General features: G+C 65.1%; 46 protein-coding genes, 1 tRNA gene and 2 pseudogenes (2 of these 49 running past the window's edge). 22 read left to right on the forward strand and 27 right to left on the reverse strand.

From position 1 onward, the window contains the following. The 3 genes from OVA12_RS18125 to OVA12_RS18135 all read right to left on the reverse strand — a co-directional run. On the reverse strand, window positions 1-194 hold the beginning of the coding sequence (locus tag OVA12_RS18125) for an aspartate aminotransferase family protein (protein ID WP_268139777.1). It extends 1198 nt beyond the left edge of the window; only the first 194 of its 1392 coding nucleotides appear in the window; it begins with the start codon at window positions 192-194; its stop codon lies beyond the left edge, outside the window. 56 nt (window positions 195-250) lie between these two features. Then, window positions 251-1717 (reverse strand): glutamine synthetase family protein, encoded by a 1467-nt coding sequence (locus OVA12_RS18130; protein WP_268139779.1) that lies wholly within the window; start codon window positions 1715-1717, stop codon window positions 251-253. Between the two features lie 121 nt (window positions 1718-1838). Then, window positions 1839-2594: a GntR family transcriptional regulator gene (locus OVA12_RS18135; protein WP_268139781.1), complete on the reverse strand. Its 756-nt coding sequence runs from the start codon at window positions 2592-2594 to the stop codon at window positions 1839-1841. Window positions 2595-2818: 224 nt separating this feature from the next. On the opposite strand from OVA12_RS18135, the gene OVA12_RS18140 reads away from it, so the two are divergent. The 9 genes from OVA12_RS18140 to OVA12_RS18180 all read left to right on the forward strand — a co-directional run bounded on the left by OVA12_RS18140 (window position 2819) and on the right by OVA12_RS18180 (window position 14084). Next, window positions 2819-4204: a glutamine synthetase family protein gene (locus OVA12_RS18140; RefSeq protein WP_268139783.1), complete on the forward strand. Its 1386-nt coding sequence runs from the start codon at window positions 2819-2821 to the stop codon at window positions 4202-4204. 242 nt (window positions 4205-4446) lie between these two features. Further along, window positions 4447-5532, forward strand: coding sequence for a polyamine ABC transporter substrate-binding protein (locus OVA12_RS18145; RefSeq protein WP_442793921.1), 1086 nt, complete (start codon window positions 4447-4449; stop codon window positions 5530-5532). 113 nt (window positions 5533-5645) lie between these two features. Beyond that, on the forward strand, window positions 5646-6803 hold the full coding sequence (locus OVA12_RS18150; protein ID WP_268139787.1) for an ABC transporter ATP-binding protein: 1158 nt from the start codon (window positions 5646-5648) through the stop codon (window positions 6801-6803). 27 nt (window positions 6804-6830) lie between these two features. Further along, window positions 6831-7757, forward strand: a complete 927-nt coding sequence (locus OVA12_RS18155; RefSeq protein WP_268139789.1) for an ABC transporter permease subunit — start codon at window positions 6831-6833, stop codon at window positions 7755-7757. Then, the gene (locus OVA12_RS18160) at window positions 7754-8578 is read left to right on the forward strand and encodes an ABC transporter permease (protein WP_268139790.1); all 825 of its coding nucleotides are present in this window, start codon (window positions 7754-7756) and stop codon (window positions 8576-8578) included. The genes OVA12_RS18155 and OVA12_RS18160 overlap by 4 nt, the downstream gene beginning before the upstream one ends. Window positions 8579-8814: 236 nt before the next feature. Beyond that, window positions 8815-9957, forward strand: a complete 1143-nt coding sequence (locus OVA12_RS18165) for a GNAT family N-acetyltransferase (RefSeq protein WP_268139792.1) — start codon at window positions 8815-8817, stop codon at window positions 9955-9957. Window positions 9958-10202: 245 nt separating this feature from the next. Continuing rightward, window positions 10203-10898 (forward strand): CoA transferase subunit A, encoded by a 696-nt coding sequence (locus OVA12_RS18170; protein WP_268139794.1) that lies wholly within the window; start codon window positions 10203-10205, stop codon window positions 10896-10898. A gap of 19 nt (window positions 10899-10917) precedes the next feature. After that, window positions 10918-11547 carry a CoA transferase subunit B gene (locus OVA12_RS18175; RefSeq protein ID WP_268139795.1) on the forward strand — a complete coding sequence of 210 codons (630 nt, stop codon included), beginning with the start codon at window positions 10918-10920 and terminating at the stop codon, window positions 11545-11547. Between the two features lie 371 nt (window positions 11548-11918). Next, complete coding sequence (locus tag OVA12_RS18180) at window positions 11919-14084, forward strand: putative bifunctional diguanylate cyclase/phosphodiesterase (RefSeq protein WP_268139797.1); 2166 nt, start codon at window positions 11919-11921, stop codon at window positions 14082-14084. Here OVA12_RS18180 and OVA12_RS18185 read toward each other — a convergent pair. From OVA12_RS18185 to OVA12_RS18215, 7 genes are all read right to left on the reverse strand, one after another. Then, window positions 14060-15814: an ABC transporter permease gene (locus tag OVA12_RS18185; protein WP_268139799.1), complete on the reverse strand. Its 1755-nt coding sequence runs from the start codon at window positions 15812-15814 to the stop codon at window positions 14060-14062. The genes OVA12_RS18180 and OVA12_RS18185 overlap by 25 nt on opposite strands. Before the next feature lie 92 nt (window positions 15815-15906). Beyond that, window positions 15907-16959, reverse strand: a complete 1053-nt coding sequence (locus tag OVA12_RS18190) for a Fe(3+) ABC transporter substrate-binding protein (protein ID WP_268139801.1) — start codon at window positions 16957-16959, stop codon at window positions 15907-15909. Between the two features lie 172 nt (window positions 16960-17131). After that, window positions 17132-18127 carry a threonine dehydratase gene (locus OVA12_RS18195; RefSeq protein ID WP_268139803.1) on the reverse strand — a complete coding sequence of 332 codons (996 nt, stop codon included), beginning with the start codon at window positions 18125-18127 and terminating at the stop codon, window positions 17132-17134. Window positions 18128-18205: 78 nt separating this feature from the next. Then, window positions 18206-20935 (reverse strand): bifunctional acetate--CoA ligase family protein/GNAT family N-acetyltransferase, encoded by a 2730-nt coding sequence (locus OVA12_RS18200; protein ID WP_268139805.1) that lies wholly within the window; start codon window positions 20933-20935, stop codon window positions 18206-18208. Between the two features lie 179 nt (window positions 20936-21114). Then, window positions 21115-21945: a universal stress protein gene (locus OVA12_RS18205; RefSeq protein ID WP_268139807.1), complete on the reverse strand. Its 831-nt coding sequence runs from the start codon at window positions 21943-21945 to the stop codon at window positions 21115-21117. 126 nt (window positions 21946-22071) lie between these two features. After that, window positions 22072-23742: a thiamine pyrophosphate-binding protein gene (locus tag OVA12_RS18210; protein WP_268139809.1), complete on the reverse strand. Its 1671-nt coding sequence runs from the start codon at window positions 23740-23742 to the stop codon at window positions 22072-22074. A 283-nt stretch (window positions 23743-24025) separates the two neighbouring features. Next, window positions 24026-24406, reverse strand: a complete 381-nt coding sequence (locus OVA12_RS18215) for a hypothetical protein (protein ID WP_268139811.1) — start codon at window positions 24404-24406, stop codon at window positions 24026-24028. Between the two features lie 149 nt (window positions 24407-24555). Between OVA12_RS18215 and OVA12_RS18220 the strand changes: the two genes are divergently transcribed. Beyond that, window positions 24556-26124: a bifunctional aminoglycoside phosphotransferase/ATP-binding protein gene (locus OVA12_RS18220; RefSeq protein ID WP_268139813.1), complete on the forward strand. Its 1569-nt coding sequence runs from the start codon at window positions 24556-24558 to the stop codon at window positions 26122-26124. On the opposite strand, the gene OVA12_RS18225 is transcribed toward OVA12_RS18220, so the two are convergent. From OVA12_RS18225 to OVA12_RS18245, 5 genes are all read right to left on the reverse strand, one after another. Continuing rightward, the gene (locus OVA12_RS18225) at window positions 26121-26441 is read right to left on the reverse strand and encodes an AzlD family protein (RefSeq protein ID WP_268139815.1); all 321 of its coding nucleotides are present in this window, start codon (window positions 26439-26441) and stop codon (window positions 26121-26123) included. The genes OVA12_RS18220 and OVA12_RS18225 overlap by 4 nt on opposite strands. Continuing rightward, window positions 26434-27159, reverse strand: coding sequence for an AzlC family ABC transporter permease (locus tag OVA12_RS18230; RefSeq protein WP_268139817.1), 726 nt, complete (start codon window positions 27157-27159; stop codon window positions 26434-26436). Before OVA12_RS18230 ends, OVA12_RS18225 begins: the two co-directional genes overlap by 8 nt. Further along, a complete protein-coding gene (locus OVA12_RS18235) occupies window positions 27159-27986 on the reverse strand; it encodes a sulfite exporter TauE/SafE family protein (RefSeq protein WP_268139819.1) in 828 nt (275 codons plus the stop codon). Before OVA12_RS18235 ends, OVA12_RS18230 begins: the two co-directional genes overlap by 1 nt. Before the next feature lie 380 nt (window positions 27987-28366). After that, a tRNA-His gene (locus OVA12_RS18240) sits at window positions 28367-28443 on the reverse strand. A gap of 205 nt (window positions 28444-28648) precedes the next feature. Then, entirely contained in the window at window positions 28649-32962 is a 4314-nt protein-coding gene (locus OVA12_RS18245; protein WP_268139821.1) for a PAS domain-containing sensor histidine kinase, read from the reverse strand. A 476-nt stretch (window positions 32963-33438) separates the two neighbouring features. Between OVA12_RS18245 and OVA12_RS18250 the strand changes: the two genes are divergently transcribed. Both OVA12_RS18250 and OVA12_RS18255 read left to right on the forward strand, forming a co-directional pair. Beyond that, a complete protein-coding gene (locus OVA12_RS18250) occupies window positions 33439-33822 on the forward strand; it encodes a phasin (RefSeq protein WP_268139823.1) in 384 nt (127 codons plus the stop codon). Between the two features lie 340 nt (window positions 33823-34162). Further along, on the forward strand, window positions 34163-34690 hold the full coding sequence (locus OVA12_RS18255) for a phasin (RefSeq protein ID WP_268139825.1): 528 nt from the start codon (window positions 34163-34165) through the stop codon (window positions 34688-34690). Between the two features lie 85 nt (window positions 34691-34775). Here OVA12_RS18255 and OVA12_RS18260 read toward each other — a convergent pair whose 3' ends face one another. The 3 genes from OVA12_RS18260 to OVA12_RS18270 form a co-directional block, all read right to left on the reverse strand. Continuing rightward, window positions 34776-35315, reverse strand: coding sequence for a GNAT family N-acetyltransferase (locus tag OVA12_RS18260; protein ID WP_268139827.1), 540 nt, complete (start codon window positions 35313-35315; stop codon window positions 34776-34778). Window positions 35316-35365: 50 nt separating this feature from the next. After that, window positions 35366-36520: an acyl-CoA dehydrogenase family protein gene (locus OVA12_RS18265; protein ID WP_268139828.1), complete on the reverse strand. Its 1155-nt coding sequence runs from the start codon at window positions 36518-36520 to the stop codon at window positions 35366-35368. Between the two features lie 113 nt (window positions 36521-36633). Then, window positions 36634-37338 carry a type 1 glutamine amidotransferase gene (locus tag OVA12_RS18270; RefSeq protein WP_268139829.1) on the reverse strand — a complete coding sequence of 235 codons (705 nt, stop codon included), beginning with the start codon at window positions 37336-37338 and terminating at the stop codon, window positions 36634-36636. A 78-nt stretch (window positions 37339-37416) separates the two neighbouring features. On the opposite strand from OVA12_RS18270, the gene OVA12_RS18275 reads away from it, so the two are divergent. Next, a complete protein-coding gene (locus OVA12_RS18275; RefSeq protein ID WP_268139831.1) occupies window positions 37417-38043 on the forward strand; it encodes a hypothetical protein in 627 nt (208 codons plus the stop codon). 93 nt (window positions 38044-38136) lie between these two features. Further along, the gene (locus tag OVA12_RS18280; RefSeq protein ID WP_268139833.1) at window positions 38137-39069 is read left to right on the forward strand and encodes a DMT family transporter; all 933 of its coding nucleotides are present in this window, start codon (window positions 38137-38139) and stop codon (window positions 39067-39069) included. A 53-nt stretch (window positions 39070-39122) separates the two neighbouring features. Here OVA12_RS18280 and OVA12_RS18285 read toward each other — a convergent pair whose 3' ends face one another. Together OVA12_RS18285 and OVA12_RS18290 are read right to left on the reverse strand one after the other, a co-directional pair. Continuing rightward, window positions 39123-39800, reverse strand: a complete 678-nt coding sequence (locus OVA12_RS18285) for a glutathione S-transferase family protein (RefSeq protein WP_268139835.1) — start codon at window positions 39798-39800, stop codon at window positions 39123-39125. Between the two features lie 49 nt (window positions 39801-39849). Next, a complete protein-coding gene (locus OVA12_RS18290; RefSeq protein ID WP_268139837.1) occupies window positions 39850-40728 on the reverse strand; it encodes a LysR substrate-binding domain-containing protein in 879 nt (292 codons plus the stop codon). Between the two features lie 244 nt (window positions 40729-40972). Between OVA12_RS18290 and OVA12_RS18295 the strand changes: the two genes are divergently transcribed. The 3 genes from OVA12_RS18295 (at window position 40973) to xseA (ending at window position 44686) form a co-directional block, all read left to right on the forward strand. Next, the gene (locus OVA12_RS18295) at window positions 40973-41308 is read left to right on the forward strand and encodes a DUF1127 domain-containing protein (RefSeq protein WP_268139839.1); all 336 of its coding nucleotides are present in this window, start codon (window positions 40973-40975) and stop codon (window positions 41306-41308) included. 675 nt (window positions 41309-41983) lie between these two features. Continuing rightward, window positions 41984-42943: an IS110 family transposase gene (locus tag OVA12_RS18300; RefSeq protein ID WP_268139841.1), complete on the forward strand. Its 960-nt coding sequence runs from the start codon at window positions 41984-41986 to the stop codon at window positions 42941-42943. Between the two features lie 153 nt (window positions 42944-43096). Further along, window positions 43097-44686: an exodeoxyribonuclease VII large subunit gene (gene xseA, locus OVA12_RS18305; RefSeq protein ID WP_268139843.1), complete on the forward strand. Its 1590-nt coding sequence runs from the start codon at window positions 43097-43099 to the stop codon at window positions 44684-44686. A 153-nt stretch (window positions 44687-44839) separates the two neighbouring features. On the opposite strand, the gene OVA12_RS18310 is transcribed toward xseA, so the two are convergent. Both OVA12_RS18310 and OVA12_RS18315 read right to left on the reverse strand, forming a co-directional pair. Next, window positions 44840-46003, reverse strand: coding sequence for an alpha-hydroxy acid oxidase (locus OVA12_RS18310; RefSeq protein WP_268139845.1), 1164 nt, complete (start codon window positions 46001-46003; stop codon window positions 44840-44842). Window positions 46004-46050: 47 nt separating this feature from the next. Next, the gene (locus OVA12_RS18315) at window positions 46051-46893 is read right to left on the reverse strand and encodes an FCD domain-containing protein (protein ID WP_268139847.1); all 843 of its coding nucleotides are present in this window, start codon (window positions 46891-46893) and stop codon (window positions 46051-46053) included. 190 nt (window positions 46894-47083) lie between these two features. On the opposite strand from OVA12_RS18315, the gene OVA12_RS18320 reads away from it, so the two are divergent. Beyond that, complete coding sequence (locus tag OVA12_RS18320; protein WP_268139849.1) at window positions 47084-48406, forward strand: DUF3422 family protein; 1323 nt, start codon at window positions 47084-47086, stop codon at window positions 48404-48406. Between the two features lie 55 nt (window positions 48407-48461). Here the strand turns inward: OVA12_RS18320 and OVA12_RS18325 are convergent, their stop codons facing one another. Further along, window positions 48462-48857, reverse strand: coding sequence for a c-type cytochrome (locus OVA12_RS18325; RefSeq protein ID WP_268139851.1), 396 nt, complete (start codon window positions 48855-48857; stop codon window positions 48462-48464). Window positions 48858-49002: 145 nt separating this feature from the next. Then, entirely contained in the window at window positions 49003-49953 is a 951-nt protein-coding gene (locus OVA12_RS18330; RefSeq protein ID WP_268139853.1) for a LysR family transcriptional regulator, read from the reverse strand. Window positions 49954-50154: 201 nt separating this feature from the next. On the opposite strand from OVA12_RS18330, the gene OVA12_RS18335 reads away from it, so the two are divergent. The 3 genes and pseudogenes from OVA12_RS18335 (at window position 50155) to glcF (ending at window position 54265) form a co-directional block, all read left to right on the forward strand. Continuing rightward, entirely contained in the window at window positions 50155-51651 is a 1497-nt protein-coding gene (locus OVA12_RS18335; RefSeq protein WP_268139855.1) for an FAD-linked oxidase C-terminal domain-containing protein, read from the forward strand. A gap of 14 nt (window positions 51652-51665) precedes the next feature. Beyond that, a pseudogene (locus OVA12_RS18340) lies at window positions 51666-52888 on the forward strand (FAD-binding protein). A gap of 48 nt (window positions 52889-52936) precedes the next feature. Then, window positions 52937-54265 carry a glycolate oxidase subunit GlcF gene (gene glcF / locus OVA12_RS18345; protein ID WP_268139856.1) on the forward strand — a complete coding sequence of 443 codons (1329 nt, stop codon included), beginning with the start codon at window positions 52937-52939 and terminating at the stop codon, window positions 54263-54265. Window positions 54266-54289: 24 nt separating this feature from the next. Here the strand turns inward: glcF and clcA are convergent. Next, a pseudogene (gene clcA, locus OVA12_RS24015) lies at window positions 54290-55668 on the reverse strand (H(+)/Cl(-) exchange transporter ClcA). 105 nt (window positions 55669-55773) lie between these two features. On the opposite strand from clcA, the gene OVA12_RS18355 reads away from it, so the two are divergent. Continuing rightward, the gene (locus tag OVA12_RS18355) at window positions 55774-56445 is read left to right on the forward strand and encodes a hypothetical protein (protein WP_268139857.1); all 672 of its coding nucleotides are present in this window, start codon (window positions 55774-55776) and stop codon (window positions 56443-56445) included. A gap of 47 nt (window positions 56446-56492) precedes the next feature. Here OVA12_RS18355 and OVA12_RS18360 read toward each other — a convergent pair whose 3' ends face one another. Beyond that, window positions 56493-57197, reverse strand: coding sequence for a L,D-transpeptidase (locus OVA12_RS18360; protein WP_268139858.1), 705 nt, complete (start codon window positions 57195-57197; stop codon window positions 56493-56495). Between the two features lie 202 nt (window positions 57198-57399). Next, window positions 57400-57671, reverse strand: the 3' portion of a protein-coding gene (locus OVA12_RS18365; protein ID WP_268139860.1) for a DUF2927 domain-containing protein. It continues 448 nt past the right edge of the window; the window shows 272 of its 720 coding nt (coding positions 449-720); its start codon lies beyond the right edge, outside the window; it ends in the stop codon at window positions 57400-57402.

Consider the following 57671-nt stretch of genomic DNA (forward strand, 5'->3'; position numbering starts at 1 on the left):
GCGCACCAGAGACCGGCCATGCCGTCGAGAATGCGGTTGCCATCGGAGTCCGTCAGCCAGACGCCCTTGGCAGCTGTGATGATCCGGCTGCCTTCCGCGTTCAGGGCCTTGGTATCTGAGAACGGGTGGAAGTGGTGAGCCGCGTCCAGCGCGCGCAGCTGCGCGGTCGGATAGCGATTGGAAACAGCCGTCATCTTGAACTCCGGTGGCAATGGGGCGCGGGGGAGGGGGCTCGCCCCGCGCCGTCAGGTCAGACGTTGAGCAGCAGGTATTCCCGTTCCCAGGGGCTGATCACCGACATGAAGGTTTCGAATTCTTCCTGCTTGATCGCGCGATAGGTGGCGAAGAACTTCTCGCCAAACACGTCGATCAGCTCTTCGCATTCCTCGAACAGGGCCAGGGCTTCCATCAGGCCGCGCGGCAGCGACTGCTGGATGTTGCTGGCATCCGACATGCGCGGCTCATCCGGCTGCAGCTTGTTCTCGATGCCGAGATAGCCGCAGGCGAGCGAGGCCGCGATGGCGAGATAGGGGTTCACATCCGAGCCCGGCACGCGGTTCTCGAGGCGCCGGGCATTCGGCTTGGAATAGGGCACGCGCAGGCCGACCGTGCGGTTGTCGTAGCCCCAGAACACGTTCACCGGTGCCGCCGTGTTGCGCGAGAAGCGGCGGTAGGAGTTCACGAAAGGCGCCATGATGCAGGTGACATGCGGCAGATACTGCTGGTGACCGGCGATGAAGGACAGGAACTCGCGCGTCGCCTCGCCATCCTTGTTGGAGAAGATGTTCTCCCCCGTCTCGATGTCGGTCACCGACTGGTGGATGTGCATGGCCGAGCCCGGCTGGTTCGACATCGGCTTGGCCATGAAGGTGGCGTACATGTCGTGCCTGAGCGCTGCTTCACGGATGGTGCGCTTGAACAGGAACACCTGGTCGGCCAGCTCCAGCGGGTGGCCATGGCGCAGGTTGATCTCCATCTGCGCCGCGCCCTCCTCGTGGATCAGCGTGTCGATCTCGAGGCCTTGCTTCTCCGACAGGTCGTAGATGTCGTCGATGAGATCATCGAACTCGTTCAGCGCCGAGATCGAATAGGACTGGCGGCCGGCTTCCGGGCGGCCCGAACGGCCAGTCGGCGGCTCCAGCGGATAATCCGGGTCGGTGTTCGGGCGCACGAGGTAGAACTCGATTTCCGGGGCGACCACGGGCATCCAGCCCTTTTCCTCATACAGCGCCAGCACGCGCTTCAGCACGTTGCGCGGTGCAGTCTCCACGGGAATGCCGTCGCGGGTGTAGGCGTCATGCATCAGCTGCGCGGTCGGGTCGGTCTCCCAGGGCACAGTGGTCAGCGTCGAGAAATCGGGGCGGAAATACAGATCGCCGTCGATCGGATTGTGCTGGAAGCGGTCGTCATCCTCCGGATAGTCGCCGGAGATGGTCTGGGCGAAGATCGACGAAGGCATCGTCATCACCGGGCCGGAGAGGAACTTCTGCGTCGGCATCATCTTGCCGCGGGCAACGCCGGCCAGGTCCGGAACGATGCACTCGATGTCTTCGATCCCGCGCTCCGAAAGCCATGTCTGCGCGGCTTCCATATCCGCCACCCCGCGCAGGCTGGTCAGGGTCGGGGCTTTCTTCTTCTTGCTCACGGGTAGGCTCCTGATAAGGCGTGATCCGGTCCGCCGGCCCCGGGGCAGGGCACAAATCGGAGGCAGCCGCATCTTGCGCCGGTCGCGCGTCCCGTCAAGGCACGCAGCGGCCGGAACTGTGCAAGGTCCAACGTCAGACGGCAGAGCCAAACCATTCCTTCGTGATGATTTTGTGATCACAAATGGCCGTTCGTCAATCCCCCTTTCGCACGGTCTTGCGCGCGCTGCGCCGGACCTGCGCCGGTTCGGCTGGCGGCCGCCCGCGTTCAAGGAAGCCCATGCCTTCGCGAATGTCGGCGCGAATGGCAGCGCCAAGCGCCTCTGCATCCCGGGCCCGGATGGCGCGAACGGCTTCCTTGTGATGGTCAATCAGGATGGCAGTGCCGACCCGCCCGTAGACGGTGCGCATGTAGGGTGCGAATTGCAGCCACAGGCTCTCCACCAGCGGCAGGATCACCTGGGAGCGGGCGGCGGTGTAGATGCGGAAGTGGAAGGCGTGATTGAGCGTGAGATAGGCTTCCGGATCGCCGGTGGCGATGCTCACGTCCATCTTGAGATCGATGTCTTCGAGTTCACGTGCAGCGGATTTGTCCAGTTGCGGCAGTGCACGCAAGGCCAGTTCGGGTTCCAGAAGCACCCGCGCCGCGAGGATCTCCTCAAAGCGGCTTTCGGTCATTTCCGGCACCTGCACGCGGCCGCTCGGCTTGAGATAGAGCGCATTCTCGGCAGCAAGGCGCTGGATGGCTTCCCGGACGGGCATGGGGCTGACGCCGAGTTCCTGCGCAAGTCCCCGCAGTGTCACAGCTTTTCCGGGGATGAAGCGACCGGTCAGCAGGGCCGTTCGCAGGCTTTGATCGACATGATCGCGGGCCAGCCGGCGAGGGGCAGCAGCCGCTTCGGAAGGGGTGCCAGGGGCAGGGTCGGGGGGCTGGCTGGAGGTGGCGGCCATGGGGCTTGGATCCTATGTCTTGGAGCAAAAGGAAGGCGAGGGGCGTCGATGCAAGGGCGCCAGTCACGGTTTGCGTCGCAGCACCGAAAGCAGCGCCGTTTCCTTGACAGGCATGTTCAGACGTGATCACATTTTCGTCGGTTTCGCAATTATCGAAAGCGCCGCAGCAACACCGGTCCCGTCGGGAACGGTCCGTGCAGCGGGCAGCCCTAAGGAGAACCGACATGCAAACCGTCCCCCGCCAGACCTGGGTTCGCCCGGCCGACGAGGGCTGGGAAGAGGTGCTGGAAAGCTTCCTCGCAGAACATCCGGACATTGATACGTTCGAAGTCATCCTGCCCGATACCAACGGCGTGCTGCGTGGCAAGTGGTTGCCCGGCAATGCCATCCGCAAGGTTTTCGAGGAGGGCGTTGCACTGCCCTTCGCCCTGTTCGGCCTCGACGTCTGGGGACGCGAGGTCGAGGAGACCGGCCTTCACATCGAGACCGGCGACATGGACGGCGTCTGCTGGCCGATCGCCCGCACGCTCAAGATCGTGCCCTGGACCGAGCGCAAGACGGCGCAGGTTCTCATGCACATGTATGACCGGGCCGGCAGCCCGTTCCTGATCGACCCGCGCCATGTGCTGGCGCGGATGACCGGCAAGCTCGCCGAGCATGGGCTCAGCGGCACCTCCGCGTTCGAGATGGAGTTCTATCTCTTCGAGGAAAGCGACGGCGACTGGAGCGGACCGCCAAAGCCTCTGTTCTCGACCCATCTGGGGCCGGCACGACAGAACATGTATGCCCTGTCGGACCTGGAATCGCTGATGCCGCTGGTCGACGAAATCCGTGCCGGCGCCGAGCTGCAGGGCATTCCGGCCGATGCCGCCGTGTCGGAAGCGGCCCCCGGACAGTTCGAGCTCAACCTGCATCATCGCAACGATCCGCTGATGGCAGCGGATGACGCGGTGCTGCTGCGCCGTCTGGTGGCCGGTGTTGCGCGCAAGCACAAGCTGAAGGCCTCGTTCATGGCCAAGCCCTTCGCCGAATGGCCGGGCAGCGGCATGCATGTGCACGTGTCGATGGAGGACAAGAACGGCAATATCTTCGCCGATCCTGTCCACGGCGAGCAGCGGCTGCTGCATGCCATCTCCGGCCTGCTCGACACCATGCCGCAGTCGTTGCTGCTCTACATCTGCACCTTCAACGGCTTCCGCCGGATGCAGCCGGGCTCCTATGCCCCGACGTCGATCTGCTGGGGCTATGACAATCGCTCGGTTGCCTTGCGCGTGCCGGCGAGCAAGGCCTCGGCCTCGCGGATCGAGCACCGCATCGCAGGTGCGGATGCAAACCCCTACCTGGTGCTGACCGGCGTTCTGGCCGGGATGCTGGAAGGGCTGAAGGCCAAGGCCGAGCCGCCACCACCTGTTGAAGGCAACGCCTATGAAAAGGGCTTCAAGCGCCTGACGCCGTGGATGGACGAGGCAATCGATGCCTTTGTTGCCTCCGACCGGATGAAGGAAGCGGTGGGTGCGCATATGCACAAGGTGCTGACCGACATCAAGCGCGAGGAACTCAACGCCTTCGGCCGCGAGATTTCCTCGCTGGAGCGCCAGACCTACCTCTGACGCGCCGCTCTGAACACTGGCTGGGCCGTGCATGCCTGAAAAAACATCACGGCCCGGCCAACCAACTGTTGAGCATGGAAGATTTCGCTTTTAGTCTCATCCCCGGATGTCGCAATGGTGTCGCCGTTTCGCGGGACAAGGACGTCCATAAAAGTCAGCCGGAACGCGGCGACACCAGGGGCTGGCAGTCGTCAACCAGACAGGCGTCAACCAGACAGGCGTGGAGTGGAGACAAGAACATGTTGAAGACCATTCTCATGGGCGCAGCGGCGCTCGCAGTTATCGCAGGCCCTGCCCTGGCGCAGGACCGTGTGGTCAATGTCTACAACTGGTCGGACTATATCGATGACACGATCCTTGAGGACTTCACCAAGGAAACCGGCATCAAGGTGAATTACTCGGTGTTCGACAGCAACGAAATGCTGGAGACCAAGCTGCTCGCCGGTGGCACCGGCTACGACGTCGTCGTGCCGACGGGCTCCTTCCTGGGCCGCCAGATCCAGGCCGGCGTGTTCCAGAAGCTGGACAAGTCCAAGCTGACCAACAGCAAGCACCTGTGGAAGGACATCGAAGTCCGCCTGTCCAAGTACGACCCGGGCAACGAGCACGCCATCAACTACATGTGGGGCACCACCGGCATCGGCTACAACGTCGAGAAGATCAAGGCGATCATGCCGGACGCGCCTGTCGGCTCCTGGGACATGTTCTTCAAGCCGGAAGTTGTCTCGAAGTTTGCCGATTGCGGCATCTTCGTGCTGGACACCCCGGAAGAGATCATCCCGGCTGCGCTGAACTACCTCGGCATGGACCCGGACAGCAACAACCCGGACGAGATCGAGAAGGCCGGCGAACTGCTGATGAAGATCAAGCCGTACATCCGCAAGTTCCATTCTTCGGAGTACATCAACGCACTGGCCAACGGCGACATCTGCATGGCCGTGGGCTGGTCGGGTGACATCCTCCAGGCGCGCGACCGCGCTGTGGAAGCCAACAACGGCGTCACCATCCAGTACTCCATCCCGAAGGAAGGCGCGCTGATGTGGTTCGACAACATGGCGATCCCGGCGGACGCCAAGAACGTCGCCGAAGCGCATGAGTTCATCAACTACATCATGCGTCCGGATGTTGCCGCCAAGGCTTCGAACTTCGTGTTCTATGCCAACGGCAACAAGGACAGCCAGCCGCTTCTGAACAAGGAAGTGCTTGAGGACACCGCGATCTACCCGAGCGAGGAAACGGTCAAGAACCTCTTCACCGTCACGCCGAAGGACGCCAAGGTGAGCCGCGTTCAGAACCGCGTCTGGACCAAGATCAAGAGCGGCAGCTGATCGAATTGCGGGCCCGGCATGCCGGGCCCGCACCATACTGGGGACGCCAGGGAATGGTCTTGCCGGCCGCCTGAAGGGCGGATGGCGTTGGTGGATTTGCGAGGGGGTGGATTTTGGCTAAGAAACCCATTGGGCCGGTGCGGCGGGCTTTTGCGCCCTGGGAAAACCCGCAGTCCGTTCCGTTTATCGAGTTTCGAAACGTTACCAAGCGCTTCGGCGATTTCGTCGCCGTCAACAACCTGAGCCTCAAGATCTACGAGCGCGAGTTCTTCGCCCTGCTCGGCGGGTCGGGCTGCGGCAAGACGACCATGATGCGCATGCTGGCCGGCTTCGAGACGCCGACGGAAGGCGAGATCTTCCTCGACGGCCAGTCGCTCGCCGGCATTCCGCCCTACCGGCGGCCGGCCAACATGATGTTCCAGTCCTACGCCTTGTTCCCGCACATGAGCGTGGAGGCCAACATCGCCTTCGGCCTGAAGCAGGACGGCATGGCCAAGGACAAGATCGCGGAGCGCGTGGCTGAAATGCTGCGCCTCACCAAGCTTGAAAAATTCGCGCGGCGCAAGCCGCACCAGCTCTCCGGTGGTCAGCGTCAGCGCGTGGCGCTCGCCCGCTCGCTCGCCAAGCGCCCGAAGGTGCTGCTGCTCGACGAACCGCTCGGCGCGCTTGACCGCAAGCTGCGCGAGGAAACCCAGTTCGAGCTGATGAACCTTCAGGAAGAGCTGAAGATGACCTTCCTTGTCGTCACGCACGATCAGGAAGAAGCCATGACCATGGCCGACCGCATCGCCGTCATGGATGCCGGCAAGATCATCCAGGTGGCAACGCCGGGTGAAATCTATGAAATGCCGAATTCCCGGTTCGTTGCGGACTTCATCGGCGACATCAACCTGATCGAGGCGCGCATCACCGAAAAGGCTGCCGGTTCCACCAAGCTGCGTGCGACAGATGCCTGGGGCGGTTTCGAGATCGAAACCATTCAGGAGACCTCTGCAGCGGTCGGCGATCAGGTCTGGTACGCCATCCGGCCGGAAAAGGTCCAGATCGTCCATGGCAAGGACGTGGAGCCGCAGCTGAACACCGTGGGCGCAGAGGTCTGGGACATCGCCTATCTGGGCGACGTGTCGATCTACCACTCCCGCCTTGGAGACGCGATGACCATGCGGTCGACCGTTGCCAACCGCACCCGTCTCGTCGAACGGCCGATTGCCTGGGATGACCATGTCGTCCTGAGCTGGGGCCGGGATGCCGGCGTCATTCTCACGGCCTGAGGGCCTGTCCGGAAAGGGAGTTCGCCCATGGAAGCGATCGGTTCGGACAAGGTGAAGGCAAGACTGGGGCGCCTGTTCGTCATTGGCGTACCTTTCGTCTGGCTGCTGGTCCTGTTTCTGGCGCCCTTCTTCATCGTCTTCAAGATCTCGCTGTCGGAAGTCGCTGTATCGATCCCGCCCTACGCCCCGACCTTTGACTGGTCGGCTGGCTGGGACGGATTTGTCGAGACGATCTCCGGCTTCAGTTTTGCCAATTATGTCTGGCTGACCGAGGATGATCTCTACTGGCGTTCGTATCTGTCGAGCGTGATGATCGCAGGCACGGCGACGTTGCTGACCCTGCTCGTCGGCTATCCGCTGGCCTATGGCATGGCGCGCAGCCCGAAAGCCTGGCGTCCGACGCTGCTGATGCTCGTCATCCTGCCGTTCTGGACATCGTTCCTGATCCGCGTTTACGCCTGGATCGGCATTCTCAAGAACGAGGGCCTGCTGAACCAGCTGCTGCTGACGATCGGCGTCATCAATGAGCCGCTGATCATCCTGAACACCAACACGGCGGTCTATATCGGCATCGTCTATTCCTATCTGCCGTTCCTGGTGCTGCCGCTCTATGCCAGCCTCGAGAAGATGGATGAGTCCCTGCTCGAAGCCGCGCAGGATCTCGGCTGCCCGCCCTGGAAGGCCTTCTGGACGATCACCTTCCCGCTGTCGCTGCCGGGCGTGATCGCAGGATCGTTCCTGGTGTTCATTCCGGCCGTTGGCGAGTTCGTTATCCCGGATCTCCTCGGTGGTTCCGAGACGCTGATGATCGGCAAGACGCTGTGGATGGAGTTCTTCAACAACCGTGACTGGCCGGTGTCCTCCGCTGTGGCGGTGGTGCTGCTGCTCATCCTCGTGGTTCCCATCGTGCTGTTCCAGCATCACCAGCACAAAGCAGCGGAGAAGGCGGCATGAGGACGGGTCCTTCCTGGTTCAACATCACCTCGATCGTGCTCGGCTTTGCCTTCCTGTATCTGCCGATCCTGATTCTGGTGGTGTTTTCCTTCAACGAGTCGCGCCTTGTGACGGTCTGGGGCGGCTTCTCGACCAAATGGTACGGCGAGCTGATGCGCAATCAGCAGCTCCTCGAATCGGCCTTTGTCTCGCTGCGGGTGGCGTTCCTCTCGGCAACCGCCGCGACGGTTCTTGGCACGATGGCAGCCTTGGTGCTGGTCCGCATCGGGCGGTTCCGCGGCCGGACGCTGTTCTCCGGCATGATCTACGCGCCGCTGGTGATGCCCGAGATCATCCTCGGCCTGTCGTTCCTGCTGCTGTTCGTGGCCATCGACCAGCCGCGTGGCTTCTGGACGATCATCATCTCGCACACCACGTTTGCCATGTGCTTCGTGGCGGTGGTGGTGCAGTCCCGGCTCGTCGGCTTTGACCAGTCGCTGGAAGAAGCGGCGCAGGATCTTGGTTGCCCGCCGGCCCGCACGTTCTTCGTCATCACGTTGCCGCTCATCCTGCCGGGCGTCATCGCCGGATGGATGCTGGCTTTCACCCTGTCGCTCGACGACCTGGTGATCTCCAGCTTCACCACGGGACCGGGCGCAACGACCTTGCCGATGAAGATCTACTCCCAGGTTCGCCTTGGCGTGACACCGGAAATCAACGCCGCCTGTACGATCCTTGTCGGCATTGTCACGGTCGCTGTGGTCATCGCCTCGCTTGCAACGCGCCGTCAGGAGATGCAGCGCGAACGCGACGAGCGGCGCGCAGCGGCTGCCACGGGCTGAAACAACCGGCTCTCACGAAACGCCAGAACCCGCCGATGCAACCGCGTCGGCGGGTTCTGTGTTTCTGGATAGTTCTGCGAGGGTGTTCGGAAATGTACCGAGCATCAAGCATTGATAAAGGGATCGCGGCTAGGCTGAAGGCAATTGATCCCGGGCAAGCTCCGGTTGCGTTTTTGTAATCGGTTTTCGCCTGGAGGGTCGCCATGCAACTCAGTGTCGCGGAACGCCCTGTGCCCATGTTCAGACTGCCGGAGGCCGGCAACCGACTTACGAGCCGGTTGCACCGCTATCCGGACCGTTCATTGCTGGAATGGCTGTGGGACTCGCTGCCCGGCGGGGCAGTCTCGACCCCGTTCCAGACGCCTGCGCTTCTGGCTGCAATGGCGGATCACGTCCTGGCGGCCCAAGGCGCGGAATTGCGCGTTCTGGAAGTTCGCGATGGCAACACCGACGTGCCTGTCATGCTGGTGCCGCTCGTGGTGTTCCGGCGCGGTCCCGTGCGCATGGGCGGAATTCCGGATTTTGGGCTGGTCGATCAATGTGCTCCGGTGCTGGCCGGTGAGGCCGAACTGGATGCCAGTCTGAGTGATCTCCTGTGGGGCTTCATCGAGGACGCGCTTGGCGACGTTGACCTGATCGACGTCAAGAAAGTGCCGCCGCGTGTGGCCGGTCGTCCAAACCCTCTGCATGCCTTGCCCAACGAACGGCCTCAGGATCCGATCTATGCCCTGGACCTGACAGAGGCCGGGGAAGCGCCGGGGTGGCGCCGCAAGCATGTCTACAAGGAGGCTCGCGGCAAGTATCGCAAGCTTCAGGCCGAAGGGCTGCAGTTTGTCGAAGTCGTCGAAGATCACGATCGGCGACATGTGATGCAGGTGCTGCGCATGCAGCGCAGCCAGCGCTTCGAGGAAAAGCAGTGGTACAACACGCTGGAAGAAGATCCGGCGCAGGCAGCCTTTATCGACAATCTGCTGCAGGAAGGCGGGCCGCAGCGGCCGCTGCGGCTGTTTGCCCTGAAAGATGACAGCCGGATCGCAGGCGTCATCTGCGCACTCGCCGAGGGCACGGCTCTCTCGGCCATGCTCATCTCCATGGGCGGGGAAGAATGGCGCCGGTTTTCTCCCGGCCTTCTGCTGTTCGCCGGGCTCATCAACTGGGCCGGCGAAAACGGCTTCACCGAACTGTGCTTCGGGTCCGGCGTGCAGTTCTACAAGACCCGTTTCGGCGGCGAGCCCTGGCAGGTCCATGCCTATGCCAAGCCGCTGACGGCGGCTGGCAATGCTTACCTCGCCCTTCGCCGGCTCAAGGCGATCGCGCGCCGCCTGCGGGATGATACCGCACGTCTGTCCGCACCCGTGGCTGCCGCGCCGGGGATCTGAACCCGGCAAGAGCGGTGCTCGTGGATCGAGGCGGTGCAAAGCTCTCCCAAATCTGACAATCGTCGCATGCGGCCTTCGGACAGTTGACGGCAGCGGAAAATACCGGTCTTGTTGCGTCGCAACCTGACCGCGGCGTCATGTCTGCGTGATGGCCCGGCCGGGAGGGGAGGAGTATCCTTTCGCAGATTGCCAGGGCGCATCCGTAGGTGCTGGAACGTGTGCCGGTCGGTTATGAGGAGACAACGATGAACAAGGTATACCCGAACGCAAAGGCCGCGCTGGATGGCCTTGTGTTTGACGGAATGACCATCATGGCCGGTGGTTTTGGCCTGTGCGGGATCCCGGAAAACCTGATCGTCGCCCTGCGCGACAGTGGTGTCACGGGCGTGACTGCGATCTCGAACAACGCCGGCGTTGACGATTTCGGCCTTGGCCTGCTGCTGCAGACGCGCCAGATCCGCAAGATGGTCTCGTCCTATGTGGGTGAGAATGCCACTTTCGAGAAGCAGTACCTGAACGGCGAACTGGAACTCGAATTCAACCCGCAGGGCACGCTGGCCGAGCGCATCCGCGCCGGTGGCGCCGGCATCCCGGGCTTCTACACCAAGACCGGTGTGGGCACGCTGATCGCCGAAGGCAAGGAACACAAGCAGTTCAACGGCGAGACCTTCATTCTCGAAACCGGCCTTGTGTCCGACCTGTCGCTGGTCAAGGCCTGGAAGGCCGACAAGGAAGGCAACCTCGTCTATCGCAAGACCGCGCGGAACTTCAATCCGATGATGGCGACCGCCGGCAAGGTGACGGTTGTCGAGGTCGAAGAGCTGGTCGAGATCGGCGAGCTGGATCCGGACCAGATCCACACACCAGGCATCTTTGTCGACCGTATTGTGGTCGGCACTTTCGAAAAGCGCATTGAAAAGCGCACCACCCGCGCCGCCTGAAGCCGAGGAGACTGAGCAAATGGCCTGGACTCGTGACGAAATGGCCCAGCGGGCCGCGCAGGAACTGGAAGACGGTTTCTACGTCAACCTCGGCATCGGCATCCCGACGCTGGTGTCCAACTACATTCCCGAAGGCGTGCATGTGACGCTGCAGTCGGAAAACGGCATGCTCGGCATGGGCCCGTTCCCGACGGAAGATGAAGTCGACGCCGACCTCATCAACGCTGGCAAGCAGACGATCACCGAACTGCCGCAGACGTCCTATTTCTCGTCTGCCGACAGCTTCGGCATGATCCGTGGCGGCCACATCGACCTGTCGATCCTGGGCGCCATGGAAGTGTCCGAAAAGGGCGATCTCGCCAACTGGATGATCCCGGGCAAGATGGTCAAGGGCATGGGCGGCGCGATGGATCTTGTCGCCGGCGTCAAGCGTGTCGTGGTGATCATGGACCACACCTCGAAGGCCGGCGAGAGCAAGCTGCTCAAGGCCTGCACCCTGCCGCTGACCGGTGTTGGCTGCGTCAACCGCATCATCACCAACCTCGGCGTGTTCGACGTTACGCCGGACGGTCTTCAGGTCGTCCAGCTGGCAACCGGCGTGACTGCTGACGAGGTGAAAGCGGCGACGGAAGCGACGCTTAAGGTATGATTCTGTATTCAGGCGGACCGTTCATTGGTCCGCCTGAATTTTATTGTGACGTAACGTTCGATTTTCTTTTTCAGCCTACGATGCATGAGCTTGTTGTCTTGTGATCGACACAGTTGTTCCATTTTGGAGCTGTTTTTGTTTTTCGGCGCAGCCAAGATGCGCCAATTGTTAAAGGTCCTTTGCCGGCAATAAAATTTATTGTGGCGCGAGATTGCCTGAATCGCCTGCATTGGCGGGATTTTTTATAAGCCGCCAAATGAATGGGCGCGGTTACTGGCTGCGCACAGGTTTGCTGCGCTGCGTCAATCGGACTGACATGATTTTCTGACAGAAATCTCGCATCGGATCGCAGCGTGCGATCAGGGGGAAAGATGCGGGACAGGCTGGCCAGTTTGAAGACCTGGGCCCTTCGCGGGGCATCGGGCCTTCGTACCCGCTTTGCGCTGTTCGTCGTCTCGTTGTGCGCAGTGATGATTGTCATCATGGTCGGCACGGCCAGCTACCTCGACTATCGCGACGAAGAGGCCAAGTCGCTGGCCAATGTCCATTCGATCGCCAATACGGTCAGCCGTCTGGCGACACCCCAGCTGGCCAATCATCACTACCTCATTCTGGCGCAGGAACTGGAAAGCATTGCCGCAAGCGGAATGATCCGCATCGCCAAGGTTTATGATCCGAAGCGATCAGTCTTGATCGACTCCGATCCGGCCACCAGCCTGTTTGACCGCACGCCAATCGATCCCCTTCTGCTGCGCGCCATTGATACGCGGCAACCGCAGGAAGAGGTGCTTGAGGCAACGGCGCGGGTCGCGCTGCCGGTCTGGAGCCGCGACGGCCGTCTCGTTGTCGGTGCAGTGCTTGTCGCAGCCAGCCATCCGGAGCTCGACGAGATCCTCTCGCGCATCTGGCAGCGCAACGCGGCGGTCGCGGCCTTCCTGCTGCTGCTCGCAGTGCCGGTCGTGCTGAAGTTCGGCCGCGGTTTTCTCAATCCGATCCAGCAACTCACTCGCGTGGCGCATCAAATCAGCGCTGGCGACTTCAGTGCACGGTTTCCGACCGAGCGTATCGATGAAATCGGCGTTCTGGCACGGGCCTACTCGAACATGGTCGATGTGATCCGCTCCAACATGGAGCAGATCAACAAGCTGGCCTTCATGGACAGCGTGACCGGTCTGCCGAACCGCGAGTTCTTCCGGCAGCATTTCGAACGCTGGCGGCTTCTGACCGACGGTAGCCCGCGGCGCATGGCGGTGATGTTCATTGATCTTGACCGCTTCAAGCGGGTGAATGACAGCTTCGGCCATGACTACGGAGACCTTCTGCTTGGGCAGATCGCGCAGCGCTTCGAGGGACTGCTGCTTGGCGACCAGTCGGGCATGCGACCCGGAGCGATGGTGCACGGACCCTTGCGCCGGATGGCCCGCTTTGGCGGCGACGAGTTTGCCCTTGTCATGCCCCTCGGGGCATCCGGACTGGACGAGGCCAAGGCGCTGGCCGAACGGCTGATGCAGTCCGTCGAGGTGCCCTGTCTCGTCAACGGTCACGAGCTGTCTGTCGGGGCCAGCATTGGCATTGCCGTCTATCCTGACGATGGCGCTGATGTATCTGCGATCCTGAAGCACGCCGACATTGCCATGTATGCCGCCAAGGCCGCCGGGGGCAACGCGGTGCGGATCTTCAACCGAACCGACGGCGATGTGCAGGCGCGCGAAAGACTGCGCATGGAGACCGAACTGCGCATGGCACTGGCCAGCGACCAGATCACGGTGTTCTTCCAGCCTAAGATCGACTGCGCCAGTGGCAAGGTTACCGGGGCCGAGGTCCTGGCGCGTTGGAACCACCCGAAGCGTGGTCTGCTGACGCCTGGGGCCTTCATCGAGATCGCCGAGGAGACCGGGCTGATCCTGCGCCTGGGCGACAGGGTGCTGGAGCTGGCCTGCCGCCAGGGGCGTGAATGGATCGACATGGGGCATCCCCTGCCGCTCGCGGTCAACGTGTCCATGCGGCAATTGGAGTGGGCCGGCTATACGGACCGGGTTCTCGAGATCCTGTCCGAAACCGGTTTCCCGCCCGAAATGCTGGAATTGGAGCTGACGGAAACAGTCGCCATGGCTGATCCGGAACACGTGCGCCAGGCGACACAGCGGCTGCGCCGCGCGGGCATCCGGTTTGCGATGGATGACTTCGGAACCGGCTACTCGAGCCTTGCCCATCTGCAGAACCTGCCCTTCGACACGTTCAAGATCGACCGCTCCTTCATCGCAGGTGTGGGCGAGGAGGGCAGCCATAGACGCATTGTCGAGACGATCCTGGCGATGGCGCGCAGCCTCGACTACGAGGTCGTTGCCGAAGGGGTCGAGACAGAAGAGCAGCTGGCCTTCCTGCGTGCCGCAGGCTGCAAGACGGCCCAGGGCTACCTGTTCGGCATGCCAATGGCAGCGACAATGTTTGCCGCCTGGCGCAGGCCCTATCTCGTGGCCGCCGAGGGGCAACCGAGCAGCGTGCGACCTGTTCAGGCCCGGTCGGCGGCTGTCTGATCGAGCAGTGGTTTTGCGCGGACTGACACGGCATCGCGGAAGCTGCGGGCGCTCGTACGCGCCAGCAGGATCACCGGAACGAGGCCGACAAGAACGATGGTCAGTGCCGGCAGCGCTGCATCCTCGAAGGCCTCCCGTGAGGCGGCTTCAAACACGGTTGTCGCCAGCGTCTCGAAATTGAAGGGACGCAGCAGGATGGTTGCCGGCAACTCCTTCATGCAGTCGACAAAGGTGATGAGCAGCGCCGACAGCAGCACCGGCTTCAGCAGCGGCAAGTGGATCTCGGTCAGGATCCGGGTGGATCTGCGGCCGAGGGTGCGGGCGGCCATGTCGAGATGCGGCGAGATCTTGCCGAAACCATCTTCCACCTGCCCATGCGCAACGGCCAGGAACCTTGCCAGATAGGCATAGATCAGACCGGCTCCGGACCCCAGCAGCAGCAGCCCGGTGCCGAAGCCGAACATCTGCTTCATCAGTGCATCCAGCCCGTTGTCGAACCGGGCAAGCGGAATGAGGATGCCAACCGCGAGCACGGTGCCCGGCACGGCATAGCCGATGGCCGCGATCCGGGCGGCAAGGCGCAAGCCGGCAGATCTGCCCTCCGGCTGCCGCAGCCGCACCGCGTAGACGAGCACGACCGCGAGCGTCACGATCAGAACGCTGGCGGCGGTTGCCAGAAGGGCGCTGTTGCTGGCAGCCCGCAGGAAGGCCGGATCGGCAAGCACATCCAGCCGCCGCGTCGAGCGTTCGGCGAGGAGGCTGGCAGGAACGAGGAAGCCGAGGATCACCGGCAGGGCGCAGGCCAGGATGGCCGCACCTGCGCGCCAGCCGCGCAGCCGGTAGGGCGTCGGCGCATGCTGCTTGCCGCGCGCCTGATCGAAGCGCTGCCGCGCCCTTGCGCGGCGCTCGAGCGTCAACAGTCCAAACACGACCAGCAGCATGGCGCAGGCCAGCTGCGCGGCGCCTGCGAGATTGGACCGGTTGAGCCAGGTGTCATAGATCGAGAATGTCAGCGTCTTGACGCCGAAGAACGTGACCGCGCCGATGTCATTGAGACATTCCATCAGCGCGAGCGATACGCCCACCGCAATGGCCGGCCGGGACAGGGGCAGGGCGACGGTGAGGAACACGCGCAAGGGGCCGGCGCCGAGCGTGCGCGCCACATCCAGCGTGCCGGCGGACTGGAGCAGGAAACTCGCCCGGGCTGTCAGGTAGACATAAGGGTAGAGCACGGCGGACATGACGAAGATCGCGCCGCCGAGCGAGCGCAGCTCCGGAAACCAGTAATCGCGCGCGCTGGTAAAGCCGAACACGGCCCGGATCGCGACTTGCACCGGCCCGGAATACTGCAGCACCTCCACATAGGCGAAGGCGATGATGTAGGTCGGCACCGCCAGCGGCACGAGCAACGCCCAGTCGAACAGGCCACGGCCCGGAAAGCGGCACATGGTGACCAGCCATGCAGTGACAACGCCTGTCACAGCCGTCGCAAGACCTACGCCCAGCATCAGCAGGAACGTCGTGCGCAAGGCACCCGGAAGCACGGTGGACATGAGGTGGGTCCAGACGCCACCGGATGAGCCACTCGCCAGAACTGCAAGGGAGAGGAGCGGCAGCAGCACGACCGCCGCCGACGCCCAGGCGAGCGTCAGCCACAACGTATCGCCCGCCTGCCTGGAGCGGGCGGTCTTCGAACCCGGGACGGGGGAAGGGGAGCTGGCTTGGGTCATCGCCCTGTCATAAGCCCGCTGGTTGCCGCAAAAGCAAGTGGGCGCTGCAACGATCGTGCAGCGCCCACATTCAGATCACACCAAAAGCCAGATCAGCTGGCCGGACCTTCGTCGAAGCGGACCTTGTCGATCAGCTCGCTGGCGGCCTTGCGGTTCTTGGCAACCTCTGCCAGCGGCAGCGTGTCGGCCTTGAGGACACCGAAGGACTGCACCAGCTCGGACGGCTTCACGCCGTCGACGACCGGGTATTCGTGGTTCACTTCAGCATAGATTTCCTGGGCCTTTGCAGTGGTCAGGAACTCGATCAGCTTGACCGCATTGTCCTTGTTCGGGGCGTTCTTGGTCAGAACGACGCCGGACAGGTTCACGTGCGTGCCGCGGTCAGCAGCGTTCGGGAACAGGATGTTGGCCGAGGCAGCCCACTGCTTCTGTTCCGGTTCCTTCTCGTTGGTCATCATCGCACCCATGTAATAGGTGTTGCCCAGCGAGATGTCGCACTTGCCGTTCATGATGTCCTGGACCTGGCTGCGGTCGTTGCCGGACGGCTTGCGCGCAAGGTTGTCACGGACTGCGGTCAGCCACTTCTCGGTTGCCTCGGTGCCCTTGTTGGCGATCATCGAGGCGACGAGGCCGACGTTGTAGACGTGCTGGCCCGAACGGGTGCAGATCTTGCCCTTCCACTTCGGATCGGCGAGGTCTTCATAGGTGATGGCGGTGTCCTTCACGCGCTCCTTGGAGGCGTAGATCACGCGCCCGCGCATGGTCAGGCCCACCCACTGGCCTTCCGGATCACGGAATGCGGCCGGCACGTTCTTGGCGACAACGTCAGACACCACAGCCTGGGTGATCCCGGCCTGCTTGGCGCCGTCAAGGCGGCCGATGTCGATGGTCAACAGCACGTCGGCCGGGGAGTTCGCGCCTTCAGCAGCGATGCGCTCTTCGAGGCCTTCGTTTGCGAAAATCACATTGGCCTTGACGCCGGTCTCGGCGGTGAAGGCGTCCAGCAGCGGCTGGATCAGGGTCGGCTGGCGATAGGAATAGATGTTCACTTCACCGTCAGCGAGCGCAGCAGGAGCGGCAGCGACCACGAAGGTCGAGGCCAGCAGCGCGCGGCGGGCGAGGGAAGGAAACTTGTTGAACGCCATGATATCCTCCAGTCGTCGGGGGTAAAGGCCCCGGGGTTGCCGCCCTCATGTGGGACGACAGTACGGGCGGATATATGAGTGTTACGTTCCGGAAAGTCAAGAAATCATGAGAAATCAATAGTTTAGAATTATTCCAATCAAAATCTGAGTGTCAGCCCTATGTTTTTGCTCACTAGGCGTCCGGATCTGCTCCGTGGCGGCCGGGCAAAGGCACGCCGCCAGAGAGGATGTCGACCATCCAGTCCCGGTCGATGTTCTGCCCGCTGAGCACGATTCCTGCCGAGCGACCGGCGACGCGTTCCTTTTCCTGCATCAATGCGGCAAGCGCCGCAGCACCCGCGCCTTCGGCCAGGTTGTGCGTAGCCCGGTAGAGCAGGCGGGTCGCCCTGCCGATCTCCTGGTCGCTGACGCGCAGGACCCGTGCCGCGCCGCTGCGGATCACGGCCAGCGCATTGGGATCAGCAACGCGCACGGCCATGCCGTCGGCGAATGAGAAGGCCGCGCCCGTGTCCCGGATCTGTCCGGTCTCGAAGGCACGAGCATAGCCGTCAAACCGGTCGGAGACGACACCGACCACTTCCGTCTTCAGCCCAAGCGCGTCACGGGCAGAGATCATACCGCAGATGCCGGACCCCAGACCAATCGGCACATAGACGACATCCAGCGCCGGGAAGGCGCGCAGGAACTCGAGGGCATAGGTGGCCACGCCTGCAACGAGGTCCGCCTGGAAGGACGCAACGTAGGTCAGCCGACGCGCATGCTGCAGTTCGATCGCATGGGCCTTGGCGGCGTCAAAATCCTCGCCGAATTCGATCAGCTCCGCGCCAAGCGCGCGCATCGCGGCGTTCTTTTCGCTCGAGTTTCCGAGGGGCACGACAATGGTGCAGGAAAGCCCGAAGCGGCGCGCGGCAAAGGCTAGGCTCTGGCCGTGGTTGCCGCGGGTGGCAGAGATAACGCCGCTGCCAGCGGGGAGATGCTGGGCAAGGCGCGCAAGGTGAACCAGCCCACCGCGCACCTTGAAGGCACCGACGGGCGTGTGATTCTCGTGCTTCACCGCCACGTCCGCGCCAATCGCCTCTGACAGCAGCGGCCAGACAAACTGGGGCGTCGGCGACATGTGGGCATAGACGATGCGGGCGGCATCTTCGAGCGCGGCGAGGGTCAGCATGATCGGATCCGGAACTGGCGCAAGGGCAGGAGTGTTTGGCCAACCCTACCCCTGGTGCATAGCTGGCGAAAGGCCATTTCACGTCACATCAAGCTGGGCGATGGCAGCCTGCACGGGAAGCGTCACGATGGCGATGGCAGCATCGTCCGGTGACGTCGTGATGGAAAACCCGAGCGCGCCGCACATGGCCAACATGCTTGTGTTCTCCTTCAGCACTTCGCCCTTGATCGTCTCGATTCCGTCGACTTGGGCATAGCGGATGATCAGCTTCATCAGGGCCCAGCCGAGCCCGTGGCCCTTGAGATCTGACCGCACCATGACCGCATATTCCCCCGTCCGGTGGTCGGGATCGGCATGCAGCCGCACGACGCCGAGGAGCGCGCCCGTCTCCGTGTCGATGGCGGCCAGCGCCATGGCCCGGTCATAGTCAAGCTGGGTCAGGCGGGAGAGGAACTTGTGATTGAAGTCCTTCACGGGTGCAAAGAACCGCAGCCGCAGGTCGTCAGGCGACACCTGCTCGAAGAAGGTGCGGAACAAATCCTCGTCATCCGGCCGGACAGGACGGACGAAGACGGCCTGTCCATCCTTGAGGGTAAGCGTGTGTTCCCATTCGCTGGGATAGGGCGCAATGGCAAGGCGTGAGGTCCCGCTCCGGCCCGCGTTCCGAGCCGGCTCGCACAGCACCATGCGCGCATCGAGTGCCGTCACACCCTGAGGGCCAACCACCAGCGGATTGATGTCCAGTTCCTTCAGCTCGGGCAGGTCGATCGACATTTGCGACAGCTTGACCAGCGTCAGGGCCACGGCAGCGCGATCCTTTTCCGGCTGACCGCGATAGGCCTGGAACAGGCGCGACACGCGCGTGCGGCCTATCAGGCTGTCGGCAAGGTTGAGGTCAAGCGGCGGCAATTCATGGGCAACGTCAGCGGCGACCTCGACCGAAGTGCCGCCCTGACCGAACACCATGACGGGCCCGAACAGCGGCTCGTCGGCGATGCCGGTAAACACCTCAAGCCCCTGCCGCGCCTCCAGCATGGCCTGCACGGTAAAGCCGTTGATGCGGGCATCGGGATACTTCGCGCTGATCGCTGCCGTCATCTCATGCGCGGCCGACACGGCGGCCTCCGCCGAGGTGAGACGCAGCCGCAACCCGTCAATATCCGACTTGAACGGCAGGTCAGGCGACCAGACCTTCACCACCAGCGCCGCGTGCCGCTGCAACATTTCCTTGGCAAGGCTGCGGACGTGCTCCGCGTCCTGCGCCAGATGCGTCTCGATCATCGGAATGTCATAGGCCGCCAGAAGATCCGCGGTTTCTTGCGGGTCCAGCATCATGCGGCCTGCGCGCATGGCGGTCTGCAACAGAACGCGCGCCCGCGCCGGTTCCGGCGTGAAGTCGTCGGGCAGGCTTGGCGGTGCCGCCATCAACGCTTCCTGCGCCTCGGCGCTGCGCATGAGATGCAGCACGGCCCGCACCGCCTCGGCCGGGCTGGCAAAGACGGGCACGCGCGCTTCATCAAGAGCCGCGCGGGGCAAGGGGTCCTCGCCGATCAGGGCAGCAATCACGGTCTTGCGCCGGCCAAGCCGCTTCATGTCGGCCTTGGCCGCAGCCGCGATGGCACCTGCGATTTCCTCGGCCGGAATGAAAGGGTTTGGCGCGGCCAGCACCAGAACGCCGTCGGGCGCCGGGTCGGCCAGAATTGCGCCAATAGCGGCGCTAAAGGCTTCAGGTCCTGCCGCTTCCGGCAGGGTCAGTGGATTGCCCGGAGCCGAGCCGGGACGCCCGAGCGGGGCAAGGGCGGCAAGCGTCTCCTCCGACAGGCTCGCCATCGCGCCGCCGCCGTCAATGAGCCTGTCTGCGGCCAGTGTCGCGAGACTGCGGCCATTGGCAACGATGGCCAGTGTCCGGCACTGCGGCGCGCGTATGCGCGTCAGCGTCTCGACAGCCTCGAACATCTCGTCGAGGTCACCGACGCGCAGGATGCCGGCGCGGCGCAGGGCGCTTTCGAACACCGGATCGCGCTGCGTGACCTTGCCGGCATGGGTCTTGCCGGTGGCAAAGGCGTCGCGGCTGCGGCCGGTGCGCATCAGGACAATCGGCTTGCCGCGCGCGGCCGCACGGGCCGCCGACAGGAACTTGCGCGGATTGCTGAGGCTCTCGATATGCAACAGGATGGCACGGGTGCGCATGTCAGCGGCGAAATAGTCGATGAGATCGCCCACATCCACGTCAGAGCGCTGGCCGAGTGCGGCGATGCCGGAAAACCCGAGCTTGCGCGCCTTGGCCCATGTCACCGTGGCGTTGACGACCGCGCTGGACCTTGCAATCAGGGCGAGGTCGCCGGGCAGCGGCGCATCGCGCGTGACCAAAAGGTCAAGTTTGGCCTGCGGCGCGGCCAGTCCGATGCTGCCGGGTCCGATCAACCGCAGGCGCTGCGGCTGGGCGGCCTTGAGGCAGGCAGCCAGGGTCTCCGCCGGGAACAGGTCATATCCGGCAGCGGCAAACAGCACGGCGCGGGCACCGGCGATGCTGGCGGCGATGACCAGATCCTCGGCCTGCTCTGGCGGACCAAAGTAGACAACGAGATCCGGCGCGAAGGCCAGATCCTCAAGCTTGCCTGCCTTGTCGAATGCCGCAGGATCGACGCCGGAGGGAACGGGCAAGGCCACCAGGGCCTTGGGTCCCTTGAACCCGGCCTGAACGAGACGGCCCGCCAGATGCGCCAACAAGGCGTCTCCATGGCGGTTCGGTCCGACAAGGGCGATGCTCTTGGGCTGGAAGGCACCTTCCAGGTTGCGGATCGTCACGACGGGCCTCCATGAGCATGGCCTTGCCGTCCTTGCGAGCGGATGCGGACGACAGGGCGATGGTCAGCAGGTTCTAGCCGAATAGTGTTTCGATTGGATGATTGCCCATCCCACACGCCAAGCAGTGCGCAGGTCCGTCGCGCCGGTGACTGGCGCGACGGACAGGTCGGATCAGGCGATCAGTGGGCCATAAGGACCGGAACGGTCATGGCGGCCAGGATGTCGCGGGTCGCGCCACCGAACAGGAACTCGCGCACGCGGCTGTGGCCGTAGCCGCCCATCACCACCAGATCGTTGCCATTGTCGCTGACATAGTTGAGCAGCGTGTCGGCAACCGAGGTCTGCGGGTTGGTCACCACGTCAACGGTCACGTTCAGGCCGTGGCGGGCGAGATAGGTCGCCATGTCCGCGCCGGGCTCCCCGGCCATCTTGCGGCCCTTGTTGACGATCAGCACGGTCACCTTCTTGGCCATGGCGAGCATCGGCAGGGCTGCATGCACGGCCCGGGTTGCCGTCGGGCTGCCGTCCCAGGCGACGAGCGCGCTGTCCAGCTTCGGCGACGGCGCGCCGATGTAGGGCACCAGCAGCACCGGCACGCCGCTTTCAAACAGCGCGGTCTCGATCAGCAGTTCGCGCATGGGTTCCGGCTTGTCCGGGTTTTCCTGACCGATGACGATCAGGTCCGTCAGCCGGCAATGCCGCAGCACGGGCTCCATCGGTCCGCCGGTCATCAGTTCCGCGAGCCGGCCTTCGCTCTTGACGGCGCCAAGGCGGGCCAGCTCGTTGAAGGCGGCCAGCGACGCCTGCGCGGCGGCCAGAGCCTGCTGCCGGCTGGCCTCGATGAGGTCCGCCGGCAGGGGAGCTGCGGCGAAAGCCGGGACGACCGGCTCGAAGGCCAGTGCAAGACCGGTCACATGCGCGTCGCAGCGTCCTGCCAGGTCGATTGCATATTTGGCTGCCGTCTGGTCGCCGGCAAGATCGGTGATCGCCAGAATATCCTTCAAAGCCATGTGCTTCCTCCGTCCGTTGGGCTCCCCGTCGAGCCTGTCACATCCGACAATAGGTCCATTGTCGTGTCCAGACTTTGACGCGCATCAAGACGGAACGGATTCGGGCGGTGGATTCAGGCTGTGGCTTCAGGCCTTGGCGGCCTCCGCGGCAGCCCGGATCTCAGACAGCGAGGCTGCCGGCGTCAGCGCTTCCGGATCGATGAGCAGATGCAGCACCGACGGCTTGCCGCTGGCCTTGGCCCGGGCGAGGGCGGGCCCGAACTCCTCCGTCTCCCGCACCGTCTCGCCATGGGCGCCATAGGACCTGGCAAGTGCGGCGAAATCCGGATTGACCAGCTTCGTGCCGGAAGGACGGCCGGGATAATGCCGCTCCTGGTGCATGCGGATGGTGCCATACATGCCGTTGTCGATGACCAGCACGATCACAGCCGCATTTTCCTGCACAGCCGTGCCCAGCTCCTGCATGGTCATCTGGAAGCAGCCGTCGCCGGCAAAGCAGATGACGTTGCGCTCCGGGAAGGCGAGCTTCGCGGCAATGGCGCCGGGCAGGCCATAGCCCATCGAGCCGGACGTCGGTGCGGCCTGCGTGGCGAAGCGGCGGAAGCGGTGGAATCGGTGCAGCCAGGTTGCATAGTTGCCGGCGCCATTGGTGAAGATCGTGTCCGCGGCCATCTCGGCCTCGATGTGATCCATCACGCCGGCCATCTGCAGCGCACCCGGCGTCTGCGGCCGTGCGCCGGACCAGGCCAGATAGTCGGCATGGGCCTCGGCGGCCTGTCCGGCGTTCTTCGGCGCGGTCGGCGGCTGCAACCCCTCGACGGCCTTGCAGAAGCCGGTCGGCGCGGCATTGATCGGCAGGCTGGCGCGGTAAACGCGGCCAAGTTCCTCCGGGTCTGGATGCACATGCACCAGCTGCTGTGCCGGCTCGGGGATCGACAGCAGCGAATAGGACTGGCTCGGCATCTCGGACAGGCGGCCACCGACGAGCAGGATCAGGTCGCTCGACTTGATGCGTGCCAGCAGCTTCGGATTGGCGCCAATGCCGACATCGCCGGCGTAGTTCGGATGCAGGTTGTCGAACAGCATCTGGCGGCGGAAGGAACAGGCGACCGGCAGGTCGAAGCGCTCTGCAAAGCGGGTGAAGGCGGCCACCGCCTCCTCGGTCCAGCGGCTGCCGCCCAGAATGGCGATCGGGCGTTCGGCTGCCCACAGGCGCTTCTGCAGGTCGGCCATCTGGGTCAGGCCCGGATGGGTCTCCACCTGCCGCCAGGGCTGCGGCTGGCTCACCTCGGCAAGCTCCACCAGCATGTCTTCCGGCAGCGCCAGCACCACCGGACCGGGCCGGCCGGAGGTTGCGACGTGATAGGCGCGGGAGATGAACTCCGGCACCCGTTCGGCGTGGTCGATCTCGGCCACCCACTTGGCAATGCCGCCGAACATCTGCCGGTAGTCAACTTCCTGGAAGGCCTCGCGCTCGCGCATGCCGCGCTCGATCTGGCCGATGAAGAGAATCATCGGCGTCGAATCCTGCGCAGCCACATGCACGCCGGCGGAGGCATTTGTGGCGCCGGGTCCGCGCGTCACCATGCAGATGCCGGGACGACCGGTCAGCTTGCCATGCGCTTCCGCCATCATCGCCGCGCCGCCTTCCTGACGGCAGATGGTGATGGGAATGCGCGCATCATGCAGGGCGTCAAGAACGGCGAGATAGCTTTCGCCCGGCACGCAGAACACGCGCTCCGCGCCGTGGGTTTCAAGAGCCTCAACGAGGAGCTGGCCGCCGGTCTTCTGCGCCATGGTCTGGTTCTGCCTTCCGTCTGCGGCGTCCGCGAGCAGGACCGCCGTCGCACCCTGGTCCGGTCCTGCCGGCCCCGCCCGCGCGGCCATCGCAGCGGGCAAGGGGACCGGCATCCGGTCTGTCGGGGCCTCCTGTCGGACAGGATCCCCGCATCAGTCTGACCTATAGCGCAAGTCGGAGGGCGATGGCAGGGCGAACCGGCCCGGAACTGCACGGCTTTTTGCAATGACTTCAGTCAGAAACGGAATGAAGTCAGCGCCGGTTTCCCTGTTTCTGCAATCGTCAGACGGGCTGAACCGTGACCACCTGGAATGTGTGCAGGTCGCCGTCCTCGTCGCGGATCGAGACATACTCGCCCGGCTCGAAGGCGTGCGCCCCGAAGCGGTAGCCGGCCTCGTCGTCGTCATCGCCTTCGATGTCATAGCGGAAGGCCCAGGAGCCGCCAGGGCGGTGCATCAGGTGGCCGATTTCCTCTTCCTCGCTGCCCCAGAAACGCCGGACGCGGCAATGGTCACGCAGTTTCTTCCAGGCAGCCGCGTCGATATGAGCCGTCTCATCAAGCGGTGCGACGAATTCATAGCCGTGCTGCGACGAGCCGTTCGGATGCTCCTTCGTCCGGGCAAGATTGAGGCGTATCTTCTTCAGGCCAAGGCCGCTGCTCATGGGTGTGTCCCTCCATGCTGCCGACCCTTTGCCGACAGTCTTGTCCTGTTCACAGTGTCACAAGTCTGTCGCCTGACATTGAGAAAGGTCAATTCGCCCCCGTCCGGCTCGGCACAGTCTGAAACCGGGGCCAGACGCGGAGGAACCCAATGCAGACGGGCACAGACCAGACTACAGATCAGCAAGCGGGGGGACAGCAGCCAGCGCTTGCCGTGCTCGACGCGCTGGTGGCCGCAGCGCCGGGCGCGCGGCGCATCGACACGCATGCCAACATCGTGTTCCTGATCGGCGCCGACGCCTACAAGATGAAACGGGCCGTGCGCTTTCCGTTTCTCGATTATTCAACGCTCGAGCTGCGGCGCAAGGCCGTGTCCGCTGAGCTGCGCCGCAATCGCCTCTTTGCGCCGGGGCTCTATCTCGGCGAGACCGCCATCTTCCAGTCTGCGGCGGGCGCGTTGACACTGGGCGGCGAGGGAACCCCGGTTGAACCGCTGGTGCACATGCGCCGGTTCGACGAGACCCAGACGCTGGATCGCCTTGCCCTGGCCGGACCACTTCCGGAACCATTGCTGGACCAACTGGCCGCAACACTTGCCGGCGCGCATACGGGTGCGGGGATCCGTCCGGCCGGCCCTTGGCTTGCCGACCTTGCCAGCTACATCGAGCAGAACGACGCGGCCTTTCGCAACTTCCCGGAGCTGTTTCCGAAGAGTGAAGTTGTTGCCCTTGGGTCGGCCGCGCGTGCTGCACACGGCCGGCTCAGCGAACTGATCCTTGCCCGGGGGCGGCAGGGGTTGATCCGGCTTGCCCATGGCGATGCGCATCTTGCCAATGTCGCCATTGTGGACGGGGCGCCGCTTCTCTTTGATGCCATCGAGTTCGACGACGCCGTCGCCACCGGTGACGTGCTGTATGATCTGGCGTTCGCCCTGATGGATCTGGTCGAGCGCGGTCAGCCGGCGGGGGCCTGCCGTCTCCTCAACCGCTATCTGGATCTCTCACCGCTGCCAGGGGGCGAAGCCGGGCTTGCCGCGCTGCCCTTCTACATCTCGATGCGGGCTGCGATCCGCGCCAAGATTGCCGCGTCGAGCATCGCCGCCCAGCGATGCGAAACGGCTGCCGAGGGGCAGCGCCGGGCGGCGCAGGCCTATTTTGCGCTTGCCAGGCAGGCGCTTGAACCGGCGACACCGCGTCTTGTCGCCGTCGGGGGACTGTCCGGCTCCGGCAAGTCGACGGTGGCGCGGGCGTTGGCCCCCCACCTTGCGCCCTTGCCGGGCGCGCGGGTGCTGCGCTCCGACATCGAACGCAAGCGTGGCCTGGGGATCGCCGAAACCGAGCCCGCCCCGCCGGAGGCCTACACCCAGGCCGCCAGCGATGCGGTCTATGCGGTCCTGGTCGACAAGGCGCGTGCCGCCCTTGCAGCCGGTCATTCGGTGATCCTGGATGCCGTCTACGCCAAGCCGGGCGAGCGGGAGGAGGTGGCGGCTCTGGCGGCCGCGCTGGAGCTGTCCTTTTCCGGGTTCTGGCTGGAAGCTGACCCGCAGATCCTTGCCGCCCGTGTTGCCGCCCGCAAGGGCGATGCCTCCGACGCGACAGCAGCCATCGTGGCGCGCCAGCTGACCTATGACATCGGTCCGCTGAACTGGAGGCGCATCGAGACCGGCGCAGACGCGGCGGCGTCGCTGGCGGCTGTCAGGGACGCTCTGGACGGGGTCTAGAGCCCGGCCGCCCGCGCGGCGGCGGCGGCCGCGACGCCGAAGAACACGGCGATAATATCCTTGCGCAGAACCGCCATTCCGGCGGCTGCAACCGCAAGGCAAAGGGCCGCCGGCAGGCCGCCCTTCAGTGCGATCGGCAGGATGGTGGAGACGATGATGGCGCCGGGCAGGGACTCCAGCCCGCGCCGCACGCGCGGGGTCAGCGGCACCCGGCCCATGATCCAGTAGCCGCCCGCCCGCATGGAATAGGTCGCCGCCGTCATGGCCAGCACGGTGAGGAAAAACAGGCCGTCGATGGTCCAGGCACTCTCAGCCACGGGCCGGCTCCTTCGGTTCCGGGTCGTCGATGAAGGCCCCGGCCACTGCGCCGGCGATGGCTCCGGTCAGCACGAACCAGTAGCCACCGATCAGCTGCCAGCTGGCCACCGCGACAACCGCCGCGACCAGCCAGCTCAGCGTCTGCCGCCGACCTTTCCAGATCGGTACCAGCATGGTGATGAACAGCGCCGGCATGACGAGATCCAGCCCCCATTTCTGGGGTTCGGCAAAGAGCTGCCCGAGGTAGTAGCCCGGCACCACCGAAACGGTCCAGAGCAGCCACAGCAGGATGCCGCTGCCGAAATAGACACCCCAGTCGCGCCCGCCCTCGGCGTGGTAACGCAGGGCCAGCAGCCAGTTCATGTCGGTCAGGAAATAGAGGCCAGGATAGACCTGCCAGGCCGGTGACTGGCCGAGCCAGGGACGCAACGAGGCCCCCAGCAGCAACATACGCAGGTTCACCGCCGCCGCGATGCCCGTCATGGCAATCAGCACGGTGGGAGTTACGGGATCGCGGTACAGCTCCATGGCGACAAACTGCGACGCCCCGGCAAAGACGAAGGAATTGATCAGCATCGTCTCGGCAATCGTCAGCCCTTTCTGGGCGCAGACGGTGCCAAACACGGCGGCAAAGGTGATGATGCCCGGCACGAGCGGCACGGTAAGCCGCGCCCCCAGCCACATGCCTTCGGCGGTAATCGGTGCCCGTCCTCCCATCAGCCGAACACACCCCAGATCATGCGCGCGCCGGTAAAGAACAGGAAGGCGGCGAACACCAGCCGCAGTTTGGCTGGCGGCAGCGTGTGCGCCAGCTTGGCGCCAATGGGGGCGGAATAGACCGAGGTCGGGACGATCAGCAGGAAGGCGACCAGGTTGACATAACCGAGCGAGAACGGCGGCAGATCCGGATTGCCCCAGCCGTAGACCATGGCCAGCAGCGCGCCCGGCACGGCAATGATCAGGCCGATGGCGGACGCGGTGCCGACGGCCTGGCGGATCGGATAGGAAAACAGGGTCAGGATCGGCACGCCGAGGGTGCCGCCGCCGATGCCCATCATCACCGAGATACCGCCGATGATGAAGCCAAGCAGCTCACGCAAGGGCGCGCCCGGCAGACTGTCGGCAATCCCGGTGCCTTCCTTGCGCAGCACCATGTTGAGGGCGACCAGCAGGGCAACCGTGCCGAAGATCAGCGTCAGCATGCCACCCGAGACGTTGCCGGCCAGGACGCCGCCCGCAACCGTGCCTGCCATGATCGGCAGCCACCAGCGCTTCAACAGGTCCTTGTCGACGCTGCCACGCTTCATGTGCGCCCGCGCCGAGGAGGCTCCGGTGACGATGATCGTGGCCAGCGAGGTGCCGACGGCCAGATGCATGGCGACGTTTTCGCTGACGCCGATCAGCGGCAGCACATAATAGAACACCGGCACGATGACGATGCCGCCGCCAACGCCGAGAAGGCCGGCGATGATGCCTGTGACAAAGCCGGTGGCAAGCAGCGAGCCGGCAAGCAGCGCCAGCGTTGCAATGGATAGATCGTCCATGAAGACCCCGAACGGCCTTGGCCTGACCAGCGTGCAGCCCGCATCCGATGCGGGAGGCCACGCCGGTTCGCGCTGGCCGGAATGCAATTGTTGTTCCCCTTTGAGCACAGACGACCGTCAGTCGCCAGACGCACACACATCCGGACCGACGAAGGTCTATGCTCTCACTCCGCTCACACCGCCCGCGCGTCCGGGGCAGACGGATCACGGCACGGCAGATGGAAGGTCAGACCACTATACGTGGCTGCTCCCGTTTGGCCAGATCCGTTTGGTGCTGGTGAAGGCGTTTTTCCGTCAGGGCGAAGATCACGTTGCATGCAATAGTTCAGCTCGAGGCGAAAACCTTGCGTGGACTGACGATGAGTGTAGTCAAGAAGAGATGGTACAGACGGGTGGATTCGAACCACCGACCTTCGGAGCCACAATCCGACGCTCTAACCAACTGAGCTACGTCTGCACGGGGCGGCAAGGCGGCTGAGGCCTTGCGAAGTGGCGCGGAACATACTTTGCAGTCGTTCCCTTTGCAAGGGGGTATCTATCCGAGGCGGCCTGCGATCTCAAGCGCCATTTCACGTCACGCACAAAAAGATCAACAGGCGAATGAGTTCAAGGGCATAGACCGGGCCGGCGTGGTTGCCGGCCCGGTGTCTCGAGTTAGGTCCTCATTCCGCCAGCACGCGCTGCGGCGGGAAGGTGATCTCCACCAGCGTGCCCTGGTCCGGTACGCTGTCGATCTTGAAGCCGGCGCGGTTGGCCTCCACCAGCGCCTTGGTCAGCGGCAGGCCGAGGCCGGTGCCGCCGCCGTGACGGGCGGTGTGCACCTGGCGGAACGGTTCCAGCGCGGCGGCCAGATCCTTGGCATTCATGCCCGTGCCCGTGTCCCGCACGCGCAGCACGACCTCGCCCGACGGCTCCAGCGCCGTTGAGACGATCACCTGACCGCCCGACTTGTTGAACTTGATCGCGTTGGACAGGAGGTTCAGCACGATCTGGCGCAGCGAGCGCAGGTCCGCCACCACATTGGGCACGGTGCCGGGCAGGCTGGCGCGGATGATCACCCGCTCGCGGTTGGCCTGGGGCTGCATCAGGGCCACGCATTCGCGCACGATGTCATTGGCCGACACGGCCTCGAAAGTCAGGTCCATCTTGCCCGCCTCGATCTTCGACAAGTCGAGCAAGTCATTGATCAGGCTCATGATATGCGAGCCGGAGGTGCGGATGTCCTTGAGATATTCCTTGTAACGCTCGTTGCCGATGGCGCCGAAGCGCTCCTCGATCATCACTTCCGAGAAGCCGATGATGGCGTTGAGCGGCGTGCGGATCTCGTGGCTGATCTTTGCGAGGAAATCGGACTTCTGCGAGCTGGCGTTCTCCGCCTGCCGCTTGGCCTTGGTCAGTTCCTCTTCTGCCGCCTTCCACTGGGTGATGTCGCGCAGCACGGCGCAGAACTTCAGCCCCTCGCCGGAGCCGAGACGGCCAATGGTCATGAACAGCGGGATCAGCCCGCCGGACGACACCTGGCCGATCACCTCGCGGCCATCGTTGAGCACGCTGGCCACGCCATTGCGGGCGAGACCGTCGAGATAATCCATCGCCGAGCGGTGGCTTTCCTGGGCCAGGAACTCTGTCAGTGGCGCGCCGACGAGGTCGGACCGGGCGGCGCCGAACAGCGCCTCCGCCGAGCCATTGGCCTTCAGGATCGTCCCGAACCGGTCGAGCAACAGCACGCCGTCCGTCGCAGTCTCCAGGATCGTGTCCATCTCGGCGATCTGCTCGCGCGCCAATGACAGGGCAAGGTCTGTATCAGCAGAGCGGCCGGACGGTTGCGGTATCTCCACGGGCTGGGGCTGTGCCGGAACGGTGGCCGCCGGTGCCGTGACCCGCTCGACGATCGAGACCATCAATCCGCGCCCGCCGTTCCAGGGCACCGTGTGCATGCGGGCATCGACGGGCGACAGGCGGCCATTGGCGCGGCGAAGCAGCATGGCCTCGTCAATGGTGCCTTCCAGCCGGTCGCCGGGCATGTGCTCAGGATCAACGAAGATCGCCTCGAAGCCGCCGGCCTCTTCCAGCGCCTCGATATGGGGGTAGCCGAGCAGCGCCAGCAGTGTCTCGTTGGCGTAAAGCACCTCGCGGTCGCGCACGATGCCGATGCCGATCGGCAGACGGTCCAGCAGGCGCGGGTCGATCGGTTCTGCCGGCGGTGCAACCGGGCGCTGAGGTTCTACGGGCGGTGCCGGCTGGGCGGAAATTGCCGCGGCCGCATCGTCCTCTTCTTCCTCGAAGTCCCCCTCAAGCCTTGCCCCAAGCGCCTCGGCAATCTTGCGGAACGCGGCGCGCTCGGGCTTGGTCAGACGCGAGGTGTCGACGGGCACCATGCGCGGAACGCGGATACCGCCCGGTGCCGTGAAGGGCACGACACGGCTTTCGGACTTGCTCTCCGGGACTGGATCAGCGGCCGGCTGCAGCGCGTCCGTCACCGGCGCGGCCGGTGTTTCTGCCTCAGGTTCAAACTCAGTGCTTGGCGCGTCTTCAGACGCAGGCTGCAGCTCGGGATGGATATCATCCTCAAGTGATTGAGGCGCACTGTCCGTGTTTGCCTCGGACAGCGTTTCGGTATGCGCGGGCTCGGCGGCATCCGCCTCGACCAGCACGGCGTCTTCAGCGGCCGGAGCGACATGGGCTTCTGCCTCATCACGAACTGCGTCTTCCACGACGGCCAAGGCTTCCTCTGCCGCTGGCAGTGCTTCGCTGTCCCCGGTCCTTTCGGCCGCTGTGAGGGCAATCTCTTCGATCTGCGGGCCGGCGGCGGCGAGCGCCGAAACGAGCGCCTGGGCGGGATCGTCCTGCGGCTCCGGCGTGGCCGGCACAGGCGCGGCTGCTACCGGGGCAGTTTCAACGCCGGGCTGCTCGATCCGTGCCGGCGCCGGTTCTGCCGGAGGGGTCTCGCGATAGGCGCGCACGGGGGCAGCCTCGGCGGCCTTGCGGGCCGCGCGCCGCTCCAGCACGGCGTCGAACTCGCGCGCCAGGGTGCGAACGGCCTTCTCGATTTCCTTCGGCGGCAAAGGTCTGGTGCTGTCGATGCCGGCCAGCGTGTCGTCCTTACGCGCTGCCGGCGCTTCGAACAGATCGGCTGTCGTTGACGGCTGCGGCACCAGATCCTGCTCCAGGTCCTTTACCGGTGTCGGCGCTGCCTTCAAGTCCGCGATCCATTCGGAGGCTGGTGCCGGCAACACAGCCTCGCTCTCCGGTTCGGCCGGCGTCAACTCAACGGGGTTGACCGGCTCTGACAGGGTGTCGGCTGCGGACAGGGAAGGTGCCGTTTCGCCTAGTTCGTCGGCGACAGGCGCGCTCGCCAGCGTTGGCTCGGCGACAAGCGAGAGCGTCTCGGCGTGGTTCGCATCGTCATCCGCCGTGGTCGCAGTCGCTTCGCCTTCGCTGACGGCAAGCGCAAGGGCAGTGGCGCCCGCAGGCACTTCGCCCACGACGTCGACGATCACGTCCGCCAGCGTCGTCTCAGGGGCGGAATCGGGCACAGTTGCGACGGTTCCAGCAGCCAAAGCGTCCGCTTCGGCTGGCGCGGCTTCCATTTCGCTACCGGGAACAACCGGTGCCGCCAGGGTCTCCAACGGCTCAGCGCCGGCCGGCTCAGGCGTCAACTCCTCCTGTGCCTCAAGGGCTGCAATTTCCTCGTCTTCCAGAGCGTCAGCCGGCCGCAACACGCCGAAGCCGCGATAGCCTTCAAAGACGCGGCGGCGGTCAAAGGCCGGCAGGGCGGCCATGTCCACCGGAACCCTGAGGCCCGAGCCGGGCACGGGCCAGTCCACGGTCTTGCCGCTCCAGGTATCGCGGCGCGACAGGGCCCGTGCGATGCTGCCGCGCGGATCCAGCCCGAAGCGGGCGGCCACTTCGGCCCAGGTCATGCCAACAATGTCGGCGGCCCGGCTGCCAAGCACATCGGCAAATTCCGGCGACAGGAACGTGAAGCGCTGGTCGACATCCATCTTCCAGGCGAATCGAACCGGACGGTCACGCAGGGCAAAGCTGCCAGCGGTGGCGTCGACCTCGGAGCTGGTGTCGCCCGACGGCGTCGCCGGTGTCTGATCTAGGGGAGAGGCCGCCGCCTCGGAAGTGCTGGCGCCTGAGACCGGGTCCAGCGGCTGCGGGGCCGCGATGTCGGACGGGATGTCGACATGGGCCGTCGTCACCTCCGCGGTGGTGTCCTGCACGGTCACCGAAACGTCCGCATCGTCTGCTGCCTCCGGCAGATCTGCAGCCGTTTCCACAAGGCTGACGGTTTCGGCCGGGGTCAGCGCCTCGGCCTCAGCGGCAGCGCTGGGTTCCGGCTCGATGAACTCCTCGGCCGGTTCTTCGTCGACGATCATCAGATGGCGCGCGGTGCCGAGCGGCAGGCGGATCAGATTGTGGGCACGACCGGCGACCTGCACGAGGTCTTCCTGCGGCGGAATGACGGCGGGCAGGGCATTCGCATCCGCGCCGTCACGGGCGACGAGCTGGCCGGCGGCGTCGCTGAGCGCGAGTGTCATGCCGGGGGCTCCGGCGGCGATCAGCGCCAGAAACTCTGCGTCGGGTCTGGACGTCTGAACGGGCCCATCCGCGGCCATGATGAGTGCGGCGCTTTCTCCGGTGCCAAGCACAAGCCGGCGGCACTGGCAGGTGAACAGGACAACCTTCAGTCCCTTGTAGAAGCGCAGCCGTTCAAGGCTCGGCCGATCCACTGGACCAGTTGTTGCGATGCGGGCAAGATGCGGACGTGCCTGCGCCCGGTCTAGACCGGACAGACTTGCCAGCGCCTGGGGCGACCTTGCATCAAAGAAGGCGGCGCCAGCAGCGTTGGCCCACAGCACGCGGTCGCCAGTGGCATTCCACAGCCACGCCGGGCGCTCAGCAACGATCAGCGGAGCAAGTTCGGCATGGGCGCTGAGCGCCAGGAAAGTCGTCAGGTGCTGGTCCATCGGGTTCCCTCTGCGGTGCCGCAATTCCGAAACCCCCTCGAGCCGATCTGGCGCGGCTGCTGGCGGGGCGTCTCGCCGGACATCACAACTGCCGTTGGCAGCGGTCAATCCGGTAAACATCAAGTTAATACCGTCAAAGCCCGAGGGCGTCCATGACTGGGGAGCCCTTGCCAGACCGCGCCTTGCCTTGTGGTTAATCCCAAAGGGTTTTTTCTAATCAATCGGACCTTTGTGCCCGTTGTTCGGCAGAGCTTGCCAGAAGCTTTCACGCTGCCGCGACGGTAGGGTTCATCCTGGTCGATTGCCGAGGGGAAGACCCCATGCTACCAATTTTGACAAGGCAACTGCCGCGTGCGCGGGCTGGCTGTCATGGTCAGGTCATCCCTTGCGTGGAAGCTGCTGTCTGTGGCGCGGGCGCTGTGCGGGCCTTTCCCGTCGATCGCCTGTTTTGCGAAATCATGATGGGGAGTGCAGGAATGGCTACGGACAAGAACGGTTTCGAAATTCCCGAACAGATGCGGGATTTCGCAGAAAAAAGCGTCGACCAGGCCCGTAAGGCGTTCGACGACTTCATGTCGGTGACCCAGAAGGCGGTCGCCAATGTGGAAGGCTCGTCTTCTGCGGTTCAGTCCGGCGCTTCCGACATCAACCGCAAGGCCTTCGGCTATGCCGAGGAGCATGTCGATGCCGCCTTCCGCTTCGCCCAGCAGATGGTGCGCGCCAAGGACATGGAAGAAATGATGAAGCTGCAGCAGGACTACCTGCGCAGCCAGATGGAGCAGCTTGGCGAGCAGGCGCGCGAAATCAGCGATGCCGCGACTCGTACCGCGCAGGATGCGGCCCGCGCAGCCAAGGACTGATTGTCCGTCTTCTGACCTTTGTCCCGGCGACAAAGATTCACCCAGATCATCCTGCCCGTGGCCTTTGCCATGGGCAGGACCGGATGCGCCGGCACGAGGCTGGCATTCCGCCATTCAGTCAAGTCGTTGACGCTACGAGATTTTATCCTTGCAGCTTCCTACTGCACGGAATGACCCTGCGTTACTTTTCATTGTGCACTGCAAAATAATGTTGCAATGCAGCACGGCCTCACCTATATTAACCCTGCGGATGACGGAGGGACGGGCGGCACGGCCGTCCACGTCCCCCATGCCGGACGATTGCCACGTGATCGGCTCCGGCCCCAGCAGGAGATGACACATGAGCGTTGAAATTTCGCCGGAAGCCACGGCACCGAAGGCCGCCCCGAAGGCGCGCGCAACCAAGACCACCAAGCCGGCAACCGCCGCTTCCCCTTTCTCTGATTTCGAGGCTTTTTCCATGCCGAAGATCGAAGTTCCCGCAATGGTTCGTGAAATGACCGAAAAGGGCATCGAACAGGCCCGTGACGCCTATTCCAAGGTGAAGTCGGCTGCTGAAGAGGCAACCGACCTGCTCGAAGACACCTTCGAGACCTCGCGTCAGGGCGTTGTCGAGTTCAACATGAAGGCGCTGGACGCTGCCAAGGTGAACACCGACGCCACCTTCTCGTTCTTCAAGGACCTGATGGGCGTCAAGACCGTCGCTGAAGCCATCGAGCTGCAGTCGACCTTCGCTCGCCAGCAGTTCGACGCGCTGAGCGCCCAGGCCAAGGACATGCAGGAGTTCGCCACCAAGCTGACCTCCGACGTCACTTCGCCGGTCAAGGAAGCCGTCGAGAAGTCCTTCAAGGACATCAAGGCTGCCTGATCAGATCAGCAGCCGCTGATCGATCACGACATTCAGCCCCGGTGCGCAAGCGCCGGGGCTTTTTGTTGATGGCGCCACGTCAGTCTCAGGACATGACCGAAGCAAGATCGAACCTGTACGTCACACCATGGGCCATCCACCCCGCTGCCGCGGCCCCGTCCAGTTCGCCGCCAAGCTTCTCGGCAAGCCGGCGGGAGGGCGTGTTGTCTGCGTCGATTTCGCAGTGCGCATGATGCCAGCCGAGGTCCCTCGCCAACCAGAGATTGACCCGTCTTGCCGCTTCAAGGGCAAAGCCTCGCCCTTCAAACTCATCGCTCCACAGGGTCCAGGTCAGTTCCGGGCCGGCCAGGTCGGTGAGTTGAAAGGGACCGACATGACCCATCGCGCGTCCTGTTTCCCGGCAGGTGATCGCAAACCGCCCGAAGCCCCGCAGGCGCCAATGACCGATCATGGAGGCGAACTTCTCCTGAACTGCATATTCGGGCTTGGGGCCGCCGGTGTAGCGGGTGCGGTCGGACGACGTCGCATACGCGCGGAACGCCGGCAGGTCAGCCGCGATGAATGTCCGCAGAATCAGGCGTTCGGTTTCAAGCACAGGTGTGCCCGTCAGAGCGGGAAAGGTCATGGAGGTCGCGCTCGCATTGGAACAGGAGCGGTCTATGACGCAGTCCTGTGTCAGATTGATTTCAGTACCTCGCGGGCGATGATCAACCGCTGGATCTCGCTGGTGCCTTCGTAGATCGTGGTGATGCGCGCGTCACGAGCGTGGCGTTCGAGCGGATAGTCCTTGATGTAACCTGCGCCACCGTGGATCTGCAACGCCGTATAGGTCGCCTTCTGGGCGGCTTCCGAGGCAAAGAGCTTGGCCATGGAAGCCTCCTTGCCGAAGGGCCGGCCCTGGTCCTTGGCCCAGGCGGCCTGAAGGATCAGGAGACGCGCCGCCTCCAGCTCGGTTTCGCGGTCGGCAATCATCCACTGGATGCCCTGCATGTCGGCCAGTGACTGGCCGAACTGTTGCCGTTCGCGGGCATAGGCCTTGGCCGCATCCATCGCGGCCCGGGCAATGCCGAGAGCCAGGGACGCAACGCCAATGCGCCCGCCCGCCAGTTCGCCGACGGCCGTGCGGAAGCCGCCGTTTTCAGGGCCCATCAGGGCACTGGCCGCGACGCGGCAGTCCTGGAACAGCACCTCGTTGGTGGCCGAGCCAGTCTGGCCCATCTTCTTCTCCGCCTTGCCGATGACGAGGCCGGGCGTTCCAGCTTCCACGAGGAAACAGGAAATGCCCTTGCCCTTAGGGGCTTGCGGATCTGTCACCGCCCAGACCACAAAGACGCCGGCATATTCGGCCGAGGTGATGTAAAGCTTTGCTCCGTTCAGGACATAGCTGTCGCAGTCCTTCACCGCCCGCGTCCGCATGCCGGCCGGGTCCGATCCGGCGCCGGCCTCCGTCAGGCAGAAGCCGCCGGCGGGATAGGTGCCGTCGCAGAGCTTGGGCAGGTAGGCGGCGCGCTGGGCGTCACTGCCGACCGCCTGGATGACCTCGCCGACCATGTTGCTGACAGAACAGGTGACCGCGGTGGAGGCGCAGGCGCGGGCAAGCGCCTCGATGGCAAGCGCGAAGGCAACCGTGCCCGCTTCCGTGCCGCCATATTCGGCGCGGACGTTAAGACCCATGAAGCCGTTCTCGGCCAGAAGACTGAGATTGCTGAGAAATTCCACGCGGCCTTCGCCCCGGTCCAGCGTTTCGGCCAGCGGCGCGATCCTGTCTTCCGCCAGTTTGCGGGCTGTGTCGGCGATGAGCTGCTGTTCTTCGGTCAGGTCGAAATGCATGATGCCTCCGGTGCCGGTCCTCTGGCTGTTGCTGCGCAATATGGCGCGAGCTTCGGCGAAAGGGCAGGGGGTGGCACGCCGGAACCTGCCCTCCAAAGGGAGGATGCGCCGGATCAGGCGCCGAGCAAACGGGTCCAGGCTTCGGCCAGCGCCTTGCCGGTTGCATCAGCGCGGGCAGCATGGCGCTCGGCTTCAACGGGCAACCGCTCCGACCAATCCGGAGTGTCAGAGGCGATCATGCCGGCAAAAGTCTCTGACCAGTCAAGCACTTCGGGCAAGGCGGCTTCAAAGTGGAACTGGAAGGCATAGGTGCTTCGGCCCAGCCGGAAGCCCTGGTTGACCGTCTGCCGGCTGGTCGCCAGATGCACCGCTTCGGGAGGCAGATCAAAAGTGTCATTGTGCCAGTGAAACAGCGGCGCGCCATCGCCAAGGGCTGAAAACACCGGGTCCGCGCGGCCGGCGTCGGTCGGGGTCACGTCATGCCAGCCGAACTCGATTGGCCGGCCAATGATGTTGCGGCCGCCAAAGGTTCGGGCGATCAGCTGCGAGCCGAGGCAGATGCCCATGACCGGGCGCTCGGCCTGGTGGAAACCGCGGATAAGGTCGCAAACCCTTGGCAGGAAAGGAGAACCCTCATCGTCGAGGGCGTTTTGCCCGCCGCCGAACACGACCAGTCCGGCATAGCCGTCGACGGATGCGGGGACAGGCTCGCCCTCGAAGGCGCGGATCTTGACCACCTCGACCCCGGCCGTTTCCAGCGCGCGGCCGACGTTGCCATAAGGTGTGTCCTGATAGTTCTCGATGGCAAGAACGCGCATGACGGCAAGGCTCCGCTTCCGTGTGGTCTGGACTTTCAATCGGCAATATCCTGTGTCTCGTCAACAGGGAACGGATGGATGAGCTATCGCAATCGCGTGTGGCCGGATGGCCGGATTGTTGCCGAGGCGGCACGCGGTACCGTCATGGGCAATCGTGGTGGCCGCATCCATGATGTTGAAACAAAAGAGATAATCCGAGAGCAGGCCAGCCGGCGCTGGATCTGCTGCGTGCTGTCCTTCAAGGGCCGTCAGCGGCAGGTGATGGGGCAGGGCTATACCGAGCTGTTCTTTCTGGACGAGGTCACGACGCTTGCTGCAGGGCATCGACCCTGTTTCGAATGCCGCCGTGATGCGGCGCGGGCGTACGCCGGAGCGATAGCGCAAGTCCTTGATTTCAAATGCAGTCCGGGCGCGGACGAAATGGATCGGCGGTTGGCGCAGGAGCGCGGCCGTGGCTGGTCCGGAGAGCGGATGACTGATCTTTCCGGCTGTCCGGATGGGACGGTCTTCAGCCAGGATGGCGAGTTTTTTGCCTTGTACAACAAAGGCTTGTTGCGTTGGACACCGGCCGGCTATGCCGCAGCCGGGATCATGCCTGCGGGGCTTCCTCTCCATGTGCTGACGCCGTCCCTGTCGCGGGCCGCGCTTGGTGCCGGCTATCGGCCGATCTGGCATCCGTCCGCCCGCGATGCTTCAGCGTTGTGAATGGATGAGTTCACGAACTCTCATTTGTGTTTGGCTGGCGCGCGGAGGATTGTGCGGGCACGCTGACAAACTCATGCCCTTTCGGGAGAATTCATGTCCCTGACGACCCCAATGTCCGCCCAGACCGCCCAACCGGGCGCGGCGCGCCTGACCTCGACCGATTTCGGCCTTTACGGCATGACGATTTTCGCCTGGGGCTTCAGCTGGATCGCCATGAAGGGGCAGGTGGCGGGCGTGGTGCCGGAGGTGTCGGTGTTCTGGCGCTTCGTCCTGGCGGCCCTCGTCATGCTGGCCTGGAGCCTTGCCGCCCGGGACCGGCTTCTGGCCTTTCCGCTAAAGGCGCATCTGCGCTTCGCCGGACTTGGGGCGTTCATCTTCTCGACCAACTTCACCCTGTTCTATTACGGCGCGCAGTACCTGCCCTCTGGCCTGCTGGCGGTGGTGTTCTCGCTGGCGTCGGTGTTCAACCTGATCCTCGGCTTCCTGCTGTTCGCGCAGCGGCCGAAGCTGGTCATGCTGCTGGCCGGGCTGACCGGGTTTTCCGGCATTGCGTTGATGTTCTGGCCGCAGATTGTCGGGGCGGAACTGAACGTCGATGCCGCCAAGGGACTAGGCCTCTGCATTGCCGGAACGCTGTCCTTCTGCATGGGCAACATGGTGTCGGCCTCAAACCAGAAGTCCGGGATCGCCGTGCGGCCGGCAACGACCTGGGGCATGATCTATGGCGCCTGTTTCCTCGGGCTGTTCTGCCTCCTGCGCGGCGACAGCTTCGCCGTGCCGCTGACGCCGGTCTATCTTGGCAGCCTGGCCTATCTGGCGGTGATCGCCTCGGTGGTGGCCTTTGCCTCCTACCTGACCCTGCTCGGCCGCATCGGGTCAGCGCGGGCGGGCTATTCGACCGTGATCTTTCCGGTCGTGGCACTGACGGTTTCGACCGTGGTGGAGAATTACCACTGGACCCCGGCCGCGCTAATCGGCCTGGGGCTGGTCCTTGCCGGCAACATCATGATGCTGAAGGCGAAATAAGCAACAGAAGCGTCCCGGACCGGTCCGGGACGCTTCTGTCGGAGCGGTCCGGATCACGCCTTGCGCAGGTCTTCCAGGATTGTACCGGCGGCGCGGACTTCGTCTTCGTGCGGCGCATCGCGCCAGGGCTCGGCAAGGGCGGCCTCGAACCAGGATGTCATGCCGGCCAAGGCCAGCATGGTGCTGACATAGCCGCTGGCGGCTGCCGAAAGGCTGGGCGAGTAGGTGCGGGCGCGGAAGACCACGGGCGCATAGAAGGCATCGGCGGCGGTGAAGCGGTCGCCAGCCAGGAACGGCCCGCCAAAGCGCGACAGGCCTTCCTGCCAGATTGCGTCGATCCGGGCCCAGTCCCGCGCCACCGCCGGGCTGACCTCATTCAGCTGCACCTTCAGGCCGCAGTTCATGCTGCACATGGAGCGAAGGGCCTGGAAGCCGGAATGCATTTCCGAGGCGATCGAGCGGGCAAAGGCGCGCGCTTCGCGGTCTGCCGGCCAGATGGCCGGATTTCCCTCGGCCAGATACTCGCTGATGGCGAGCGAATCCCAGACGATGATCTCGCCATCGACCAGGCAGGGAACCTTGCCGGTCGGCGAGAGTGTGGAGACAGTTTTCCAGGCATCGGTGCCGAACGGAACAAGCTGCTCCTCGAAGGGAATGCCAAGTTCCCGCATCAGCAGCCAGGGCCGCAGCGACCAGGAGGAATAGTTCTTGTTGCCGATGAACAGGCGCATGACCGGGATCTCCAGAGAAAATAAGGCGGCGTGGCGAGGCTTGACGATGTTACTCGGCGGCTTGGGGCACGGAAAGATTGTCGAGAGAGGACATGATGTGCTCGACCAGCGCTTCGGTGACACGCGACCGCTGATGCCAGGACCGCATGACCGCGATCTCGCATTCCGGCAGCTTCGGGAAACCATCGGCCTCGCTGAGCACTCTCATGCCGGGCCGCAGGGCTGATTCCGGCAGCACCGAAACGGCAAGGCCCGCCAGCACCGCGGCGCCGACTGCGGTCGAGTTCCAGCTGGAATAAAGCAGCCGGTGCTGGCGCTGCACCGAGGTGAGGGCGGAGAGGGCCGCCCGGCGCCAGTTGCAGGTGGCGCGACCAAGCGCCAGCGGCAGGATTTCCTCGTTCTCGACCGCATGGCGCGCCGAGACGACCCAGAGCAGCGGCTCGCGCCGGATGACCTCATCCCTCTGCGGCCGGTCGGGCTTTTCGACGTGGGTGATGATCGCCACATCGAGCTCATTCGCCGAGACCAGATCGATCAGGTTCGATGTCGGGGCGCAGACCACACTCACTTCGGCCTTCGGATTGGACCGGGAGAAGCGGGCGAGGATCTCCGGCAGGAAGCGGTCTGCGTAGTCATCCGGTGTGCCGAGACGAACGCAGCCCTGCACTTCGGTTTCGTCGAAGGCGGCAAGTGTCTCGTCGTTGAGCTGAACGAGGCGGCGGGCGTAGTGCAGCAGCTTTTCCCCGTCCTCGGTCAGACGTGACATCCGGCCATCGCGGGCGAAGATCGGGCGCCCGATCCGCTCTTCCAGACGCCGCATCTGCATCGAGACCGCCGACTGGGTCTTGTAGACCACCTCAGCTGCGCGGGTGAAGCTGCCGTATTCCGCGATGGCGACAAAAGTTCGCAGCTGATCCAGGTCCAGCATTCATCTCTCCCGGGCCCCGAACGCCAAGGCGACCGGCAAGCCGCTGATGACGCGAGGGTATAAGTGTTCCTCCTCAGATTATCACAAATCATGATCGAACCCATAAGAAACATTCGTTGGATCAATTCATTCAAGCTCGGCATTGTCGCGACATCGGCAACGGGCTCCCAGCTGCTGCCGGTTCCAAAGATGATGAACTGTTTGTTCGGAAAAGCGTTTTCCGAAAACGAAGGAGATTTGTGTCATGTACGCCCTTGCCCTTGCCCCGCTGATCAGCCGGCTCTCCGGATCTGTCGCGAAGGTGTGGCGTGCATTCCGCAATCGCCGTCAGGTTGCTGAACTCACCACCTGGACCGATGAGCAACTGCGCGACATCGGCCTCACCCGGGGGGATGTTCGAGCAGCCATGGGAACACCGCTTTTTGCGGATCCATCAGCTGCCCTCGTCGACAGCCGGTCTACCAAACGGTTCGGCCAGCCGGAACCGCAGACGGATCTCCCGTCCGCCGTGATCATCGACCTCTCCGAGGCGGCCGCCACCCGTCCCCCGCTGTCCTCACCGGCACGTCTTGCCGTGTAACCCCTGTTTCTCCCGGATGTTGCCGGCCCGCTTCCCCCCGCAGCCGGCCGGCAGCGACCAAACCTGCAGCCCCGTCGGCGATTGCCTTGCCGACATTGCCTGGCCCGCCTTCACCGGCGGGCCTTTTTTTATGGGCTGATGTTGGCATGCATTGCGATCTATCCTCCACGCTGTCCCGGCCGTGAGCCGGGACCTGTGAGGCAGTCACCTCGACATCCTACCAGGTCCCGGCTCAAGGCCGGGACGTCGCGGGGTGTTTTCTTGCTTGCGGGGCGGGACATCGGATCTGGACGTGGCAGCAAAACACCGGCGTCACCCCGGCCAAGCGTAGCGCGGAGCCGGGGCCTACTCGCTTGCAGAGCCATTGAAAAACACCATGACTGGGCACTTCGGAACGGAGAGTGCCGAACGAAATCAACGCTCTGCGAACGAGTGGGCCCCGGGTCTCGCGTTGCTCGCCCGGGGTTGTTTGTTGTCCGAGGTGCTAGGGTAAAGGGGAAGCTGCGACCCTTAACCCGCAGCTTCAGCGTCAGGCGACCGTCCCGGGGTCGGGTTTTCACCCGCTGTCATCATGGCTCCCTGACGCTTCCCTTTTCCCGCTTGGAGAGTTGATTGGGCCTCTGGCTGACACCCACGCCCGCAAACAATCCGAAGCACGTCAAGGATAGCACGGCCATGCCCGCCCTGCAGCAGCCTCCCGCCCATGTCTGCGGCTTCGATGTCGCCAAGGACAGCATCACCGCCTTCGACACCGCCACCGGCCGTGTCACGACCTTCCCCAACCGCTCCGCCAGCATCCGCAAGGCGCTGACAGGCCTGTCGGCCGACTGCCTGTGCGTGTTGGAGCCGACCGGCGGCCACGAGCGCCTGCTGGTGGGCGAACTGACGGCAGCAGGCCTTGCCTGCCACCGGGCCGATACCGTTAAGGTCAAGGCATTCAGCCGGTCCTTCGGCCGTCTTGCCAAGACAGACGCCATCGATGCCCAGGCTCTGGCCCGCTATGGCGAGGAGCGCTGGAAGACACTCGCCCTGTTCACGCCGGCCGATGAGACCCAGAGCACACTCGCCAGCCTCAATGCCCGCCGTCAGGAGCTTCTCGCCCTCAAGGTGGCCGAGCAGAACCGCTCAAAGATCCCCGGAGAGGGACCTGGCATCGCGATCATCCGCCGCTCCTGCCAGGTCATCCTGCGGGCGATCCTGCACGAGATCGAGGCCATCGACGCCGCCATCGAGGCGCTCGTCGACGCCTCGCCGCAGCTCGCCCGCCGGATCGAGGTCTGCTGCTCCCTGCCGGGCGTGGGCAAGCGCACCGCCATCACCCTCGCCGCAACCATGCCGGAACTGGGAACGATGGACCGGCGCCAGGCCGCAAGCCTCGCCGGGGTCGCCCCTCATCCCAAGGACAGCGGAACCCTCAAGGGATATCGCCGGATGCATGGCGGACGCTCCACCGTCAAGCCGGCCCTCTTCATGGCCGCCTTGTCCGCAAGCCGCGCAAACGGGCCATTAAAGGAGGTCTATCAAAGGCTTATCAACAACGGGAAGAAGCCAATCCTCGCAATCGCCGCCCTCATGCGAAAGATCATCGTCATCCTGAACGCAAGGATCAGGCACAACGCACAACAACAGAGTTGATGACGCGGAGCAAGGCGAGGCGCGGGGGCTTGTGCGGGGGGAGGAAGGCGGCCAGGTTGCGTGGGAAGCGCAAGGGGGCCGGAGAGGGCGGGTTGACCGGGGCGCCGGGGCGGGTCACCTTGGCGCGGTTTTCCAGGAACCGGAATCGCACGCGTGGCCGAACCGACTGCTCCCTCGAATGTTGCCGAATACTCGGTCTCCGACATCTCGTTTTCCATCAAGCGGACGCTTGAGGAATCCTTTGGCTATGTGCGGGTGCGGGGCGAGCTGGGACGAATTTCGCGGCCGGGCTCCGGGCATATCTATCTTGACCTCAAGGATGACCGGTCGGTGCTCGCTGCCGTCATCTGGAAGGGCGCGGTTTCCAAGCTGAAGATCCAGCCCGAGCAAGGGCTTGAGGTGATTGCCACAGGCAAGGTGACGACCTTCCCCGGCCAGTCGAAGTACCAGATGGTCATCGATGCGCTGGAGCCGGCAGGCGCCGGGGCGCTGATGGCCCTCCTGGAAGAGCGCAAGCGCAAGCTGGCCGCTGAAGGGCTGTTTGCCGCCGAACGCAAGCGGCCGCTGCCGGCGCTGCCGCGCGTGATCGGTGTCGTTACCTCGCCGACCGGTGCGGTGATCCGCGATATCCTGCACCGCCTTGCCGACCGGTTTCCGCTGCATGTGCTGGTCTGGCCCGTGCGCGTGCAGGGCGAGACGAGCGGTGCGGAAGTTGCCAATGGTATTCGCGGCTTCAACGCCCTCATGGACGGGGGAGCGATCCCGCGCCCAGATCTTATCATCGTGGCGCGCGGTGGCGGCAGCCTGGAGGATCTGTGGGGCTTCAACGATGAACAGGTGGTGCGGGCCGCTGCCGAGAGCGCCATTCCGCTGATCTCGGCCGTTGGCCATGAAACCGACTGGACCTTGATCGATCTGGCGGCCGACCTGCGCGCGCCGACGCCGACGGGTGCTGCCGAACTGGCCGTGCCGGTGAAGGCGGAGCTGATGGCGGCCGTCGATGACCTGTCGCGCCGGCTCAACTCCGGCCTTGTGCGGCTGGTTGGCGCACGCCGCACCGAATTGCGCGCGGCTGCGGCAGCCCTTCCCGTGCCGCGCGATCTTCTTGCCTTGCCACGGCAGAGGTTTGACTTTGTCAGCGGCAATCTCGAACGGGCGCTGACGGTCAACACACGGGCGCTGCGCACGCGGCTGGTGCGGGCCGAGACGCTGCTCACGCCGGCAACCCTGTCACGCCGCACGCTGCAGGCGCGCGACAGGCTGACCGGCCTTGGCGAACGGCAGAGCCGGGCGCTGAGTGTTGCCGTTCAGGCTCAGAAGCAGAAACTGACCGCGACTGCCAGCCGCCTGTCGCCCCAGCCCCTGACCCGGCAGATCCGGCTTGGCGCCGAGCGGCTGGACAATCTGTTCGCGCGGCTGACCCGCGCTGCCGCCCAGGCCAACCAGGATCGGCGGCAGCGGCTGGAAGCCCAGGAAAAGCTGCTGAAGTCCCTGTCCTACAAGGATGTTCTGGCGCGCGGCTATGCGCTGGTGCGCGGACCCGATGGCCAGCCCTTGCGCGATCCGGCCGATGCGCCGGCCGGCTCCGAGCTCAGCATCGAGGTGGCCGCCGGCCGCCTTAGCGCCATTGTCAGCGATGGCGGTGACGGGGCACCGGAAGCAACCGCCAGCCCGCGCAAGGCCAGAGCGGTGAGGCCCAAGGCCGAGCCGGGACCGCAAGGCAACCAGGGCTCGCTGTTCTGAAGAAAGTGCTTGCCGTGCCTTCTTCGTCGCTCCTGCCTTCGCAGGAGCGACGAGGGGGGCGTAGTATGGGACCCGCCCGACGTCTTATCCCTCGTCGCTCTTGCGCAGGCAGGAGCGACGAAGGGGAAAGGCTTAGGCGATCTGCCAGCCTCCTCAGCTCCAGCGCGTGGCAAAGTTATCCGGCAGGAGGACGTTGTGGCGGCCGAGGTCGGCGACGTTGCGTTCGCCGCAGAGTGCCATGGTGACGTCCAGCTCCTTGTGGATCACTTCCAGCGCCCGGGTGACGCCGGCCTCGCCCATGGCACCCAGGCCATAGACAAAGGCGCGGCCGATCATCGTGCCCTTGGCGCCGAGGGCCAGCGCCTTCAGCACGTCCTGGCCCGAGCGGATGCCGCTGTCCAGATGCACCTCGATCTTGTCGCCGACGGCATCCATGATCTGCGGCAGCATGCGGATGGAACTCAGCGCGCCGTCGAGCTGGCGGCCGCCGTGGTTCGACACGACGATGGCATCGGCCCCGACATCGAGCGCACGCCTGGCGTCTTCGGCATCGAGGATGCCCTTGAGGATGACCGGGCCGTCCCACCAGCTGCGGAATTCGCGGATGCGGTCCCAGTCGAGCGAGGGGTCGAAGGATTCTGCCGTCCAGCTGCCGAGCGACGACGGGTCGGTGACGCCCTTGGCATGGCCGACGATGTTGCCGAAGAAGCGCCGCTTGGTCTGCAGCATTTCAAGACCCCACGGCACCTTGGTGGCAAGGTTCAGGATCGAGGAGGGTGTCAGCTTCGGAGGGGCGCTGAGGCCGTTCTTCAGGTCCTTGTGCCGCTGGCCCAGCACCTGCAGGTCGACGGTGATGACCAGGGCCGAGCACTTCGCGTCCTTTGCCCGGGCAAAGAGGCGCTTCATGAAGTCATCGTCCTTCAGCGTATAGACCTGGAACCAGAAGGGCTTGCTGGTGTGGCTCGCCACATCCTCGATCGAGCAGATCGACATGGTCGACAGGGTGAAGGGCACGCTGAATTTTTCCGCAGCACGCGCCGCCTTGATCTCGCCGTCTGCCGACTGCATGCCGCACAGGCCAACCGGGGCAAGCGCCACCGGCATGGTGCAGTCCTGGCCAACCATCTTCGACGCGGTGGAGCGGCCGGCCATGTCGACGGCGACGCGCTGGCGCAGGCGGATTTCGTCGAAGTCGGACGAGTTCTCGCGGAACGTCTGCTCCGTCCAGCTGCCGGTTTCCGCGTAGTCGTAGAACATCTTCGGCACGCGGCGCTTGTACAGCCGCTTGAGGTCTTCGATCTCGGTGATGATGGGCATGTGTCTCTGTCCTCCCCGGATGCGTGGTGCTAGGTGCCTGGCGGTGTCTAGAGGTCTTGCGGCGCCGGCGCCGTCGTCTCGTCAGGTGCGGGCTGCGGCCTGGTCCGGCCGCGCCGTGGCTTGGGCAGGCCGGCCAGCCGCTGGGTCAGGCGCAGGCTGGAGACGGCGGCACGGGCGCTGTCCCGCTCCGCCTCCGCCAGCGCATGGCGCACGAACTCGATATGCGCTTCGGCCGCCGCGCGAGCGCTGGCAGCGTCGCCGGCCACGATGCCGGCAAGGATGCTGCGGTGCTGGGCCAGCAGCGCTTCGCGCGCGCCGGGATGGCCAAACAGCTTCTGCTGGCTGAAATAGACGCCGGTTTCCAGGAGACGGTAGCAGGCGCGCAGCGTGTGCAGCAGGACGATGTTGTGCGCCGCCTCGCCGATGGCCTGGTGGAACTCCACGTCGAGCCGGGCTTCGGTAACGCTGTCCTCGGCAGCATAGGCCTCGGCCATGGCCTCGACGATGCGGGCGAGAATATCCTTGTCGGCCTCGGTTGCCCGCTCGGCGGCGCGGGCGGCGGCAAGGCCTTCAATGTCGCGGCGGAAGTCGAGATAATCCTCGATGGCAGCCGGATGGCGGGCAATCAGTGCGACAACGGGCTCGGAGAACACCGTGCCGATGAGATCGGCGACAAAGGTGCCGCCGCCCTGGCGGCTGACGATCAGGCCGCGGGCTTCGAGCGTCTTCAGCGCATCGCGCAGGATGGGGCGGGAGACATCGACAAGCGCACCAAGCTCGCGTTCGGCGGGCAGGCGATCCCCCGGGCGCAGGACGCCGGCGAGAATCAGGCCTTCGATCTGATCCACCACCGCGTCGGCGGTGCGGGCATGATTGATCTTCGTGAACATGCGCGGCTCTCCCGTCGCTTAATTGGTCAAAAATTTTGTCCAATTGCAAGGGATATTGTTTCGCCATCGGTGCTGAGCGCCTGCCGTGGCTGGGACGTGGTGTCGCGGCTGGCGCTCCTCGTGATTTCTTGCATGACAGGCAGGGGGCTGTCGCGTCACCTTGGGGAACCAAGCGAGGGGGCTGGGCGACATGAGCGAGACCTGGGACGCACAGGGCGGCACGCGGCTGCCGGCATTCGAGCGGCATCCGCTCAGGGCGGCGGTGCTGGGGGAAATGCATGCAAGGCCGTTCCGGCCGGTCAGCTCACCACGGCTGATGCTGCATTATGCCTTCACGGTCGATGCAGCGGCGGCGCGAGAGGACAGGCTGTGGTTCGCCGAACTGTGCGCCAGTCACGGCTCGACGCGGCCCGGCGAGGGCGACCGGTCGCATGTGCTGGCCATCGCCGGCGGCACGCTGCGCTGGGAACAGCACGCCGAGTTCATCACCTATACCTATGACGCCGCCCCGATTGGTGAACAGCCCTTCGGCCCGGTGCCGGCCGGGCATCCGTTTGGCGCCGGGTTCCGCGCGCCGGGGCCGATGCTGGCCGCCGCCCGGCTGGATGTGATCGAGGCGGAGGGCACGGCTGCCGACCAGCTGGCGCGCTGGTTCGACCCGGCAAGCCTCGCGGCCTTGCAGTCGGAGGAGGGCCGTGCGATCGCGGTGACGGATTTCCGGCAGGACGGCGATGGCCTGACCCGGATCCTGCTGGTCAACCGCGGCATGGGCGACAGCCAGACCGGGGCGCTGGCGCAGCGGCTGATCGAGGTGGAGACCTATCGCACGCTGGCGCTGCTGGGCCTGCCGATGGCGATCAGCCTGTCGCCGGATGTGCGCCGCATCGAGCAGGAACTGGTGGACCTGACCAACCGCATGCGGGTGGCGACCGATGTCAGCGGCAACCGTGAACTGCTGCAGAAGCTGTCGGATCTGGCGGCTGATCTGGAAGCAGGGGCAGCATCAAGCGCCTATCGCTTTGGCGCAAGCCGTGCCTATCACGACATCGTCCAGGCGCGGCTCGGCACGATTGACGAGGCGCCTGTTGCCGGGCTGCTGGCGATGTCATCCTTCCTGGCGCGCAGGCTGGCGCCAGCCATGCGCACGATCCAGTCGGTGGAAGACCGCCAGATCAACCTGTCGCGCAAGCTGGCCCGGGCAACGACGTTGCTGAGAACCCGGGTTGACGTGGACATGGAAATCCAGAACAGCGAGCTGCTCGATTCCATGAACCGGCGCGCCAGGATGCAGCTGCGGCTGCAGCAGACCGTGGAAGGCCTGTCGGTTGCGGCGGTGAGCTACTATGTCGTCGGGCTGGTGGGATATCTGGCCAAGGGCCTGAAGGAGCTTGGCGCACCGATGCCCGATCCCGGGCTCGTGGCTGGCGTGTCCGTTCCGCTGGTCATGCTGGCGGTGTGGTGGACTGTCCGCCGGATCCGCGCCCATCATGCCGAGCCGGACGAGAAACACTGATACCAGACCGCAGCCCCCGTCTGGACGTGGGCTGCGGCCGGTCGGTTTGCAGAACTTACTTGGAAGAGCCGTCGGCGTTGAACTTCGCGAGATAGGCGATGACGCCCTTCATCTCGTCGTCCTTCTTGATGCCGACGAAGGCCATCTTGTTTTTCGGCACAGCCGTCTTCGGGTCGGCCAGATAGGTGGTCAGGGTCGCTTCATCCCAGACCTTGCCGGCGCCGAATTCGGTCATGGCCGGGGAATACTTGAAGTCCGCGACGGTTGCGACCGCGCGGCCAACGACGCCGTTCAGCACCGGGCCGACCTTGTTCTTGGCGTCCGGGCCAACCGCATGGCAGGCGGCGCACTTCTTGAAGACCTTTTCGCCCAGGGCGGCATCGCCCTCAGCGAAGGATGCAGTGGTGAGGGCCAGCAGGGCGGCGCCCGCGGCAATGCTCAGCTTGATCATTCTGTTCTCTCTCCCTCCTGCAGGCCGTGCCGGTGCCCGGCCGCTTGAGTGGGAGGAACATGAACCGAACGCCCTTGCGAGACAAGACATGCGCGGCGACTTGTCGCGTCGGGGAGTGGGGTTCGGGCACTATGTCGCATCGCCGTTACTCTGCCGCTGTCGCCGAATGCGTGGGTTCGGCCAGCCATTGCTCCAGGCCACTGTCCCAATAGGGGGACGGGCCGTAGAGATGTGCCAGGAAATCGATGAAGACACGCACCTTGGCGGGCAGGAAGCGGCGGCTTGGATAGACCGCGTGCAGGCCGACCTGCCGGGAGGCGCGATAGGCGGGCAGGACGATGCGCAGGCGGCCGTCGCGCAGTTCCGGGCCAATGTCCCAGGTGGACCGCAGCGCGACGCCAACACCGGCGATCAGCGCTTCTCGCACGACCTCGGACGAGTTGGTGCGAAGATGGGAACTGGCCCGAACGATCTCGGTGCCCTGCGGGCCAACCAGCCGCCAGGGATCCTGGGCCGTCGCCGCGATGCGCACGTGGTTTTCGGTGAGGTCAGCAAGGGACTGAGGCTCGCCGTGCCGCGCCAGATAGGACGGGGCGGCACAGAGCACCCGGTGCACCGGCGCAAGCCGGCGGGCAACGAGGCTGGAATCTGACAGCTCGGCAATCCGGATGGCAAGGTCATAGCCATCCCCGACAATGTCGACGAAGTCATCCGACAGGTCGAGGCTGACGGACAGGTCCGGATTGGCTTCCAGGAACTTGCCCAGATGCGGCGCGACATGGAGGCGGCCAAAGGACGTGGGCGCGCTGACCTTGAGCGTGCCACGGGCCTGCGCCGAGCCACGCGTGACAAAGGTTTCGGCTTCCTCGACGCTGGCCAGAATGGCAAGGACCCGGTCATAGAACCCCTGACCTGCCTCGGTGAGGGCAATCTGCCGGGTCGTACGTTGGAGCAGGCGTGTTCCCAGACGGTCCTCCAGGCGCCGGATCCGCTTGGAAACGACCGCCGGAGACAAGGCCATTTCGCGCCCTGCCGCCGACATGCTGCCAGCGGCGACGACACGCGCGAAGATTTCCATGTCCGTGAGATTGCTCATTTGTGACCAACTGGAAAGAGTTCTAGGACCAGACCCGGTGTTTCCCCGTGCCCTGAAGTTTGACAGACTGTCAGGGTCCGGGAGGTCAATGACGCAACGTCGCAGGCGTACGCTCCGCAATGAAACTGACCTTGTGTGCATTTACGCTTTAACGGACAAACTCGGATCACGTTATGTGCGTGAGGGAAAAGGGAGAGGGAGATGGTCGGGATCGCCATGCCGGCACCGGACCGGCACGTGCTGGAGCGCCGGGACAATATCGTCGCCGCGCTGAAGGCCATCGTGCCGGGTGAGGGGGTCATCGACGCCCTGACCGAAATGCGCCCCTACGAGACCGATGCGCTGACTGCCTACCGGCAGATGCCGCTGGTCGTGGTGCTGCCGGAGACGGTGGACCAGGTCTCCCGGATCCTGCGCTATTGCTATGAGAACGACGTCAAGGTGGTGCCGCGCGGTGCGGGTACCTCGCTGTCCGGCGGTGCGCTGCCGCTGGCCGATGGCGTGCTGATGTCGATGATGAAGTTCAACCGCATCCTCGACGTCGACTTCCCCAACCGCGCCGTGATCGCCCAGCCCGGCGTCACCAATCTCGGCATCACCCGCGCGGTGGAGCATGAGGGCTTCTATTACGCGCCGGACCCGTCGTCGCAGATCGCCTGTTCCATCGGTGGCAACATCGCGGAGAACTCCGGCGGTGTGCATTGCCTGAAATACGGCCTGACCACCAACAACGTGCTGGGCCTGGAAATGGTGCTGATCACCGGCGAGGTGATCCGCCTCGGCGGCAAGCACATGGAGGCCGAGGGCTATGACCTCCTCGCGCTGATGACCGGCTCGGAAGGCCTGCTCGGCGTCGTCACGGAAGTGACCGTGCGCATCCTGCAGAAGCCGGAGACCGCGCGGGCGGCGCTGGTCGGCTTCCCGACTTCCGAGGATGGTGGGCGCTGTGTTGCGGACATCATCGCCGCCGGCATCATTCCCGGCGGCATGGAGATGATGGACGGCCCGGCAATCCAGGCCGCCGAGGACTATGTCAACGCCGGCTATCCGCGCGATGCCGAGGCGCTGCTGATCGTCGAGCTGGACGGGCCGGAAGCGGAGGTGGACTTCCTGCTGGCCCGGGTCGAGGAGATCGCCCGCGCCAACCGCGCCGGTTATCTGCGCGTCTCGACCAGCGAGGAAGAGCGGCTGGTGTTCTGGGCCGGGCGCAAGTCGGCCTTCCCGGCGGTGGGGCGCATCTCGCCGGACTATCTCTGCATGGACGGGACCATTCCGCGCCGAGAGCTGCCGCGCGTGCTGGCCGGCATGCGCGAGCTCTCCGTCAAGCACGGCCTGCGCTGCGCCAACGTGTTCCACGCCGGCGATGGCAACCTGCATCCGCTGATCCTCTATGACGCCAACAAGCCCGGCGAACTGGAGGCGGCGGAAGCCTTCGGCGCCGACATCCTGCGGCTCTGCGTGGCGGTCGGCGGGGTGCTGACCGGCGAGCATGGCGTGGGCATCGAGAAGCGCGACCTGATGCCGGAAATGTTCTCCGAGGACGACCTGAAGCAGCAGCAACGGGTGAAATGTGCCTTTGACGACAAGCACCTGCTCAATCCTGGCAAGGTCTTCCCGGTGCTGCACCGCTGCGCCGACCTCGGGATGATGCATGTCCACAAGGGCCAGCTCGCCTTCCCCGACATCCCGCGCTTCTGATCGGACCCGACGCGATGACCCATTCCGCCCTCACGCCCACCACCGCCGAAGAAACGCGCGACTTCCTGGCCTATGCCGCCGCCGAGGAGTTGCCCGTCGAGATCCTCGGCCAGGGCTCCAAACGTGCGCTGGGCCGGCCGGTGCAGACCGCCCATGTGCTGGACCTGTCGCGCCTGTCCGGCGTCGAGGTCTACGAGCCGGCCGAACTGGTTCTGACGGCCAAGGCCGGCACGCCGATGGCCGAGATCGAGGCGCTGGTGGCCGGGGCCGGGCAGGAGCTTTCCTTCGAGCCGATGGATTTCGGGCCGCTCCTCGGCGAGGCAGCCGGCAAGGGCACGCTCGGCGGGCTGATCGGCACCAATCTCGCCGGGCCGCGCCGCATCAAGGCGGGCGCTGCGCGTGACCATATCCTCGGGCTCGACGCGGTTTCGGGCCACGGCGAGATTTTCCGCTCCGGCGGCCGTGTGGTGAAGAACGTCACCGGCTACGACCTGCCGCGCGCCCTGACCGGGGCCTATGGCACGCTGGCGGTGTCGACGCTGATCACGCTGAAGGTCAACCCGCGCGCCGAGACCTCGGCGAGCCTGGCGCTGAACGGGCTCTCCGATGCGGCCGCCGTTGCCGCCATGTGTGCTGCCATGGGCTCTTCTGCGGAAGTCTCGGCGGCCGCGCATCTGCCGGAAGGCATCTGCCAACGGCTTGGTGTTGCGGGCGAGGACCGGCCGGGGCCCGTGACGCTGCTGCGCCTCGAAGGCTTCGGCCCATCGGTCGAGTACCGCTTTGCCAATCTGGCGCGGCGGCTGGCCGAGTTTGGTCCGGCGGAACGGATCGGCGATGCCGCCTCGAAGGCGCTCTGGCAGGCCGTGCGCGACGTGATCCCCTTTGCCGGCAGCCGCAATCCGGTGTGGCGCGTTTCCGTGCCGCCCGGCCTCCGGTGCCGAACTGATGCAGCGCTTGCGCAGCCTCATGCCGGTGGAAGGCTTCTACGACTGGAGCGGCGGGCTGTTGTGGCTGCAGATGCTGGACGGCGAGGTGCATGATGTGCCGCTGCGCGCGGCCATCGCCGATCACGGCGGCGGGCACGCGACCCTGATCCGGGCGAGCGCGGCGACCCGGGCCGCCGTGCCGGTGTTCCAGCCCCAGCCTGCCCCGCTGGCCGCGCTGAGCCATGCGGCTGAAGGCGCAGTTCGACCCGAAAGGCATTCTCAATCCGGGCCGCATGGTCGCCGACGCCTGAGCGCGCCGCCCTCCGCCCGACCCCGAGCCCTCACCGCAAGGTTGACCGATGCAGACGAATTTCACGCCCGAACAGCTTGCCGATCCGCATGTGGCCGATGCGGAGAAGATCCTGCGCAAATGCGTCCATTGCGGCTTCTGCACGGCGACCTGTCCGACCTTCGCGCTGCTGGGCGACGAGCTCGACAGCCCGCGCGGGCGCATCTACCTCATCAAGGACATGCTGGAGAACAACCGGCCGGCGGACGAGAAGGTGGTGAAGCACATCGACCGCTGCCTGTCGTGCCTGTCCTGCATGACCACGTGCCCGTCGGGGGTGCATTACATGCATCTTGTCGACCATGCCCGCGCGCATATCGAGAAGACCTACCGCCGGCCGCTGACCGACCGGCTGATCCGGTCGCTGCTGGCGGCCGTGCTGCCCCATCCGGGGCGCTTCCGGCTGGCGCTGGTCGGCGCCTTTGCGGCGCGGCCCTTCGCCGGGCTGATGAAAAGCTTCGGCGGGCCCTTTGCCAAGCTGGGCGCGATGCTGGATCTGGCGCCGGCACGCGCACCCGGCCGGGCCCAGTTCGAGGGACCGGCGGCCTTCGCGCCGTCAGCCCCGAAACGCGGCCGGGTGGCGCTGCTCACCGGTTGCGCCCAGCCTGTGCTGGCCCCGTCGATCAACGACGCGACGATCCGCCTTTTGACGCGGGCAGGCTATGAAGTCGTGCTGCCCAAGGGCGAGACCTGCTGCGGCGCGCTGGTGCATCACATGGGCCGCGAGGAGGCAGCCCTTGCGAACGCAAGGCAGAATGTCGCCGCCTGGACGCGCGAGCTGGAGGCCGGCGGGCTGGAGGCGATCCTGATCACCGCCTCGGGCTGCGGCACCACGATCAAGGATTACGGCTACATGCTGAACCATGACGCTGCGTGGGCCGAAAAAGCCGCCCGGGTGTCGGGCCTTGCCAGGGACATCACCGAGTTCCTGGCAACGCTGGACCTCGGGGCGCCCGTGCGGCCCGGCAACATGACCGTTGCCTATCATTCGGCCTGCTCGATGCAGCACGGCCAGAAGATCACGCGCCAGCCGAAGGAACTGCTCAAGGCCGCCGGCTTCACGGTGAAGGATGTGCCGGAAGGGCATTTGTGCTGCGGCTCGGCCGGCACCTACAACATCCTGCAGCCCGAGATCGCGTCGCGTCTCCGGGACCGCAAGGTCGCCAACATCGAGAAGACGAAACCGGACCTGATTGCGGCCGGCAACATCGGCTGCATGACGCAGATCGGCAAGGGCACCGGCATTCCCGTCATCCACATGGCCGAACTGCTCGACTGGGCCTACGGCGGCCCGGAACCGGAAGGCTTCGAGCGGCTGCAGCGGCAGCCGGTGCACTGACCGGCTGGCAGTGGGTTTTGTCGGTTAACCCGCCGTCCCCAGCTGCACGGGGATGCGGTCGGGCTGGGGCGGGACGGGCTTGCCGGCGAGGCGCAGGGTGCGTTCCAGGAGGGTCTCGTAGATCGGCCGGCCGCCAAGCGCGGCGGCGGTGAGGCTGGCGCAGGCGGCGGTGACGAGAACCGGCAGCACGAGGCCATAGGCGCCGGTCAGTTCAAGGACAAGCACCACGCCGACCAGCGGCGCGCGGACCGAGGCGGCAAACAGCCCGGCCATGGCGGCAATCGCGGTCGCGCGGGCAAGGCCCTCGACGTCCGGCAGCAGGACCTCGGCTGCCGTGCCGAAGGCAAGACCGGCCGCCACCGCGATGGACAGCATCGGCGCGAAGATGCCGCCGGGAACGCCGGTGCCGTAGCACAGGATCGCGGCGGTGAAGCGCAGCGCCATCAGCGCCAGCAGGAAACCGAGCGGCGCGGCCTCATGGGCGAGCAGCTGGACGACCGCCTCGCCGCCGCCGCTGCCCTCGGGAAACAGCTGCAGCATCGCCCCCATCGCCGCACCAACGACGAGCGCCAGCAGCCACCAGAAGCGCTGCGGCAGGCGCAGCGGCGCATCAAGCGCCAGCACCACGGCCCGGTTGAAGCTGAGCCCCAGCAGCCCCACCGCGCCGCCGAGCAGGGCGAAGACGGGCAGCAGCAGCGGCGACAGGCCCGGGCTGGCGAGGGGCAGGCTGACGGTCTGGCCGAGCAGCGCCTCGGCAATGGCGGCGCTGCCAATGCTGGCGAGGATCACGGCCATGTAGGTGTGGGCGCGATAGGGGACCTGGCGCCGGGTCTCCTCGATGACAAACAGGATCGCGGCCAGCGGGGCGAGAAAGGCGGCGGCAAGGCCAGCCGCGGCGCCGGCGGCAAGCAAGCCGCGTTTTTCCTCCTGGCCAAGACGGCCGACCCGGAGACAAGCTGCATCAGGGCGGCGCCCATGTGGATCGTCGGTCCCTCGCGGCCCAGCACCATGCCGGAGCCGAGCGCCAGCACACCGCCGAAAAACTTGACCAGAAGCACCCGCAGCGGCCGGAGCTCTCGTTCGCCCTCCAGCACGCCTTCGATCTCCTGGATGCCGCTGCCGGCAGCCTCCGGGGCAAAGCGCAGAACCAGCGCGCGCGCTGCCACCGCAAGGGCAGCCGTGGCCGCCATCGCCAGCAGAACGGCGGTCACGGGCGAGGGCGCCAGCGTGCGCAGATCGGCATAGGCAGTGGCGAGCGCCTGCACGGCCAGATGAAACCCGGTGCCCAGCAGCCCGACCAGAAGACCGCCGGCCAGCGCCAGCAGCAGATAGCCGGCAGGAACGGCCTGAAGCTGAGAAGCAAAGGGCGCCGGGTTGGGCTTCTCGATGGGCGTCTCGGTCATGCTTCAGCAGCCTCGTCTGGCGTTAAGGGGCATTGCGCCGGGCGTTGCGCGGCCGGTTGTCCGGACTGTATGGTCTGGGCAACGCAGGCAGAAGGAACGCGCAAGATGTCGGCCGAAGGCCACAGCACGGCAATCGTCAGCCTTGGAATATCCTGCCAGAGCTCGCGGCAGATACGCACCCACGCGGAGGAGATCGGCCATCAGCTTGGCGAGGACATCCAGCCGGCGCGGCATTTCTTCGATGGGCTGATTGCCCCGGTGCCGGGGGTGGCCAGGCTGTTCGAGGACGGCTTTCCGCTGTTTGGGCCCGGTGACATCCGCATGGGGCCGCATCATCCCGTCTGGCATCCCTATGACATCCATTTCCTGCATCACTTCCGCGACGAGGCCGGGACGGTGGACATCGCCGGCCGCATGGCCGATGAACTGTCCCGCTTCGGCCACATGCGGGGCAAGCTGCAGCGGCTTGCCCGCTACGAGCGGCTGGTGTTCGTGCTCTCCAACAGCCAGAACAACCTGACCATGGTGCAGGAGGAGACCGGCCTCACCGACCTGCATTTCGAGGCCGGCGCCGTCGGGCGTCTGCGCCATGCGGTCGAGCATTACCTCGGCCGGCCTTGCGAGTTCATCCTGGTGAGCCTGGACGGCCGGCATGCGGACAACCTCGCCGACGAGGTGCATGTGCTCAGCCCCGATGACAGCGAATGGACCGGCGACAAGGGCCAGTGGCGCGCCCTGCTGCTTGAACGGCTGGCGGAGGACCGCCAGCCGGACTGATCAAAGCCGGATTGATCCCGCCCGGAATGATCATCGTCGGGCGATGATCACATCACGATGACCTTGGTGCCGACGCCAACGCGCTCGTAGAGGTCAGTGACGTCCTCGTTGCGCATGCGGATGCAGCCGGAAGATACGGCATGACCGATCGACCAGGGTTCGTTGGAGCCATGGATGCGGTAAAGGGTCGAGCCGAGATACATGGCGCGGGCGCCGAGGGGATTGTTCGGGCCGCCGGCCATGTAGGTGGGCAGGCCCGGGCGGCGCTTGCGCATTTCAGCCGGCGGACGCCAGTCCGGCCACTCGGCCTTGCGGGTGATCTTGTGGCTGCCGGCCCATTCGAAGCCCGGCTTGCCGACGCCGACGCCATAGCGGCGCGCGACCCCGTTCTGCTCCACCAGGTAGAGGTAGCGGGCGTTGGTGTCGATGATGATGGTGCCCGGCTTGTGCGGGCCGGTGTAGTCGACCACCGCCGGAAGGAACTCCGGCGCGACCTGGCGGCGGACGGCGGCGGCGGCCTGCTGGCTGCCAGCGCTGGCAAGCTGGACGGGGGCCTGGGCGACCGGCTCACCCACGACCATGGGCGCGCGGCTCGGCTGGCCCTCGGGGCGCAGCTGCAGCAGCCAGGGTTCGGCAAGGTTCGGGCTCAGGACGAGAGGGGGGGGATTGATGCCCCGGCTGCCTTCCGCCAGGACCTGCGGCACGGGCAGGCCGATCAGGGCCGCCAGCGCCAGGCACACACTCCGCTTCATCACTGATACTCCTCAACGCCAGAACGAACATCGGACCGGCCGGACGGGCAAAAGCTTTCCGGCATCGTTCAAACTTTAAGGAACTTGGTGAAGGAGAATGGTGAATCGGCTCGTAAAAGATCTGGTTAACTCGCGTAAAGGTTACCGCTTCGTATCCTTCGAGTTTACTGTTGCTGCGATGAAGACGCTGCCCCGCACAGCTTTACTGGACCCGGTGTTTTGCGTCACGGGCGATCAGTGGCAGCAGCGGTTCCAGTTCGCTGCGGTCCATGCCCGGGCGGACACGCGGGTCGTAAAGCATGTTGAGCAGGATCTGGTCAAAGGCCGTAAAGCGGCTGTGCCGCGAAGTGTCGTTGAACACCGAATGGGTGAGCTTCGGGTCATCATTCATCGGTCCGAGACCTTGCAGGATCTCCTCGACCAGGCAGCGGCGGAACAGGAACTCGCCCTCGTCCGAAACGATGACTGCGGATG

It is taken from the genome of Pannonibacter sp. SL95, from assembly GCF_026672425.1.
GTDB lineage: Bacteria > Pseudomonadota > Alphaproteobacteria > Rhizobiales > Stappiaceae > Pannonibacter.

What these genes read in the sequence shown, in the direction of transcription:
- OVA12_RS18130 (WP_268139779.1), bottom strand. Translation starts at nt 1,717, where the DNA reads ATGCGGCTGCCTCCGATTTGTGCCCTGCCCCGGGGCCGGCGGACCGGA.
- OVA12_RS18135 (WP_268139781.1), bottom strand. Translation starts at nt 2,594, where the DNA reads ATGGCCGCCACCTCCAGCCAGCCCCCCGACCCTGCCCCTGGCACCCCT.
- OVA12_RS18140 (WP_268139783.1), top strand. Translation starts at nt 2,819, where the DNA reads ATGCAAACCGTCCCCCGCCAGACCTGGGTTCGCCCGGCCGACGAGGGC.
- OVA12_RS18155 (WP_268139789.1), top strand. Translation starts at nt 6,831, where the DNA reads ATGGAAGCGATCGGTTCGGACAAGGTGAAGGCAAGACTGGGGCGCCTG.
- OVA12_RS18160 (WP_268139790.1), top strand. Translation starts at nt 7,754, where the DNA reads ATGAGGACGGGTCCTTCCTGGTTCAACATCACCTCGATCGTGCTCGGC.
- OVA12_RS18165 (WP_268139792.1), top strand. Translation starts at nt 8,815, where the DNA reads ATGTTCAGACTGCCGGAGGCCGGCAACCGACTTACGAGCCGGTTGCAC.
- OVA12_RS18170 (WP_268139794.1), top strand. Translation starts at nt 10,203, where the DNA reads ATGAACAAGGTATACCCGAACGCAAAGGCCGCGCTGGATGGCCTTGTG.
- OVA12_RS18175 (WP_268139795.1), top strand. Translation starts at nt 10,918, where the DNA reads ATGGCCTGGACTCGTGACGAAATGGCCCAGCGGGCCGCGCAGGAACTG.
- OVA12_RS18180 (WP_268139797.1), top strand. Translation starts at nt 11,919, where the DNA reads ATGCGGGACAGGCTGGCCAGTTTGAAGACCTGGGCCCTTCGCGGGGCA.
- OVA12_RS18185 (WP_268139799.1), bottom strand. Translation starts at nt 15,814, where the DNA reads ATGACCCAAGCCAGCTCCCCTTCCCCCGTCCCGGGTTCGAAGACCGCC.
- OVA12_RS18190 (WP_268139801.1), bottom strand. Translation starts at nt 16,959, where the DNA reads ATGGCGTTCAACAAGTTTCCTTCCCTCGCCCGCCGCGCGCTGCTGGCC.
- OVA12_RS18195 (WP_268139803.1), bottom strand. Translation starts at nt 18,127, where the DNA reads ATGCTGACCCTCGCCGCGCTCGAAGATGCCGCCCGCATCGTCTATGCC.
- OVA12_RS18205 (WP_268139807.1), bottom strand. Translation starts at nt 21,945, where the DNA reads ATGGCTTTGAAGGATATTCTGGCGATCACCGATCTTGCCGGCGACCAG.
- OVA12_RS18210 (WP_268139809.1), bottom strand. Translation starts at nt 23,742, where the DNA reads ATGGCGCAGAAGACCGGCGGCCAGCTCCTCGTTGAGGCTCTTGAAACC.
- OVA12_RS18215 (WP_268139811.1), bottom strand. Translation starts at nt 24,406, where the DNA reads ATGAGCAGCGGCCTTGGCCTGAAGAAGATACGCCTCAATCTTGCCCGG.
- OVA12_RS18220 (WP_268139813.1), top strand. Translation starts at nt 24,556, where the DNA reads ATGCAGACGGGCACAGACCAGACTACAGATCAGCAAGCGGGGGGACAG.
- OVA12_RS18230 (WP_268139817.1), bottom strand. Translation starts at nt 27,159, where the DNA reads ATGGGAGGACGGGCACCGATTACCGCCGAAGGCATGTGGCTGGGGGCG.
- OVA12_RS18235 (WP_268139819.1), bottom strand. Translation starts at nt 27,986, where the DNA reads ATGGACGATCTATCCATTGCAACGCTGGCGCTGCTTGCCGGCTCGCTG.
- OVA12_RS18245 (WP_268139821.1), bottom strand. Translation starts at nt 32,962, where the DNA reads ATGGACCAGCACCTGACGACTTTCCTGGCGCTCAGCGCCCATGCCGAA.
- OVA12_RS18250 (WP_268139823.1), top strand. Translation starts at nt 33,439, where the DNA reads ATGGCTACGGACAAGAACGGTTTCGAAATTCCCGAACAGATGCGGGAT.
- OVA12_RS18255 (WP_268139825.1), top strand. Translation starts at nt 34,163, where the DNA reads ATGAGCGTTGAAATTTCGCCGGAAGCCACGGCACCGAAGGCCGCCCCG.
- OVA12_RS18260 (WP_268139827.1), bottom strand. Translation starts at nt 35,315, where the DNA reads ATGACCTTTCCCGCTCTGACGGGCACACCTGTGCTTGAAACCGAACGC.
- OVA12_RS18265 (WP_268139828.1), bottom strand. Translation starts at nt 36,520, where the DNA reads ATGCATTTCGACCTGACCGAAGAACAGCAGCTCATCGCCGACACAGCC.
- OVA12_RS18270 (WP_268139829.1), bottom strand. Translation starts at nt 37,338, where the DNA reads ATGCGCGTTCTTGCCATCGAGAACTATCAGGACACACCTTATGGCAAC.
- OVA12_RS18275 (WP_268139831.1), top strand. Translation starts at nt 37,417, where the DNA reads ATGAGCTATCGCAATCGCGTGTGGCCGGATGGCCGGATTGTTGCCGAG.
- OVA12_RS18280 (WP_268139833.1), top strand. Translation starts at nt 38,137, where the DNA reads ATGTCCCTGACGACCCCAATGTCCGCCCAGACCGCCCAACCGGGCGCG.
- OVA12_RS18285 (WP_268139835.1), bottom strand. Translation starts at nt 39,800, where the DNA reads ATGCGCCTGTTCATCGGCAACAAGAACTATTCCTCCTGGTCGCTGCGG.
- OVA12_RS18290 (WP_268139837.1), bottom strand. Translation starts at nt 40,728, where the DNA reads ATGCTGGACCTGGATCAGCTGCGAACTTTTGTCGCCATCGCGGAATAC.
- OVA12_RS18295 (WP_268139839.1), top strand. Translation starts at nt 40,973, where the DNA reads ATGTACGCCCTTGCCCTTGCCCCGCTGATCAGCCGGCTCTCCGGATCT.
- OVA12_RS18300 (WP_268139841.1), top strand. Translation starts at nt 41,984, where the DNA reads ATGCCCGCCCTGCAGCAGCCTCCCGCCCATGTCTGCGGCTTCGATGTC.
- OVA12_RS18310 (WP_268139845.1), bottom strand. Translation starts at nt 46,003, where the DNA reads ATGCCCATCATCACCGAGATCGAAGACCTCAAGCGGCTGTACAAGCGC.
- OVA12_RS18315 (WP_268139847.1), bottom strand. Translation starts at nt 46,893, where the DNA reads ATGTTCACGAAGATCAATCATGCCCGCACCGCCGACGCGGTGGTGGAT.
- OVA12_RS18320 (WP_268139849.1), top strand. Translation starts at nt 47,084, where the DNA reads ATGAGCGAGACCTGGGACGCACAGGGCGGCACGCGGCTGCCGGCATTC.
- OVA12_RS18325 (WP_268139851.1), bottom strand. Translation starts at nt 48,857, where the DNA reads ATGATCAAGCTGAGCATTGCCGCGGGCGCCGCCCTGCTGGCCCTCACC.
- OVA12_RS18330 (WP_268139853.1), bottom strand. Translation starts at nt 49,953, where the DNA reads ATGAGCAATCTCACGGACATGGAAATCTTCGCGCGTGTCGTCGCCGCT.
- OVA12_RS18335 (WP_268139855.1), top strand. Translation starts at nt 50,155, where the DNA reads ATGGTCGGGATCGCCATGCCGGCACCGGACCGGCACGTGCTGGAGCGC.
- glcF (WP_268139856.1), top strand. Translation starts at nt 52,937, where the DNA reads ATGCAGACGAATTTCACGCCCGAACAGCTTGCCGATCCGCATGTGGCC.
- OVA12_RS18355 (WP_268139857.1), top strand. Translation starts at nt 55,774, where the DNA reads ATGTCGGCCGAAGGCCACAGCACGGCAATCGTCAGCCTTGGAATATCC.
- OVA12_RS18360 (WP_268139858.1), bottom strand. Translation starts at nt 57,197, where the DNA reads ATGAAGCGGAGTGTGTGCCTGGCGCTGGCGGCCCTGATCGGCCTGCCC.